Here is a 56,494-nt window from a genome sequence, read left to right as displayed (position 1 = left end):
CCGATCCTGCACCTGGCGTTTTCCCGGATGATCCACGCCTGGCCCGAGAAACGCGGCGACATGCTGGACATCGCCGAGATGCTTGTCGCGCGCGGTGCCGACGTGAACGACGGCGCGCCTGCCGACGATGGCACCGACCACAAGCTGTCCGCGCTTTATGGCGCGCTTGGCCACGCGAACAACATGGTGCTGGCCGAATGGCTGCTGGACCGGGGGGCCGACCCCGACGACAACGAATCGCTGTATCACGCGACCGAGCTTGGCCACCACGACGGGCTGCGGCTTTTGCTGGCGCACGGCGCGCGGGTGGCGGGGACCAACGCGATCCTGCGCGCGCTCGATTTCAACGACCATGTCGCGGTGCGCCTGTTGCTGGATGCGGCGGCGGAACAGGACAGCCTGGCCTCGGAGCTGGTCCCGTCGCTGCATCACGCTGTCCGGCGGATGTGCGACGGCGACATGATCGACCTTCTGCTGGGGGCCGGTGCCGATCCGCTGCAGGACTGGCGCGGCCACAGCGCCCATGTGCGGGCCGCCGTCTACGGCAACGCCGACGCGCTTGAGAGGTTCGCGGCGCTGGGCACCATGCCCGCGCTGTCACGGGACGAGGCGCTTCTTGCGCAGGCCGCGCGCGGCGAGGCGGCGGAGGGCCAGTGGCTAAATCCCGAAGCGCTGCCGCCCGAGTTCCGCAACCTGATCCGCGAGCTGGTCCACATGCCGGGCAAGGTCGATCATGTGCGGCACCTGGTGGCGCTGGGCATCGAATACGACCGGCCCGATCCGGTGGAAAAGGTCACGCCCGTTCAGGCGGCAGGGTGGCAGGGCCTGCCCGAGATGATGGCCTGTCTGCTGTCGCTTGGTCCCGACCTGTCCTTCGTCAACGGCTACGGCGGAACGCTGTTGTCCACGATCATCCACGGCTCCGAGAATTGCCCCGAACGGACAAGGCGCGACCATGTCACCTGTGCCCGCATCGCGCTGGAGCATGGCGTCGCCCTGCCCCGGCGTGCGGTCGATCTGGCGGGTGATCCGGACATGCAGGCGTTCCTGTCGGACTGGGCCGCGGCCCACCCTGGCGCCGTCGTCGACATCTGAGCTTTGAGAACGGGGCGGGCGGGGTTACGCTACGGCATGACCTTTGCCCGCCTTGTCCTTGTCCTGCTTCTGCTCTGGGGTGCCGCCTATGCTTGGTCGGTCATCGGGTTCCACCTGACCGAGCCGACGGGCGACGGATTCACGCGCGGATCGAACCGGGTGATGGTGTTCTTCGGCTGGCAATGCGTCGCCGCCGTGGTGGGCGCGGCGATCTGGCTGGCCGGCAACAGGCTGGAGGCGGGAACGACCGTGCGGCAGCTGTCGCGTGTGCCGCTGATCCTCGCAGCGCTTCTGGTCGCGGCGCTGGGCGCCCTGTTGCTTTTCGTGATTATCACGGGGTGAAACGACGAAGGCGGCCCCAAGGGGACCGCCTGTCTGGGTGAGAGGCTGAACACGACCCAAGCGGGTCTCGTTACGGCTGCTTCCTTCCGGACCTGACCGGGTTGGCGAGGCGCCTGCCCGCGCCAACCTCTCGACCGCAGAGATAGGACCCCTCCGGCCCGAGTGCAACCCGGCGCTTGAGTGAGGCTCGATTATCGGTAATTATCCATAAGGAGATAATTTATACAAGCTACCATAAATCAGGGTAATTCTATGTCCGATTTCTACGTTCCAAGGCGGGACCTGGCGCAGGCTATCATCGACAGGATACGCCCCGATCCGATCCTTGGCAATCACAGCGGCCTGTTCCTTGCCGCGCCACGCCGGACCGGCAAGAGCACGTTCCTGCGCCGCGATCTCATGCCGCTCCTGGAAGAGGCAGGCAATGTCACGATCTACGTCGATCTCTGGGCAGACCGCGACGCGGACCCGGGACGGCTTATCGCCGATGCCATCGCCGCCAAGCTCGACAGCCTTTCCAGCCGCATCGCAAAGGCGGCCCGCGCACTGACGCCGAAATCCGTCACGGTCGGCGGCGTCGAGGTGGTGCTGGACAGCGCATCGGGCGGCCGCACTGCCACGTTGGGACAAGCCCTGTCGATGATCGGAGAGCGTACAGGTCGCGACGTCGCGCTTGTCATCGACGAGGCGCAGCATGCCTTGTCGAGCACGGCAGGACTGGATGCCATCTTTGCCCTGAAAGCCGCTCGCGACGAGATGAACCAGCGCAGCACCGGCCAACGCCTGAGTCTCGTATTCACCGGATCGCATCGCGACAAGCTTGCAGGTTTTGTCCGAAGCCACAGGGACCCGTTTTATGGCGCCGAGGTGACCGACTTTCCAAAGCTCGGGCGACCCTACCTGCAGGCGCTGGTCGGCGCGCTGAACGAAAGGCTTGCCAGGGACAACCAGCTCGACCTCGATGACGTGGAACAGGCCTTCGCCCTGCTTGGCCATCAGCCGGAATTGCTGCAACGGGTGCTGAAGGATCACGCCATGGGAGAGCAAGGAAGCCACGGCCTGCACCGCACGGTACGCGACAGGGCAGATGATCTTCGGCAATTGCGATGGGATCAGCACCGGTCAGACTACGGCACCTTGAGCGATCTTCAGAAGGTGGTCCTGTCGCTCCTGTGCGACGAAGGCCCGGCGTTCGCCCCCTTCGCAGAGGCGACGCTTGCCCGGATGTCCACCAGGGCAGACCGCGCGGTCTCGGCCCCGGACGTGCAGAAGGCGCTGAACGCGCTGCGCGACAAGTCCATCGTCTGGAGTCCCGGGCGCGGGCTCTACGCGCTCGAGGATCAGGACATGCGCGAATGGCTCCTGACGGATTAGCCCGCAGGCCGTTCCGCCCAGCCCGCGAAGATCTTCTCCAGCGCCACCACGATGTAATAAAGCAGGATGCCGAGGAACGCCAAGGCGATGAGAACGGCGAACATCAGCGGGTAGTCCGCGTTGGTCTTGCCCGAATCGAACAGCGCGCCAAGGCCCCGTCCGTGCGGTGACACGATCTCCATCAGGTTGGTGCCGATGAAGGCCAGTGTCACGGCGACCTTCAACGCGCCGAAGAACTCGGGCAGCGTCTTGGGCAACGCGATCTTCCAGAAGATCGTCATCTTCGACGCACCGAGCGAGCGCAGGATGTCGCGGTATTCGGGTTCCAGTGTGGACAGCCCGATGGAGACGGACACGGCGATTGGAAAGAACGAGATCATGAAGGCGATCAGGATGGTGTTGAAGTCATGCGCACCGACGAACAGCAGCGCGACGATCGGCACCACCGTCGCCTTCGGGATCGCGTTGAAGCCCACCAGCAGCGGATAGAGCGCATCGCGCATCGTGCGCGAGAACCCCATCACCATGCCCAGAAGCAATCCGAACAGGACCGCCAGAAGCAATCCGACGACTGTGCGCCACAGGGTCTGCCAGCCCATGACGAGAAACAGGTTCCAATAGCGCTCGTACGCTGCGGGCAGGTCCGAGGGCGAGGCCATCAGGTAGTTTGGCCAGCCGTTCGCCCAGACCAGAAGCTCCCAGAACAGCAGGAATATGACGGTCGCGATCAGCGGGATGGCGAAGCTGCGGACGTTCATGCGGTGGCCTCCTCGGGGGCGCGGCCCTGTGCGATCTGGATCTGGTGGCGCAAGGTTGCCAGCATCTCGGCGGCCTGCGGCGTGTAAAGCGTCTCGATGTCGCGGGGGCCGGGGTCGGGAACGTCGAGAACGTGCTGCGTCCGGGCGGGGCGGCCCGACAGCACGACGACCTGATCGGCGAGGTAGATCGATTCGCGCAGGTCATGGGTGATGAGAACGCCGGTGAACGGTTCCTTCTCTTTCACCTTGTGCATCGTCTGCCACAGGTCTTCGCGGGTGAAGGCATCCAGCGCACCGAAAGGCTCGTCGAGGATCAGCACCTCGGGCTTGTGGACGATGGACCGGCACAGCGACGCGCGCTGGCGCATCCCGCCCGACAATTCCGACGGCCGCTTGTCCTCGAAACCGGACAGCCCGACCAGCGACAGCAGATACCGCGCGCGGTCTTCCTGATCCTTTTTCGACATGCCGGTGGCGACGATTTCCAGCGGCAGCATCACGTTGCGCAGGATCGAACGCCATTCCAGCAGAACCGGGTTCTGGAATGCCATGCCGACAGTCGAGCGCGGACCTTTCACGCGCTTGCCGTGCAACCAGACTTCGCCCTCATCAGGGATCATCAGCCCGGCGATCAGCCGTGTCAGGGTGGACTTGCCGCAGCCCGACGGCCCGACCACGGCGACAAAGCCACCTTCGGGCACCGACAGCGTCAGGCCATCCAGAACCGGAAGCGGCCCCTTGTCCGTCTTGTACGCGTGGCGCACGTCCTTGATGTCGATAAGTGGCTGATCCACGCGGCTGTCCCCCTGCCGGCACCGGTTTTCCGGCGCGCTTTATTGATGGGAATCGGGTGCGGCGCGCCGAAGACCCCGGCGCGCCGCGCTGGATTACTGAAGCATCCGCGCCTCTGCTGCGGGCAGGTAGGCGTCCGAGAACAGCGGCATCGCATCCGGGTCGGTCACGAACTCGTAGGTCTCGCCAATCTGGTCCATTGCCTTGGCCATGCGGTCCGCGTCGATGCCGCCAAGCCCGTTCGCCTTGACCCAGTCGGTCAGGACGTTCGCGTCGATGGACAGTTGCAGGCGGCGCTGCTCAAGCGCTGCATCGGCGGCGGGGTTACGCTCGATCAGCGACGCAATCGCGCCCTCGGGGTCCACAATGGCGTCCTTCCAGCCCGCAGCGATCGCGGTCAGGAAGCCGGTCACGACCTCGGGGTTCGCGGCTGCGAAGTCGGTGTTCACGATCACCGCGTTGCCGTAAAGCGCAAGGCCGTAGTCTGCCATCAGGATGGTCGAGATGTCGTCTTCCGGCACGCCAAGACGCACGAGGTTCAGGTAGGACGAGAACGAGAAGCCGGTGATCGCGGCGACGTTGCCTTCGGCGAGCATCGGTTCGCGCGTCGGAAAGCCGACCGGTTCCACGGTAATCGCGCCGACGTCAAGGTCGTTGGCGGTGGCAAAGGCCGGGAATTGCGCCCAGGCGCCATCGGGCGGCGGTGCGCCCAGCACCTTGCCTTCAAGGTCCTTCGGCACTTCGACACCCAGCGACTTGCGGCCGATCACGGCGAAGGGCGGCTTGTCGTAGATCATCATCACGGCGGTGACGGGCGCGCCGGGGTTCTGGTCGAGGAACTTCACGAGGCTGTTGATGTCGGCAAAGCCGAACGGAAAGGCGCCGGTAGCGACCTTCGGGATCGCATCGAGCGAGCCTGCGCCTTCGGCGATCTCCACCGTCAGGCCCTGATCGGCGAAATAGCCCTTGTCCACGGCCACGAAGTAGGGCGCGGCGGGGCCTTCGAATTTCCAGTCGAGTGCGAAGGGCGTTTCGGTCTGCGCGGCTGCGGCGGTGGCAAATGCCACGCCAAGGCCGAGACCGGCAATAATACGGTTGAACACGGAATCGTCTCCCCAAGGTTATGTCCGGCCGCAAATTGCGCGTCTGCGGCACCGGCAGGAAGCCGCATGCGTCCCTTGGTGCTGGCGTCGGCGGATGCGGCGCGATGTTGTGCCGGGGATTAGGCACGCCGCCTGTTTTTGAGGCAAGCGATAATTAAGACCGCGTGAAAAAGGGCACGGCGCGCTGCCGTGCCCGTCTTGTTCTCTGTGCCCGTCAGAGCGTGATACGATATAGCGAAAAGCCTTCCGGTGTTTCGCCCGCAGCCTCGATCTCGACGCCCTTGACGTCGCCGACATACTCGCGCGCCACCGGGCCGGTCTCGAACAGGACCGAGGTGCCGGGCATCGGCTTGAACGTCCAGTTGGCATCCGCCGACGGGTTGATCGTGCCCTGCTCGACGATGTAGCGCACGATCACGTCGCGGTTGGTGTCCGGACCCTCGAACACGATGGTGTCGCCCATGGCCCCCGGGAAACTGCCGCCGCCCGAGGCGCGGTAGTTGTTGGTCGCGACGATGAACTCCATGTCCGGCGTGACCGGCGCACCGTTGTAGGTGAGGCTCACGATGCGGTTCGCGTCCTCGTTCACCACCGCGCCGTCGCTGTCGAACTTCGACGGCTGCGACAGGTCGATCTGGTAGTCGACCCCGTCGATGACATCGAAGTTGTAGGACGGGAACGAGTCGTTCAGCAGCCTGGCATCCGTCGCGCCCGCCTCGACCTGATTGAACATGCCGGCAGAGCGTTCCAGCCAGTCCTTGAGCTGGGCACCGCTGACCTTCACCGCGCGCACCGTGTTGGGATAAAGGTAAAGGTCGGCGACGTTCTTGATCGCCACGTCACCTGCCGGAACATTGGTGTAATTCTCGGGGCCGCCGCGACCGCCCGCCTTGAACGGCGCCGCCGCCGAGAGGATGGGCAGACCTTCGTATTCGGTGCCCTGCATCATCTGGCCGATGTACCACATCTGGGCCAGCGACACGATCTGCACCGACGGATCATCGGCAACCAACGCGAAATAGCTGTGCAGCGGGGCCGAGGTCTTGCCGACCGCGCGGCGGATGTAGGCAAGCGTCGCGTCATGGTCGGCCTGAACGGCATCCAGAACCGCCTGCTCGCTCTCGACGGTGGGCGAGATGGACCGGTCCTCGTTCCGCTCGAAGATCGGGCGCGTTTCGACCCCGAAGTCCAGAACGCGCCATGCGTTGCCGTCGCGCTCCAGCATCAAGTCGATGACACCCAGATGCGAGCCCCAGAAGCCGCCCATCGTGGCGGGCTTGCCGTGGATCGTGCCCTTGTCCGCATCGACGGCGGCGAAATCCGCATATGTCGGCGAGGGGAAGACCAGATGCGAATGCCCGGTCAGCACCGCGTCGATGCCGTCGATGGCCGCGACGGGAACCGATGCGTTCTCCATCCCGTCCGAGCGGTCGGCCGAGCCGATGCCCGAATGCGACAGCGCGATGATTATGTCGGCGCCTTCTTCGCGCATCTGGGGCACGTAGGCTTCGGCGGTGGCGACGATGTCGCGCGCCTGCACGTTGCCCTCAAGATGCTTGCGATCCCAGTTCATGATCTGCGGCGGCACGAACCCGATCAGGCCGATACGGATCGGGTGGGTGTTGCCGTCGCCGTCCGTCACCTCGCGGTCGAGGATGACATAGGGCTTGACCAGCGTGACGTCCTTGGTCGGGTCGGCGCCCATCTCCTTGACCACGTTGGCCGAAACCACCGGAAACGCCGCGCCGTCGAGCGACTTCATCAGAAAATCGAGCCCGTAGTTGAATTCGTGATTGCCCAGCGTCGAGGCGTCGAAGCCCACCGTGTTCATCGCGGTGATGACGGGATGCATGTCGCCGTCCTTCATGCCCCGCTCGTAGGCGATGTAGTCGCCCATCGGGTTGCCCTGAAGGAAGTCGCCGTTGTCGAACAACACGGAATTGGTCGCCTCGGCGCGGATCGCCTCGATATGCGATGCAGTGCGGGCAAGACCGACGGTATCGACCGGGCGGTCGGAATAGTAGTCGTAGGGGAACACGTGCACATGCAGGTCCGTCGTCTCCATGATGCGGAGATGCGCCTGGTTGGTGGCAGCACGAACCGAATATGGATGCAGCGCGATTAGGGTGGCTCCTGCGGCGGTGCCGGACAGGAAGGTCCGGCGGGACAAGGTGGGCTTGTAGGTCATCTGTGCCTCGTGGATTGGATGTGGCGGGACGCTACACACTTGATACGACGCGCAGACGACAGCACTCAGTACAGCACAAGACACGCAAAACGTGTCTCAATTATCATTCATGCATTTTCAGCGTGTGCGCGAGCGAAAAGTGAACACGCCCCGTCAAGTGCGTTTGACATGCAACGCCGCAGCGACGATCACGAACCAAAGCGGAGGGGCGGATGCGTATTGCCGAGACAGTGACTTTCGGAGGCTCCGGGCTGGACCGCGCCGCCGAACTGCGCGGAGACCCGGAACAGATCGACGCTGCCCGGCGCGATCCCGGCACCCGCTGGCTGCCCGTATGGCGCGGCAAGCCGTTGATGCGGCAGGCAGACGAGGCGGCGGGCGGATGGATCGCTGCCGGTCATTCGCTGATCGCCGAGTCCGGTGGCCCCGAGGTGTTCCTTGGCCGCGACAGTGGCGCCCCGCGCTTTGCCGTGGATGTCTCGGCGTGGGAGCCAGAGGCGCTGCCGGACACGCTGGGTGCCTTCTTTGACCCCAGCGAACAGCGGCATCCCGATCTGCCGGACGACATGGCCTTTGCCGAGTTGCGCGGCGCGATGACTCGCCTCACCCCGCGTGAGGCCGAGTTGCTGGCGACGGCGCGCGCGACGCTGGGCTGGCACGCCACCCACCGCTTCTGCGCCCGCTGTGGCGGTGAAAGCGTCGCCGCCCAGGGCGGCTGGCAGCGCGATTGCCCGGCTTGCGGCGGGCATCATTTCCCGCGCACCGATCCGGTCGTCATCATGCTGATCACGCGCGGCAACAGCGTCCTGCTTGGCCGCTCGCCCGGTTGGCCCGACGGCATGTATTCGCTACTGGCCGGCTTCGTGGAACCGGGCGAGACGATCGAGGCCGCCGTGCGCCGCGAGGTGATGGAAGAGGCCGGGATCAAGGTTGGCGCCGTCTCTTACCTTGCCAGCCAGCCCTGGCCGTTCCCGTCCTCGCTGATGCTGGGCTGCGCGGGCGAGGCACTTTCGAGCGCCATCACCGTCGATCCTGTCGAACTTGAAGACGCGCTGTGGCTCAGCCGCGAAGAGGTCGCCGCCTGTCAGGCCGGGAACGACGACAGGATCAAACCGGCACGCAAGGGCGCGATCGCGCATTTCCTGCTGTCGAACTGGCTGGCCGACAAGCTTCGCTAAAGCGGCGCGATCAGGGATGGGGCAAGTGCGGCAAGTCGCGGCCCCTGCGCTACCTGCGCCAGAATCGCGGCATACAGCGTAAAGCTCGCCACCATGACAAAGCCGTGCCAGATCGCCCGATTGAAGCGCAGCCTGTCCCACAGGTAGAACGGCACCCCGAAGGTGTACAAAAGCCCGCCGGTAATCAGCAGCGCCCGTGCGGCGGGGGACAATTCGGCGATCAGGTCCTGACCGGCGACGACGCCGACCCAGCCCATCCCCAGATACAGCGCCAGCCCCACCCATTTCATCCGGTCCGGCGACAGGAACTTGAGCCCCGCACCGCCCACGGCAGTCGCCCAAAGCGCCGCCAGAAGCCCCGAACCCACACCCCCCGTCAGCGCGACAAGCGGCGTGTAAGTGGCCGCGATCTTGAAGTAGATCGCCGTGTGATCCAGCTTGCGCAGCGTCGGCTTCCAGCGCGCGGACCGCGACGCATTGTAAGCCGCCGAGGCGAGGATCATCAGGATAAGCGCCGCCGCATAGACCGACACGGCCACGATCGCCCGTGTCTCGCCATGCCAGAATACCGCGAACGCGATCAGCACGGGCGCGGCGACTATGGCCACGGCCAGCCCGATCAGGTGCACGACGGCGTCCGACACCGCTTCGGCACGGGACTGGTCCAATGGCAGGACAAGGGGGGGCGTGATCGGCTGTTTCATGGGGTTCTAGTTTAGCACCGAATTGCGGCGGCGACAGGACTGCCTGCATCACGATTTGCACTTGCCCTTGCGGGCGGCGGCGTTTGGCTTATCTGGCAACGCTCCGCAGGTGCAGGGGACAAATGGATGCCGAACCATACGCTTCTAGGAATATCGGGCGCGCTGCGCGCCGCGTCGACGAACACGATGCTGGTCCGCGAGGCGGCGCGGCTTTACGATCCGGCGCGCTTTGTCCTCGCCGATCTGAACCTGCCGCTTTTCAACCAGGACATCCAGGACGAACACGGCATTCCCGCCCCCGTGCAAACGCTGGCCGACCAGATCCGCGAGGCGGATGCCGTCGTGATCTCTGGCCCTGAATACAACAAGTCGATCACAGGTGTGCTCAAGAACGCGCTGGACTGGATCAGCCGCACCGAGGGCAACCCGTGGAAGGACAAGCCCGTCGCGATCGTCTCGGCCGCCGCCGGGCGCGCAGGGGGCGAGCGGACGCAATTCGCGCTGCGCCTGTGCATGGTGCCGTTCCGCCCGCGCATCCTTCAGGGTCCCGAGGTGATGATCGCCGCCTCCGGCAGCGCCTTCGACGAGAACGGGCGCCTGAAAGACGAGATGTCGGCGAAGTTCCTTGGGGTGTTGATGGATGCGCTGAAGGCAGAGGCCGAGCGCCCGGTCTAGAGCAGCTGCTTCACCACCAGGATCGTCGCTGCCGTCCCTGCGAAGGCAAGGGCGTAGGGACGTATGCTCTGGCGCGCCATGCGCCGTGACAGGGGCCGCGCCGCGCGCAAGCCGACAAGGGCAAAGGGCACCAGCGCGGCGGCAAAGGCCAGATGACGCACTCCGATCAGACCGGCCAGCCCCAGCGCGCCGATCGACACGACCATTCCGAAGGCAAAGAAGACGTTCTGCATGGCGGCGGACCGGCGCCGTTCCTCGTTCTGGTAAAGCAGCGCCATCGGCGGCGCGCCGACCCCGGTCAGGGTGCCCATCACCCCGGCCACGGCCCCGGCAGAGAACAGCGTCGCCCCCACGATTGGCACGCGCACCCCCAGCAAGGACAGCGCGATGCCCAGATAGACCCCGCCCGCGATGATGACGGCAAAAACCTCGGGCTGCGCCACGCTGGCCGCGATCCACGCGGCGATCCCGGCGCCGAGGATGCGCCCGGCAAACCCCGCCGGCAATTCGCGCCGCGCGATGGACGAGGTATCGACGACGGTCGAGCCCACGCCGACGACAAAGCCGATCAGGAGGATCGTCGCGGGCAGGAACGCGGGCGCCACAAGCGCCATCAGCGGGGCGGCCACCATGCCGAACCCCTGCCCCGCCAGCCGCTGCAGCATGGTGCCGCCGAACACCGCCAGCCCGCAGAACAGATAGGCGCCCCAGCCGAGCGCAAGCACGTCAGACACGCACGGACACCTCGATCAGGTTGCCGTCGGGGTCGCGCACATAGAGCGACAGGATCGGCCCGGCAGCGCCCGTGCGGCGCACCGGGCCGTCCTCGACGGGCACGTCATGGGCGGCGAAATGCGCCTGCCAGTCGTCCAGCGGTGTCTCCGTCAGAAAGCACAGATCGCCCGAGCCGGGCGTGGCCACCCGCGCCTTCGGCTCGAACTCGGCCCCGGCCTGATGCAGGTTGATCTTCTGCGAACCAAACACCAGCGCCACGCGGTCGCTGCCGTCCGAAGGGCGGAACCGCTCGGCGCGCATGCCAAGGACGGTCTCATAGAAGGCGACCGTACGGGCGATGTCGGCCACCGTCAGCACAAGGTGATCGAGCGAGGTGATCTGCGGCATCTTGTTCCCGGCGCTGGGATTTTCCATTCTGCCCCACGGCGGGGCAGAGGCGAGGATCACCATGCACGAGGCTGTCGGACGAACGCAATCGCGGACAGACGCGATTGACCCCGCGCGGGCGGCGGCGCTGCATGTCACGCTTGGGCAGGATGGACCTGCGCCGGGTGCTGGCGATGCCTTGCCGCCCTTCTACCACCAGATCTATTTCTGGGAGGCGCTGCCCGCCGACCGCCTTGGCCGCGACGGGCACCCGGCCACCGGGCAGGGCCTGATCCCCGACCTCGGCCTGCCCCAGCGCATGTGGGCCGGGGGGCGGCTGGCCTTCGATGGTCCTTTCCGCGCCGGGATCGAGGCGACCAAGACCACAACGGTAGAGGACGTGCAGATCAAGACCGGACGCTCGGGGCGGCTGGGGTTTGTCACCCTGCGGCACGAGATCGCTCAGGGCGGGGTGCCGTGCGTGACCGAGTGGCAGGATATCGTCTACCGCGAACCGCCCGAGACGCGGCAGGCGCGAACGGACCCGCCGCGCGCGCCGCAGGACGCAGAGGACAGCCAAGACGCCGCGTTCGATGTGACGCTCTTGTTCCGCTACTCGGCGCTGACGTTCAATGGGCACCGCATCCACTACGACGCCGACTATTGCCGCGACGTTGAAGGTTACGCGGGCCTCGTGGTGCATGGACCGCTTCTGGCGCAGCGGCTCATGCTGATGGCCGACCGGCGGCTCGGCGGCGTAAGACGATTCCGGTTTCGCGCCACATCGCCGCTGATCGCGGGCGAGACGGGGCGATTCTGCGCCGGGGCGGACGGGCGCTATTGGGTCTCTGGCGCGGATGGCCGGCAATGCATGGAGGCGTGGGCCGAATGACCCTCAGCGGCGCGGCCCGTATTTCTGCCACAACCAGATCAGCGCGATCGCGCCCAGGACCGCGCCGACGAACCCCGCCAGCGCGCCCATCACTGTAATCAGTGCGCGCAGAACGAAGCCGCCGACCAACGCGCCGAAAATGCCGATGGCGACTGTGGTGATGATGTCGGTGTGGACGTTCATCAGCCGCGTCGCCAGAAACCCGGCCCCCGCGCCGATGATGATGAGCAGAACGACGGACATGGCCTATCTCCGGTAATGGGTCGGCACGATGATGAGCGCGCCGATGGACGAAATGATCGCGTCGAGGCCGGGGCTGCCAAAGCTGATCCCGAACATGATCCGCACGAAATAGAACAGGAACGCCCCGCCGACGCAGATGATGATCGACGGGATATAACCGTTGTGCGTGAACGCCGACCGTTCCGAGGCATAGCCCACGATCCCGGCGATCACGACCGATCCGAATAGTGCCAGCAGCATCAGGCGTCTCCCACCTTGTCGCCCTGCGATACGGCCCAGCCGCGCAGGAATTCCTCTGCCCCCTGCGCGCCGCGCCCGGCGCGTTGCAGGCGGGTCAGCCGCACCGCACCGTCACCGCAGGCAATGGCAAGCCGGTCGTCCAGAACCGCGCCCGGCGCGCCGCTACCCTCGCAGACCACCGAATTGAGCAGCTTCACCCGCTCGCCGCCGATCATCGTCCAGGCGCCGGGAAACGGCGACAGCCCCCGGATCTGCCGGTCGGCGACGCGCGCGGGCTGTGTCCAGTCGACGCGCGCCTCGGCCTTGTCGATCTTCTGCGCGTAGGTCACGCCATCGTCGGGCTGGGGCACCGGGGTCAGCTCGTCCAGCCGCGCCAGCGCGTCGGTGATCGCGCCCACGCCCAGTTCGGACAGCCGGCCCTGCAGGCTTCCCGCCGTCTCGCCGGGCATGATGTCGATCTCTTCGCGCAAGAGCACCGGCCCGGTGTCGAGCCCCGCCTCCATCTGCATGATGCACACGCCGGTGGCCTCGTCCCCGGCCATGATCGCGCGCTGGATCGGCGCGGCCCCCCGCCAGCGCGGCAAGAGCGAGGCATGGATATTCAGGCAGCCCCGTTCGGGCGCGTCGAGGATCGCCTGCGGCAGGATCAGGCCATAGGCGACCACCACCGCGATATGCGCGCCAAGCGCGGCAAAGTCCTTTTGCGCCTCGGGCGACTTCAGCGACACGGGATGCCGCACCTCGATCCCCATCTCTTGCGCGCGGGCGTGGACGGGCGACGGGCGGTCCTTTTTTCCCCGCCCGGCGGGACGGGGCGGCTGGCTGTAGACACAAGCGATCACATGGCCCGCCCCATCCAGCGCCTCGAGCACCGGAACCGAGAAGTCGGGCGTTCCCATGAACACGATCCTCATGCGCGCACCGCCTTCTGCGCCTTTTTCAGCAGCATCTGCCGCCTCACTGGCGACAGGTGGTGGAAATAGAGCCGCCCGTTCAGGTGGTCGATCTGGTGCTGCACGCTGGTCGCCCAGATGTTCACGAAATCGCGGTCCTCGGTCTCGCCGTCCGCGTTCAGGAAGCGCACCGTCACCGCGCGCGGCCGCTTGATCACCGCAGAGACGCCAGGCAGGTTCGGGCTGGCCTCTTCATGGGCGCGCATCCGGTCAGAGGCGTGCAGGATCATCGGGTTGGCCATCCGCACCGCCTGCCCCCGCGTGTCCGACGCATCGACGACGGCCAGCCGCAGCATCACGCCGATCTGCGGCGCGGCAAGCCCGACGCCCGGCATTGCATCCATCGTGTCGATCATGTCGGCCCAGATCGCACGAATCTCGTCGGTGATCGCGTCCACCGGCGCGGCGGGGGTGCGCAGCCGCCTGTCCGGCCAGGGCAGGCAGGCCCGCGCCGTCACGCGCCCGGCCCGATCGCCGCCAGTGGTCCCTCGATCGCGGCGCGCGTCTGCGCATCAACGCGGTCGGGGATCATCACCCCCTCCAGATGGTCGAATTCATGCTGCGCGCAGATCGCTTCAAAGCCGGTCAGGCGGCGGGCGACGACGCTTCCGTCCAGCGTGCGCCAGCGCATCGTGACGGCGGCGGGCCGTTCGACCAGCACCGGCACACCCGGGATCGACAGGCAGCCTTCCTCGTTCGAGGCCATCTCGTCTTCGGGGTCGGACAGCACCGGGTCGATGACGACCAGAGGGTTCTTTTCGCCGGTGTCCTTCCACTGGCAATCCATCACGAACATGCGCAGGGACACGCCCACCTGCGGCGCTGCCAGACCGCGCCCGGGCGCATCATACATCGTATCGGCCATGTCCTGCGCCAGCGTCCGGATCTCGTCGGTGATCGTATCGACCGGCCTTGCGACCTCGCGCAGGCAGGGATCGCCCCACAGCCGGATTGGCAGCACGCTCATGCGCGCGTCCTCTCCAACTCGCGCTTCATCTTGACCATCTTGCGGGTGATCATCTGGCGGCGCAGCGGCTTGAGATAGTCGATGAACAGCTTGCCATCGAGATGGTCGATCTCGTGCTGCACGCAGGTCGCCCACAGCCCGCCGAACTCGTCCTCGCGCGCGGCGCCGGTCTCGTCCATCCACGCCACCCGCACGCGCGCGGCGCGCTCGACGTCGGCGAACTGGTCGGGGATCGACAGGCAACCTTCCTCGTAGACGTTGCGCTCGTCCGACGACCATGTGACCTGCGGATTGAACAGGACCATCGGCTTGGGGTCCAGTTCGGGGTTCTTTTCGCAGTCCATCACGATCAGCCGCACCAGACGGCCCACCTGCGGCGCAGCCAGCCCGATCCCGGGCGCGTCATACATCGTCGACAGCATGTCGCGTGCCAACAGCGCCAGGTCCGGCGTCACCTCGGACACAGGCTCGGCGGGCTTCTTGAGCCGCGGGTCGGGGTGAAGCAGGATGGGCAAAATCGACATGGCTCGGATGTAGGCGATGGCCACGCGCGGCGCAATTCCCTTGCGCCTGCTTCTTGGCCGGATAGCGTTGCCGGGCATCGCCTGAAAGGAGCCACCCATGACATTCGACGAGATCATCGACCGCCGCGGCACCCATTGCGCCAAGTGGGACATGATGGAGCCGATCTACGGGGTATCTCCCGACGACGGGCTTGCGATGTGGGTCGCCGACATGGATTTTCGCCCGCCGCAAGTTGTGACCGACGCGGTGCGGGCGGCAGCGGATCACGGGATCTTCGGCTATTTCGGCGACGACAGCGCCTATACCGCGTCGATCCGCTGGTGGCTCAAGGAACGCCACGGCTGGCAGGTGCAGAACGACTGGATCTTCTCGACCCATGGCCTCGTGAACGGCACCGCGATGTGCATCGACGCCTTCACCGACCCGGGCGACGGCGTCGTGCTGTTCACGCCAGTCTACCACGCCTTCCACAAGATCATCCGGGCCGCCGGGCGCAAGATTGTCGAATGCCCGCTGTCGCTGGAGGATGGCCGCTACACGATGGATTTCGACGCCTACGATTCCATGATGACCGGGTCCGAACGCATGGTGATCCTGTGCTCGCCTCACAATCCCGGCGGGCGCGTGTGGTCCAGGGCAGAGCTGGCGGCCGTCGCCGATTTCGCCAAGCGACATGACCTGATCCTGGTGTCCGACGAGATCCACCAGGACCTCGTGTTCCCCGGCCACACACACACGCCGATGGCGCTGATCGACGGCATCACCGACCGGCTGGTGATGATGTCGGCGACCACCAAGACCTTCAACATCGCCGCCGCGCATCTGGGCAATGTCATCATCGAGGACGAGGCGCTGCGAAAGCGTTTTGCGGACCGGATGAACGCGCTTGGCATCTCGGGGGGTGCGGTGTCGATCGCGATGGCGACCGCCGCCTATTCGCGCCAAGGCGCCGCCTGGGTCGACGCGCTGATGCACTATCTCGATGGCAACCGGCGGCTGTTCGACGAAGGCATGGCCTCGCTGCCCGGCGTGTCGTCGATGCCGCTTGAGGCGACGTATCTGTCCTGGGTCGATTTCTCGGGCACCGGGATGGATGCGGCCGAACTGACCCGGCGGGTGGAAAAGGGCGCGCGGATCGCCGTGAACCACGGGCAGACGTTCGGCACCGGGGGCGAAAGCTTTCTGCGGTTCAACATCGCCACGCCGCGTTCCCGCGTGATCGAGGCGGTCGAGCGGCTGCAAACGGCCTTTGCGGATCTTCAGTAGGCGGTCGCCTCAGCGCGGCAAAAGGGCGACCGGCGCATTTTCCCCCCGCTCGAAATCGAGCGGGGCGCTGTCGACGGCTTGCGTGTTGCGCTTGAATTCATAGTGCATCTCGTCGCCTTCTTCGAGAGAGGTGACGATCAGGCACTGATACAGGTGGCGCGGTCCGTCGTAGATATCGACAAGGCCGCGCAGCTTGGGCGCATCCTCTCGGTCGACGGCAAAGCCGGTATCCCACAGCTTGAGCACGCGGTATGATTCGTCCTCACCGATGCGGACCGACAGGCGGCTCGTCCGCCGCAGGTCACGCTTGCGCGCGGCATGAAGGCCCTCAAGAACCTCCTTGGGAAGAAAATCGGTCATGCCTGCGCCTCCGCTACTTGTTCGAAGGTTGGCCCGGCAAGGACGAAAATCAAGTTAATCATCAGGGGTTTTCATGCCGCAGCGCGGCAGAGTCACCGCCGGGCAACTTTCGGCCGCAGGACATGGGGATGCGCGGGGTCGTAAAGCGCGCTGTCAGGGAAGGTCTGTTCCTCTGCCAGCGCGGGCCCGACGAGGATCAGCGCCGTGCGCGTGATCTTTTCCGCGCGCACCTTGGCATGGATGTCCGACAGCGTGCCCCGGACGAACGCCTGGTCCGGCCAACCCACCCGGTAGGCCACGATCACCGGACAGTCGGCCCCGTAATGCGGCGTCAGCACACGCTCGATCTCGCGCAGGGCGCGGATGCCAAGGTGGATCGCCAGCGTCGCGCCGGTCCGGGCGAAATTCTCCAGCGTCTCCCCGGGGGGCATGCCCGTCGATTTCATCGACATCCGCGTCAGGACGATGGATTGCGCGACCTCGGGGATGGTCAGTTCCTGCCCCAGCGCGGCGGCGGCGGCGGCATAGGCGGGCACGCCGGGGATCACCTCATAGGGGATGCCGTCAGCCTTGAGCCTGCGGATCTGCTCGGCAATGGCGCCATAAAGCGACGGGTCGCCCGAATGCACCCGCGCGACATCCTGCCCGGCGGCATGGGCGGCGACAATCTCGGCATGGGTGTCGTCCAGCGTCATCGGCGCGGTGTCCATCACCTTCGCCCCTTCAGGCGCATGGGCGACGACCTCGGCGGGCACCAGCGACCCGGCATAGAGGCAGACCGGGCAGGTGCCGATCAGCCGCTGCGCCTTGAGCGTCAGAAGCTCTGGATCGCCCGGCCCTGCGCCGATGAAATAGACCGTCATGTGTATCTCTCCTTGCGGGACGGCGGGCGGGGCGATGTTGCCGAAGGCGACAAGCGGCGCCCGTCCGTCACGCCGTTCGTCACGCCCGCCCCTCCGACAGATCGCCGTCGATCTTGCGCGCATAGCCGCGCGGCGTGAACATGCGCGGCCCTGTCCCCGTCTGCGCCAGCCGCGACTGCGAGGAGCCGACAAGAACCACGGTCAGCATGTCCACCTCGTCGACCTGCAGATCTTCCAGCCGCCGGTAGCGCAGCTCTTCCTCCGGGCGTCCCAAGGAGGACGCCAGCAGAACCGGCGTCTCTGCCGGGCGGTGCCGCAGCAGGATGTCCCGCGCCTCGGCCAGCAGCGTCCGGCGCCGCAGCGACACCGGGTTGTAGAAGGCGATGACGAAATCCCCCTCGGCGGCAGCGCGCAGCCGCCGAAGGATATCCTCGCGCGGGGTCAGCAGGTCCGACAGCGAGATCGCGCAGAAATCATGCCCGAGCGGTGCCCCCGCCCGCGCCGCAGCCGCCTGCAGCGCCGAGATGCCCGGCGCGGTCACCACCTCGACCCGCCGCGCGGCATCGCTGACGCCTTCAGCCTGTGCCGGGCGGTCGAGCAATTCGAACACCAGCGCGCCCATCGCGTAGATGCCCGCATCGCCCGAACAGATCAGGGCGACGTTGCGCCCCTCGCCGGCGCGTTCCAGCGCATAGCGGCAGCGCGCCTCTTCCCCGCCGAGCGGGAAATCGCTGCGCGGCTTGCCCTGCGCCACGGCACCCAAGAGGTCGATGTAAAGCCCGTAACCGACCAGTTCGTCGGCGTCCGCGATCAGCCGCGACGCCTCTGGCGTGCGCCAGGCAGCTTGCCCCGGACCGATCCCCACCAGCGACAGCTTGCCGCGCGGGCGTCCTGCAAGCCGCGTCACCGGCGCGGGGCACAACGCCAGCGCCGCCGTCGCCATCGCGGTCTTGCGCTTGGGCACGGTCAACTTCGCATCCGCCCCGCCCAAGCCAAGCGCCGCGTTCTCGGCCACACCGTGGCTTCCGATCTCGGCAAAGACGACCTCCGACGGCTGCGCGCTGCGCGGCGTCTCTGCCTCCAGCTCTGCCGCCGTGAACAGGCGCAGCGGCAGGTTCCAGTCGCGTGCCAATGCCAGCACCGCAGGCTCGTCCGCCTTGAGATCGACAGTGCCGATGGCGGCCAGCGCACCGGGCGCGATCCCCGCCGACGCAAGCACGTCTTCGGCCAGGCGCTTCAACTCGTCCGGCGGGCAGTTCCGCGCGCAACCGACGCCCAACACCGCCTTGCGCGGATGAAACACCAGCGTTCCGTCGGGAATGTCGGCAACGGGCGACGCCGTGCAGCACAGGGTTGCCACGTCGCCGCGCGGCAGGTCCGCCAGCCAGTCCGCGGCGTCTGCGCATTCGCCCGTCACCCGCGCGCCGCCGCCCGACAACAGCGCCGCCATCACACCCTTGGCCGCCTCGGGGTTGGCCAGATGCCATCCCTCGGGCGGCTCGTCCAGCGCGACGCCCAGCGCGACGTCTCCCGCCGTCGTGACGGCTGCGGTGCCGCCCAGCGCCTCGGCGACCTGCCGCGCCAGCCGGTTCGCCCCCCGGTGCCCGCCCAGAAGCGGCACGACGACCGCGCCATCATCCGACACCGACAGCACCGGCGGCTCGGCCCGCTTGTCCGACAGAAGCGGCGCAACCGCCCGGATCAGGATGCCGCTGGCGCAGACCCCGATCACCGGGGTCCCGGCGGCGAACAGCGACCGCGCATGATCCAGCGCATCGGGAAACAACGCGTCCGCGACATCGACACGGCCCTCGCGGCCATGCACCGGCGCGCCGAGCGCCCGCGCGATGCGGTGGGCGGTCGCCTCTCCGGCGCGGTTGAGACACAGGATGACAGGGGTCAGAGCCAAGGGTCGGCTCCCTTCGTGATGAGGATCATTGAGAAATACGGCGCGTTGTCCGGCGCCTCGGCCAGCGGCATCGTCCTTTGCCCCGGCAGCGTCGCACGCTCGATATAGATGGCGTGCCGCGTCAGCCCCTCGGCGTCCAGCAGGGCGCGCAGCCGGGGCAGATGGCGCCCGACCTTGAGGATCGCCAGCGTCTGCGCCTCGGCCAGCCGCGCCCGCATCGCATCGTCGGGCAACGGGCCGGGCAGGATCGTCATCACCTCGTTGCGCGCGACCAGCGGACGGCCCGCAAGCGCGGCGCAAGCCGTCAGCGACGACACACCGGGCACGACGCGCACGTCATGGCTCCCCGACAGACGCGCATGCAGATACATGAACGAGCCGTAGAAGAACGGGTCGCCCTCGCACAGGCAGACGACATCCTCGCCCGCGTCGAGCGCGGCGGCAATCTCGGCCGCGCCGGTGTCATAGGCGGCTTGCGCGGGCCCGCGCGCGGTGGTCATCGGAATGTCCATGACGATCTCGCGCGCGGAGGCGTCGATCAGACCCGCAGCGATGGAGCGCGCAAGGCTGTCGCCGCCCGTTAGAGCCGGATAGGCGATCACCCGCGCCCCGGCGATCAGCCGCGCGGCCTTGACCGTCATCAGGTCCGGATCGCCCGGCCCGACGCCTACGCCCCACAGCGTGCCTGTCATCGTTTCACAAGGCTCCACTGGGTCACGGGCATGAACGCCCGCCAGCCTGTAAGCGAGCCGACCGGCTCGGCCCGCTGGGTCATCAGCTTGACAAGCTGCCCGCCGTGGCGCTGGTGCAGCGCGAACAGCACGGCTTCGGATTCAAGCGTCACGGCATTCGCCACCAGCCGCCCCAGCGGCTTGAGCGCGCCCCAAGCGGCGTCGAACACTTCCTCGGACAGCCCCCCGCCGACGAAGATCGCGTCGGGCGCAGGCAGACCGTTCAGCGCGGCGGGCGCCTCGCCCTCGATCAGTTCCAGCTTGGGCGCACCCAGCGCGAGCGCGTTGGCGGCAGCCATGGCACGGCGGTCGGCGCGCGGTTCAATCCCGATGGCGCGGGCGTAATGCGCCGCGCGCATCCATTCGACCGCCACCGATCCGCAGCCCGTCCCGATGTCCCACAAGAGCGCGCCGCGCATCGGCATCAGCTTGGCGACCGTGACCGCGCGGACCTCTTGCTTGGTCATCGTGCCGTCATGGGTGAACAGATCATCCGACAGCCCCGGCACGCGCGGCATCAGCGCCGCGTCGGGCGCCGCCACGCAATCCACCGCCAGCGTGTTGAACGCGGGCACGTCGTGCGACCAGCTTTCCGCGATCCCGTCGAACCGCGCCTCGGCCTCGCCGCCCATCGCGGCCAGCACCGTCATCGGCGACTTGCCAAAGCCGCGCTCGGTCAGGAAACGCGCGATCTGGCCCGGCGTCTCTTCACCGGTGGTCAGGATCAGAAGCCGCTGGTCAGGCTGGATGAAGGCGATCATCTGCTCGACGGGGCGGCCATGCACCGTCAGCGTCTCGACGTCCGCAAGGCTCCAGCCCATGCGGGCGGCGGCCAGCTGGAAGGCGGACAACTGCGGGTGAAACACGATCTCGGACGGCGGCAGCGCGCGCCCGATCCGCGCACCGACCGAGAACCACAGGGGATCTCCGGTGGCCAGCACCACGACACGGCGGCCCTTGAGGGATTTCAGCGTTTCGATAAGCGCGTCGAACGGATGCGGCCAGGCCAGCCGCTCCGCCGTGACATCCGCCGACAGCCCGTGGTGGCGATCGCCGCCTATCAGAACTTCGGCCGCCTCGACGATGGCGCGGGTGGCAGGGTTCAGCCCATCCATGCCGTCTTCGCCGATGCCGACGATATGCAGCCAGGCCTCAGACATCCGCGATCTCCAGATTGGTCAGGACACTCATGCACCCTCCTCTGGCAGTCCAGCCGCCAGTGCGTTCACCGCCGCCGAGGCCATCGCCGACCCGCCGCGCCGCCCGCGCAGGGCGACGAAGTCGCAGCCGCGCGGGTTCAGCGCAAGTTCCGCCTTGGATTCCGCCGCCCCGACAAAGCCGACCGGAAAGCCGAGGATCACGGCAGGCTTCGGCCAGCCCTGATCCAGCCGGTCCAGAAGGTGAAACAGGGCGGTCGGCGCATTGCCGATGGCGACCACGGCGCCGCCCAGACGGTCCCGCCACAGATCGACCGCGGCGGCAGAGCGTGTCGTTTCAAGATCCTTCGCCATACCCGCGACGCGCGGGTCGTTCAGCGTCACGATCACCTCGTTCTGCGCAGGCAGCCGGGCGCGGATGATCCCGGCGCCGACCATCTCGGCGTCGCACAGGATCGGCGCGCCTCCTGCCAGCGCCGCTTGTCCGGCGGCAAAGGCGTCTTTCGAGAACGCCAGCCTGTCCGCAACATCGACCATGCCGCACGCGTGGATCACCCGAATGGCCAAGAGGTCGAGCCCGGCCGGAAACCGGTCCAGCCGCGCCTCGTCGCGCACGGTGCGAAAGCTTTGCGCGTAGATCGCGGCGGGGTCACGCTCATAGGGGCGCATCACCGGGTCTAGGCCTTGGCCTTGCGCACGCTTTCCGGGCCAAGCGGATGCGCGGCATGGGGATAGCTGGCGTGGTGATGGTGGTGATGATCGTCGTGGTCGTGATCGTGGTGATGATGATGGTGGTGCGTCTCCTGCGCGGTCAGTCGGCACATCCCCGTGCAAAAGCTGTCGCAAAGCGCGCAATGGGCGACGTTCGATCCCGGCGCGGACGCCCCCTGCCCCTCGACATGGTGGTGATGGCTTTCCTGCACCGCGCCGACCTCGGCCTCGAACCCCAGAACCTGCGTGCGGTACTTGCAAAGCACGCAAGTCGGCGGCGGCATGTCGGCAAAGGCGGGGTGGCGGCGATCCTCGGCCCGGATATGGCGATGCTCGCCATTGGCCAGCGCCAGCACCTGCTCGCGGTAGGCGCAGACACCGCAATTGGGGATGGCGGCGTTGCCCGCGATTTCCAGCACACGCTCGGCGAAGGTTTCCAGCACCTTGGGATGATCGTTCAGATAACCGGCCTTGACGAACTGGATGCCGGGGTTCTCTGCCGCCACGCGGTCGGTGAAGCCGTAAATGCGGTCGATCAGGATGCCGGTGAACAGGAAATACGGGAACACGATCACCCGCTTGTAGCCCAGCCGCGCGACATGTTGCAGGCACGGCTCGACCAGCGGAAAGGTGACGCCGGAATACCCGACCGAGCACCAGCCGAACCCCATGCCTTCCCACAGCATCCGGGCGATCTTGGCTACGTTGGCGTTGGCATCGGGGTCGGACGCGCCGCGTCCGATCACCACAAGGCAGGTGTCGTGCAAGGGCAGCTCGCCCAGGTCGGCGTTGGCGCGATCCACGGCCTCTTGCACACGCGCCCCAGCGGCGGCGATCATCTTGGGGTCGACGCCAAGCTCGCGCCCATAGCGGACCTCGACGTCATGCGCCGCAGCATAGGTGTTCAGCACCGTGGGAATGTCGTTCTTGGCGTGCATCGCGGCGAACAGCATACCGGGCACGGCAAGGATGCGCTCGCACCCCTTGTCCCGCAGGCGGTCCAGCCCGTCGCGGATCACCGGATTGGCGAATTCAAGATAGCCGTAGTCGGTTTCCCAATCGTCAGGAAGGAACGCGGGCAGCTTTTCAGCGAGTACCTTGAACTCGTCGACAGCGGCCTGGCTGCGCGAGCCGTGGCCGCAGATCATCACGCCCGTCTTCATGCCCGTCTTCATGCCAGTCTTGATACCAGTCTTCATGCGTGGGCATCCTCGGGCGCGGTGTCGTCCTCGGCCTCGGCGTCCGCATCCTCGGCGTCACTCTTCGCGTCTGCACTTCTGCTGCCACGCCGGATCGCGGCGGCAAGGGCGATGGCCGCCGCTGCGGCGATGGCAGCGCCTGCCAGCCAGTGATTGTGCCCGGCGGCCTCGACCAGGTGCCCGGGATGGGCGGTCGCGGCGACGGGGGCAAGAATGGTCGCTGTCGTGGCAAGGATGGCTTTCACCGCAGGTCTCCCTAGTCTCGGTCACGCAAAGGCGGGCCGTGAGGTGCGGCGGGGGTCCGACGATGCCAAAGCGTGCCCCCGGTCTGGGTCGGCGCGGCTTTGGCCACCTCTCCGGCCCCGGTCCGGGGCGTCGTCTGCCCCCGGTATAGGGATGCCCCCCCTTGCCCGCAAACGGATTCGCGACGCTTTGCGGTGCATGTGCGGTGGCGCAGGGCGGATGCGCCGCCGCACTCCTTTTCACGGGGACGGCGCAGGCCTACCTCCTGCGACAACATGGCATCGGAGGGTTGAACATGGGCGAACTTGTCAACGGCGACTGGAAGCCGACCGGACTGGAGACATACCAGAAGGACGGGCGCTTTGTTCGCTCGACCACAAAGTTCCGCAACTGGATCACCGCAGACGGGTCCGCCGGACCGTCCGGCGAAGGCGGGTTCAAGGCGGAAAGCGGGCGCTATCATATCTATGTGTCCTACGCCTGCCCCTGGGCGCACCGCGCGCTGATCTTTCGCGCGCTGAAGGGCCTGACGGATCATATCGGCGTGTCGGTCGTGCATCCCTACATGCTGGACGACGGCTGGACCTTCGAGACGGATTTCGACGGCGCGACAGGGGACAAGCTGCATGGCCTGCCGTTCATGCGCGACATCTACACCAAGGCCGATCCCGACATCTCGGGCCGCGTCACGGTGCCGGTCCTGTGGGACACCGAGCGCGAAACGATCGTGTCGAACGAATCCGCCGAGATCATCCGGATGCTGAACTCCGCCTTCGACGGGATCACTGGCAATACTGACGACTACTGGCCGCAAGAGTTGCGCGACGCCATCGAACCGGTGAACGCCCGCATCTACGACACCGTGAACAATGGCGTCTACAAGTCCGGCTTCGCCCGCGCGCAAGCTGGATACGACGAGGCGGTCGGGCCGCTGTTCGACAGCCTTGACTGGATCGAGGGCATCCTGTCCGAAAACCGCTACCTGATGGGCGATCGCATCACCGAGGCCGACTGGCGACTGTTCACGACGCTGATCCGCTTCGACAAGGTCTATCACACCCATTTCAAGTGCAACAAACACCGGATCACAGACTATCCGAACCTCTGGGGCTATACGAAAGAGCTGTTCCAATGGCCCGGCGTGCGCGAGACGGTGCATTTCGACCATATCGTCCAGCACTATTATTACAGCCATGACAGCATCAATCCGCACCGGATCGTGCCGATCACGGCGGCGCTGGATCTGGACGCCTCGCACGGGCGGGGCTGATCAGGACACCGCCGCGCAGCAATGACTGACAACGGCGGCCAGATCCTCGGGCGGCGTGTCGGAATGCAGGAACGCGCTGGCGTTCGGGATCAGCGAAAAGATCGACCCGTCGGAAAAGAACCTGCGGCGCGTGACCACCACGATGCGCGCTGCAGGCCAGCGATAGCGCGCCATGTCGGCGACGGCGATGGCGCTGCCGGACCCAAGCTCGAGGTCGACCAGAAGCCCGTCGACCGGCCCGAGCGCCAATCTGTCGATGGCGGCCTCAGCCGTCAGCGCGATCTCGACCTCCGCGCCGCCCCGGATCAGGTGGCCCGCCCACAGCGCGGCAAGCGCCGCGTCAGTTTCGACGATCAGGACAGTCATCGCACACCACAAGCGCCAGTTCTTGGCGCACCCCGCCTCAGGTGATCGGTCACAGGTCCTAACAAAGCGTTAACGGAATCGCGGGGCAGCAAGATGACTTGTGGACAAGCCGCGAATCCGTTTGAAGGCAGGGCATGAGCACCTGGATCACGATCTGCGACACCTGCAAGCGCGAAGGCTGGGACGCCGCCGCGCAACCGCATACCGATGGCGAGGCGCTGGCCGCCCTGGTCGAGGCGCAGGCCAGCGGCACGCCCCTGCGCACGCGGCGGGTGTCCTGCACGATGGGCTGCACGCATGGTTGCAACGTCACCGTGCAGGCGCGGGACAAGCTTTGCTACACGCTCGGCCGGTTCGAGCCTGCCGAGGACGCGGCGGCGGCCATCGTCGGCTATGCGCTGCTGCATGCCGAAAGCGAGACCGGGCAGGTGCCCTATCGCCAGTGGCCCGAAGGCGTCAAAGGTCATTTCATCACCCGGCACCAGCCCCTTCCCGAAGAATGAGCGCGCCGCGCGATCATGGCGGCGGCCTTGACGCCGCCATCGCGCGATGGGGCGGGACGCGCGGGGACTGGATCGACCTGTCGACAGGGATCAACCCGGTGCCCTATCCGGTGGGCGACATCCCGGTGCGGTCCTGGACGGCGCTGCCTGACAGCGGCGCGCAAGCGGCACTGGTCGCCGCCGCCCGCAGCCTGTGGAACGTGCCGCCAGAGGCTTCGGTTCTGGCCGTGCCCGGCGCGTCGGCTGCCATTGCGCGACTACCGGCGCTGGTGCCTGTGGGAGGCGTCGACATTCCCGGCCCGACCTACAACGAGCACGGCGCTGCCTTCCGCGCAGCGGGTTGGGGTGCGGGCAACGACGCGCGCGTGGTCGTGCATCCCAACAATCCCGATGGGCGGCTCTGGACAGCCTCTGAAGCAACGGCAGGCGATCCGCGCCTTCTGATCATCGACGAGAGCTTTTGCGACGTGATGCCGGAACAGAGCCTGATCGCCCTCGCGGCGCGGCCCGGCACCGTAATCCTCAAGAGCTTCGGCAAGTTCTGGGGGCTGGCGGGCCTGCGACTTGGCTTTGCCATCGGTGATCCGGCGCTGATCGGCAGGCTGGCCGAGGCGCTGGGCCCCTGGCCCGTCTCCGGCCCGGCGCTGGAGATCGGGCAAAGGGCACTGGCTGACGACATCTGGGCGACCGAGGCGCGCGCGCGTCTGACCACCGACGCGCAACGGCTTGATGCGCTGATGCGCGGCGCGGGGGCGGATTGCCTTGGAGGAACGCCGTTGTTCCGGCTCTACAAGGTGCCAAACGCCGAGGCCTGGCAGGACAGGCTGGCGCGCGCGCGGGTCTGGTCGCGCGTCTTTCCCTATTCCGGCACATGGCTGCGGCTGGGTCTGCCCGCGCCGTCCGACTGGGCGCGCCTGGAGGCGGCGCTGGCATGAGCATGGCGCTGGTCCTTGCCCTTGTCCTTGATGCCATAGCGGGCGAACCCCGCTGGCTGTGGTCACGCGTGCCGCATCCTGCCGTCGTGATGGGCCGCGCCGTGGGCTGGTGCGACAGGGTACTGAACACCGGCAGCGCGCGCCGCGCCAAGGGCATCGGGGCCGTCGTGCTGCTGGTGCTGGCCGCCGCGCTGACCGGCGCGATCATCGCCAGCCTGCCGCTCGGCTGGCTGTGGCAGACGCTGGCCGCCGCGATCCTGCTGGCGCAGCGGAGCCTCGTCGATCACGTCCGCGCCGTTGTCGATGCCCTGAGGATGTCCACCACCGAGGGGCGGCAGGCCGTTGCCATGATCGTGGGCCGCGATACCGCGGACATGGACGATCCCGCCATCGCCCGCGCCGCCATCGAAAGCGCCGCCGAGAACCTGTCGGATGGTGTTGTCGCCCCTGCGTTCTGGTTCCTGATCGGCGGGCTGCCCGCGATGCTGGTCTACAAGGTGGTGAACACCGCCGACAGCATGATCGGCTACCGCACCCCACGGCACGAGGCGTTTGGCTGGGCGGCGGCGCGGCTGGACGATGTTCTGAACCTTGTGCCCGCGCGGATGACGGCGGCGCTGATCCTGCTGACCCACCCAGGACGCGGCGGCTGGGCAATCACCCGCCGCGATGCACCGCTGCACCGCTCTCCCAATGCGGGCTGGCCCGAGGCGGCGATGGCCGCCGCGCTGGGCGTTGCGCTGTCGGGGCCGCGCAGCTATCACGGGCAGACCCGCGATTATCCCTGGGTCAATGCGGGTGGCCGCCGCGATTCCGGCGCGGACGACATCGAAAAGGCGATCGGTGCGATGTGGCGGGCCTGGGCGCTGCTTCTGGCGGGGGCCGCAATCATCGCGGTTGTCTGACGGGGCGGGGCTGCTACAGTCGCGCCGACCCCGGTTTTTACCCCTTGAGGCCCCCATATGCGTTTGTCCATTGCCGCCCTCTGTCTTGCCCTGTCCGCCACGACCGCCACCGCGCAAAGCTGCGGCGGATCGTTCGGCGATTTCGTCCAGCGGCTCAAGGCCGAGGCCCTGTCGCGCGGCTATGAGCGTCCCGTCGTGGACCAGTTCTTCGCCTCTGCCAGCTATTCGCAGGCGGTCATCAACGCCGACCGCGCGCAGGGCATCTTTCGGATGGAGTTCGTCGACTTCACCCAGCGCCTGATTTCACAGAACCGGCTGGACGGAGGGCGCGCGAATGCCCAGCGCTATTCCGGCGTCTTCGACCAGATCAATGCCCGCTGGGGCATCCCAAGGGGCATGCTTCTGTCGTTCTGGGCGTTCGAGACAGATTACGGCGGCTTCCAGGGCGATTTCAACACGCGCGATGCGCTCATCACGTTGGCGCATGATTGCCGCCGCCCAGAGCTGTTCCTGCCGCAGGTCTATTCCGCGCTGGAACTGTTCAAGCGCGGCGATTTCTCGACCCAGACCACCGGGGCCTGGGCGGGCGAGATCGGCCAGGTCCAGATGCTGCCCGGTGACATCCTGAACCACGGCATCGACGGTGACGGCGACGGGCATGTGCGGCTGAAAGAGTCAGCGCCCGACGCGCTGATGTCGGGAGCGAACCTTCTGGCCAGCTTCGGCTGGGCGCCGAACCAGCCGTGGCTGCAGGAGGTAGCGGTGCCCGACAACCTCGACTGGTCACAGACCGGCCTGCGCACCAAGAAGACACCGCAAGACTGGGCGGCGATGGGCGTTCAGCCCCGGTCGGGCCAGTTCGAAGCGAACGGTCTGCCGTCGTCGATCCTCTTGCCGCAGGGGCGCAAGGGCCCGGCGTTCATCGCCTATCCTAACTACGAGACCCTGTTCGAGTGGAACCAAAGCTTTGTCTACGTCACGACGGCCGCATATTTCGCCACCCGCCTGATGGGGGCGCCGCCCTACAATCCGGGCAATCCCGATCCGGTGCTGTCGCTTGAAGACATGAAGGCGCTACAGCGCAAGCTGGCCGCGATGGGCTATGACGTGGGCGACATCGACGGCATTCTTGGCGCCGGAACCCGCGCTGCGGTGCAGGCCGTGCAGGTCCAGCTTGGCCTGCCCGCGGATGCCTGGCCGACACGAGAGCTGCTGAACCGTCTCTGATCCGCCGACTGCATTCCGCAAAGTCAACCGGCGATTCATCGCCGGTCGATCAAATTTGCGGGAACGCTGAGGCGCCGAATCCGTTGGGGATGCGAAGGGTCGGCAAGACCCGGAAAATTAGCACATACACATCCCCTGGAGGAGAGATCATGAAACGGATTCTCACCACGACCGCGCTTGCCCTGACGATGGGTTCCACAGCTTTCGCCGCATCGCACACGTCAGGCGAGGGCGACACGGACACGAACATGACGTCGCAGGCCAACAGCCCGTTCATAGCAGCGGACGGCAACATGCAGGCCGAACTGCGGGCGTCCGACATCACCGGCATGCGCGTCTACACCAGCAATCAGCCGGTCGAAAACCAGCAGATGAACAACGCCAGCGAAGACTGGAACGACGTCGGTGAAGTCAACGACGTGCTTCTGGCGCGCGATGGCAGCATCGAGGCCATTCTTCTGGACATCGGCGGCTTCCTTGGCATCGGCGAAAAGCAGATTGCGGTTCGCATGAGCGAGTTGAACTTCGTCACCGACGGCGACACCGACGGCGATTTCTTCGTCGTGTTCGCAGCCGACCAGGCCGCGCTTGAAAACGCGCCGGAATACGACGCGTCCAATCTCTACGGCTGGCTCGAAGAAGAGACGAACGCCAACGAGCAGGCCATGAACGAGAACATGCAAGGCAACGATGGCCAGACCGGTGACATGGCCGCGTCCGGTGGCATGGACGGTTCGGGCGACATGTCCGGCCAGACCGAGGGCGAGAATGCCGACATGGCGGCCTCGGGCGACATGGCCAACCAGACCGAGGGCGAGAACGCCGACATGGCAGCCTCGGGCGACATGGCCAACCAGGCCGAGGGCGAGAACGCCGACATGGCGGCCTCGGATGGCACCGCAGAGAACACCGAAGGCGGCATGAACCGCGGCTTTCAGGCCGCCGATCTCAATGCGCTGACGGCCGAAGACCTGACCGGCACTCCGGCGTTCGGCACCAACGGCGAGCGCGTCGGCGAAGTGGCCGAACTGCTGATCGACCAGGAAGAGATCACCGACGTCGTGATCAACTTCGGTGGCTTCCTCGGCATCGGCGAAAAGGCCGTGCGCCTGCCGATCGATGACGTGAACATCGAACGCAGCACCAACGATCAAAGCCTGCGCGTCACCGTGGACGTGAGCGAGCAAGAGATCGAGCAGATGCAGGAATACGAAGGCTAAGCCTTTTCACGCATCTTGCGACTACGGGGCCTGCCCATTGGGGCGGGCCCCTTTTTCATGCGACCATCGCCTCGGCCTTCTTGAGGTCCACCGACACAAGCTGGCTGACCCCCTGCTCGGCCATCGTCACCCCGAACAGCCGGTCCATCCGCGCCATCGTCACCGCGTGGTGGGTGATGATCAGGAACCGTGTTTCGGTGCGGCGCGTCATCTCGTCCAGCAGATCGCAGAACCGCGTCACGTTGGCGTCGTCCAGCGGCGCGTCCACCTCGTCGAGCACGCAGATCGGGGCGGGGTTCGCAAGGAACACCGCAAAGATCAGCGCCAGCGCCGTCAGCGTCTGTTCGCCCCCCGACAGCAGCGACATCGTCGACAGCTTTTTGCCCGGCGGCTGCGCCATGATTTCAAGCCCGGCCTCCAGCGGATCGTCCGATTCCACCAGCACCAGCTTGGCCTCGCCGCCCCCGAACAGGTGGGTGAACAAGGTTGCGAAGCTGGCGTTCACCTCCTCGAAGGCGGTCAGCAGACGCTCGCGCCCTTCGCGGTTCAGCCCGGCGATGCCTGACCGCAGCTTGGCGATGGCACTTTCAAGGTCGGCCTTCTCGGTGACGAGGGTGTCGTGTTCCTCTTGCACCTCTTTCGCGTCTTCCTCGGCGCGCAGGTTCACCGCGCCCAGCGCATCGCGCTGGCGGCGCAGGCGCAGCACGTCCGCCTCGATCCGGTCGGCGGGTGGCATCCCGGTAGGGTCTATGTCCAACTTGTCCAGCAGCGTTTCCGGCGTCAGTTCCAGCTCTTCCCCGATCCGGGTCGCGGCGGCCTCGACCGCTTCGCGCGCAGCTTCGGCGCGGGCCTCGGCGGCAGCGCGGGCTTCGCGGGCGCCGCTGGCGGTCCGCTCGGCGTCGCGCTCGGCGGTGACGGCATCGCGCAGCGCCCGCTCGGCCCCGGCAAGCGCGTCGTCCGACGCGGCGCGCCGCGCCTCGGCCCGCGTCAGCTCGGCGGTCAGCTTTTCCCGGTCGGCGGCGATGCGGCCCGGCACCTGCCGCGCCTCTGCCAACTCGGCCTCGCTGGCTTGCAGCCTCACGTCGAACTCGGCGATCCGGCCCCCTGCCATATCAAGCCGTGACTGCCACCCGGCAATGTCCTTGGCGACCTGCTCGGCACGGCGCAGGCGCGCCTCGCCCGCCCGCTTCAACTCGTCATGGGCCGAGCGTCTGGCGACCGTCTCTGCGCGCGCAGCATCAACCTCGCCGCGCATCGCCTGCACCGCGCGGCGGCTGTCCTCAAGATCGGCCAGATCCGCGCGCGCGGCTTCGGCGGCGGCCAGATCGGTGTGGGCGGCGGCAGCAGCCTCTTCATGACGCGTGACGGCAAGACCCAGCGATTCCAGCTTTCCGGCGGTGATGTTGCGGTCCGCTTCCAGCCTCGAAAGGCGGCGACTGGCCTCGACCACCTGCGCATCGGCGGCGCGGCGCGCCTCACGCGCGCGGCGGTCCGCCTCGGTCAGGTCCTGCAACCGCTTTGTGAGCGAGTCGTGCGCGGACCGGGCGCCATCGGCGCGGGCGGTCGTCGCCTCCAGCTCCTGCTTCAGCTCCTCCAGCCGGTTGATCTGCTGCAGGCGCAGGGCAGCGGCGGTGGGCGCATCCTCGGCGGCGGCGCGATAGCCGTCCCAGCGCCACAGATCGCCCTCGCGGCTGACGAGGCGCTGCCCCGGCAACAGCAACGGCTGAAGCCGCGCGCCATCGCCCGCGTCGACAAGGCCGACCTGCGTGATCCGGCGGAGCAGAGCATCCGGCACGTCCGCCACCGACGCCAGCGGCCGTGCGTCATCGGGCAGCGGCTGGGGATCATCGTAGGGACGCAATTGCGCCCAGCCGGACCGGCCCGCCCCTTCGATCACCGGCGCACGCAGATCGTCGGCCAGCGCAGCACCAATGGCCTTTTCATAGCCCGGCGCGACGGACAGAAGGTCAAGCACCTGTCCGCCCTGCCCGGTGTCGCGGTCCACCAGCTTGCGCAGCGCGCCGACCTCGGCCCGAAGCGCGCCCAACTCTCCTTCTGCCGCAGACCGCGCCGCGCGCGCTTCGGCTTCGCGGGTCTGCACCTCGGCGCGGGCGGCATCGCTGTCGATCAGGATCGCCTCGGCATCGGCGGCGCGGGTCTGCGCATCGGCCTGCTGCACACCGGCCGCTTCGAATTCGGCCTCGGCCCGGTCCAGCGCATCGCGGGCGGCCTGCATCGCGGACTGCGCGCGCGCCGCCTCGGCCTCGGACGAGGTGAGGGTCTTGCGGTGGTCGGTTACCAGCCGTTCCGCCGACTGGTGCCGCGCCGAAAGCCGCGCCGCATCCTCGGTCAGATCGGACAGCCGCGCCTCAAGATCGCGCAACGCGGCGGCCGCCTGCGATGCTGCATCTGCCGCATCGGCAAGCGCGGCGTCATGCCCGTCGCCCGCCTGCGCCAGGTCCGCCGCCTCTGCCCGAAGCCGTGCGATGCTGTCGCCCGCATCGCGGTTCAGCGCTTCCTCGCGGTCGCGGTCCCGAGTCAGTTGTTCGATCCGCGCCGTCAGCGCCTTGACGGCCTCGCCCGCGCGGCGGTCCTCGTCGGCAAGCTGGTCGCGCTGCACGACAAGCCGCTGCAGCACCGCGCCCGCGATCGCCGCCTCTTCGCGCAGCGGCGGCAAAGCGTCTTCTGCGGACTGGCGCGCGGCCCCGGCGGCAACGGCCTCGCGTTCTGCCTCGGCGGCGGCGCGCACCGCTTCGGTCAGGCGCTGCGCCGCCTCGGCGCGCGCGGTTTCCGCCTCGCGCCAGCGGCGATACAGAAGCAGGCCCTCGGCCTGGCGCAGGTCCGTCCCGATGGCACGATAGCGCGCGGCCTGCCTCGCCTGACGTTCAAGCTGTTGCAGTTGCTGCGCAAGCTGATCGACCACGTCATCGACCCGCAAGAGGTTCGCCTCGGCCCCCTTCAGCTTCAGCTCCGCTTCGTGCCGCCGCTGGTAAAGGCCAGAGATGCCCGCAGCTTCTTCCAGAATGCGCCGCCGCGACTTGGGCTTTGCGTTGATCAACTCGCTGATCTGCCCCTGCCGCACCAGCGCGGGTGAATGCGCGCCGGTCGAGGCATCGGCGAACAGCATCTGCACATCGCGCGCGCGCACATCCTTGGAGTTCAGCTTGTAGGCCGACCCGGCGTCGCGGGTGATCCGCCGCGTGATCTCGAGGTGATCGCTGTCGTTGAACCCTGCAGGCGCAAGCCGGTCCGAATTGTCGAGATGCAGCACGACCTCGGCGAAATTGCGGGCGGCGCGGCGCCCCGATCCGGCGAAGATCACGTCTTCCATACCGTCGCCGCGCATCGCCTTGGCGCGGTTCTCACCCATCACCCAGCGCAGGGCTTCCAGAAGGTTGGACTTGCCGCAGCCGTTCGGCCCCACAACCCCGGTCAGCCCGTCGGCGATGACAAGGTCGGTTGGGTCGACAAAGCTTTTGAAGCCGTTGAGGCGAAGTTTCTGAAAGCGCAAGGCGGCGAGACTCGGGTTATGGGCGATTCCGTAGGATTGCCGGATTGTCCGGGTGCAGCCGCCATGAGTCAATCGCGCGCCGCATGATCTGGTGGCAGGATGCGGCTTTTCCACAATATATCGCCGACGGCTACGCCAAGAGGAACGCCGCTTGCGCCGCGCCTGCCCGTGAATAGGTCGCAAATCGCCTTGACCCGAGGCACCGCCCCGGCGCAAATGGGCGGGCATGGTGCCCCGTCACCCCGGCCAAGCCGGAAGGGGCCAAATGGGAATACGGTGATGGTGACCCACGTCGGGACCAGAAGCCGAAGCCGCCCCCGCGACTGTAAGCGGTGAGCGCCTTGTCAAGTTGCCACTGGGACAGTCCCGGGAAGGCGGCAAGGCGCCACGACCCGCGAGCCAGGAGACCAGCCATGCGACGGATCGAAAGATTCGGCCTGACCAGCGGACGGGGTGTTCCGCGAAGGGTGCCAGCACGACGGCCCACCTTCGACGCGACCCCCCTTTCACCAACGAGAACCGAAAGGGGACAGACATGAAGAAACTTATCACTCTCGCGGCAATCCTCGCGGCCACGCCCGCGCTTGCCCACCACCCGCTTGGCGGGCTACCGATGGAAACCTTCGCGCAAGGCGTGATGTCGGGCGTCGGCCATCCGGTCCTCGGCTTCGATCACCTGTTCTTCGTCGCCCTCGCCGGTGTCGCGGCGATGCTTGCAGGTCTGCGGCTTGCGGGCCCCGGCGCCTATGTCGGCGCGATGCTTGTCGGCTGCGCGGCAACCTATGCCGGTCTGGCCCTGCCCGCCGTCGAGGTCGTGATCGCGCTGTCGCTTCTGGCGCTCGGCCTTGTCGTCGCCTCGGGCAAGCTGCCGGGAACCCCGGTGCTTCTGGCGATCTTTGCGGGCTTCGGCCTGTTCCACGGCGCGGCCTTCGCGGGCTCGATCGTCGGGCAGGAAGGCGGCGTCGGCTCTGGTGTGCTGACCGGCTACCTGATCGGCCTTGGCGCGGTCCAGTATGCCGTCGCGCTGGGTGCCGGATACGCTGCCGAAAAGCTTCTGGGCGCAACTGCCCCGCAAGCCACGGGCGCCCGCCTTGTCGGCGCGATGGTCGCCGGTATTGGCCTTTTCCTGACGCTGGAAGCCGCCGAAGGTCCGCTGCTGGCCGCCGCCTTCGGGGTCTGATCCTACCGCTTGACTTACCGTGCGGCGGCCCGCCCCGGGCCGCCGCACATTCGTTTGAAGGACGCACACCATGCCCGCCAAGATCCCCGCCACCGTCGTCACCGGCTTTCTCGGCGCCGGAAAGACCACGCTGATCCGCCACATGCTGCAGAACGCGAATGGCCTTCGCATCGCGCTTATCATCAACGAGTTCGGCGATCTCGGCGTCGATGGCGAGATCCTCAAGGGCTGCGGAATAGAGACCTGCACCGACGACGACGTGATGGAGCTGTCGAACGGCTGCATCTGCTGCACCGTCGCGGATGACTTCGTGCCGACGCTGCAAAAGCTGCTCGACCGGCCCAATCCGCCCGACCACATCGTGATCGAAACCTCTGGCCTTGCCCTGCCGCAGCCGCTTGTGCGCGCCTTTTCCTGGCCCGAGATTTCCACCCGCGTCACCGTCGACGGCGTGGTGACCGTGGTGGACGGCAAGGCGGTATCCGAAGGGCGCTTTGCCCACAACGTCGCCGCCGTCGATGCTCAGCGCAAGATGGACGAGAACCTCGACCACGAGACGCCGCTGTCCGAACTCTTCGAGGACCAGATCGCCTGCGCCGACATGATCGTCGTCAACAAATCCGACCTCCTGGACGCGGAAGAGGCCGAGGCGCTGACCGCCCGCCTGACCGGCGAGGCGCGAAAGGGCGTGCAGGTGATCCGCGCGTCCCACGGCGCGCTGCCGGTCGATGTCCTCTTGGGCCGCGGGGCCGCCGCCGAGGATGACATGGACAGCCGCCACGAGGTGCACCATCACCACCATCACGACGACGATGATGGTGACGATCACGACCATGAGCACGAGCATGGCCATGACGAATTCGAAAGCTTCGTCGTCACCCGCCCCGAGATCACCGACCCCGCCGCCTTCGCCGAGATGGTCGCGGACGTGATCCGCAGACATGACATCCTGCGCCTCAAGGGCTTCGCCGCCGTCGCGGGCAAACCGATGCGCCTGACGCTGCAAGCCGTCGGCCCCCGGATCGAGACCTATTTCGACCGCCCCCTCACCGCGAACGAGCCGCGCGAGACCCGGCTTGTCGTGATTGGCCAGGCGGGCCTTGACCGCGCGGCGATCGAGACCGCGCTGTCGGCATGACGCTCACCGTCGGCCCCGGCGATCCGCGCGACCCGCAAGCGACGGCGCTTCTGCGGGACAGCCATGCGCTGATGCAGCGGCTGTTCGCACCGGAGGAAAACCATTTCCTGTCGCTCGACGCGCTGGCCGGGCCCGACATCCGGTTCTTCACCGCGCGGCTGGGCGACACGATCGTCGGCACGGGCGCGCTGGCGCTTCGGGACGGCTATGGCGAGGTAAAGTCGATGTTCGTCGCGGACGTCGCGCGTGGCAAGGGCGCCGCCGCCGCCCTTCTCGGTGCCATCGAGGCCGAGGCGCGCGCGCTTGGCCTGCCGCTCCTTCGGCTGGAAACCGGCGACAAACTGGACTCCGCGCACCGGCTTTACGCCCGCCACGGCTTTGCCCCGCGCGGCCCCTTCGGCGACTACACCGCGAATGCCACCAGCCTGTTCATGGAAAAGCCCCTGACCTGATCCGCGCGCCCCGTTTCTTCTTTGTCCAAATACGCTCCCCCCGTGACCCAAGCCCGGACCCTTGACTGATGCACCTTCTTGCCGCCACGCCCGGTGCCATCGACGATGGCGAGCCCGTGGATCTGGGCCAGACCCCCGCCGACGTGGTGATCCTGTCCGCCGCCGACACCGAGCTTGCCGCGCTGTCCGAGGCGCGGGCGGCGATGGACACCCCCCCGACCTTGCGCCTTGCCAGCCTGTCGCACCTACGCCATCCGATGTCCGTCGATCTGCATCTTGACCAGTGCGCATCGAAGTCCCGCCTCGTGATCGCCCGCGTTCTGGGCGGCACCGGCTACTGGCGCTACGGGGTCGAGCAGTATCACGCGCATCTGCGCGCCGCCGGTGTTCCGGTCGCCTTCCTGCCCGGCGACGACAAGGAAGACCCCGACCTGCGCGCGCTCTCGACGGTGCCGGGCGGCGATTACGACGCGCTCTGGTCCTATTTCGTCGAAGGCGGGCCAGAGAACGCGACGAACCTTCTGGCCTACACCCGCCACATGCTGGGAATGGGGGAACGCCCGCCCGCGGCGCGCCCGCTGCTGCGCGCAGGGGTCTACTGGCCGGGCGCGGGCGTGTCCGACCTTGCAACCGCGCGTGCCGCCTGGACGGACGGGGCGCCCGTGGTGCCGATCGTCTTCTACCGCGCCCTGGTCGAAGGCGCGGGGCTGGCGCCGATCAACCGGCTGGTGAAGGCGCTGCTGCGGCAGGGGTTGAACCCGCTGCCGGTCTTCGTCGCCTCGCTGAAGGACCCGGTCAGCGCCGCGACGCTGGATCACCTGTTCCGCGCCGCACCGCCGCAAGTGATCCTGAACGCCACCGCCTTTGCCGTCGGCTCGCCGCATGACGGCGACACCGGCCCCGCGAACCCGCTTGCAGCATCTTCGGCCAATGCCGCCCCGGTGTTCCAGGTGATCCTGTCGGGCGGCTCGGAAGAGGCGTGGCAGACCAGCGCCGCCGGTCTGTCCGCCCGCGACATCGCGATGAACGTGGCCCTGCCCGAAGTCGACGGCCGCATCCTGTCGCGCGCCATCAGCTTCAAGGGCGAGGCGTATTTTGACGATGCCACCGAATGCCCGATCGCCGCCTACCGGGCGCGCGGCGACCGCATCGATTTCGTCGCGCGGCTGGCCGCCAACTGGGCGCGGCTGCGGGCTACCCCGGCTGCGGCGCGCAAGGTCGCGCTGGTGCTGGCGAATTACCCCAACAAGGACGGACGGCTGGCCAACGGCGTCGGTCTCGACACCCCCGCCGCAACCGCCCATGTGCTGTCCAGCCTCGCGGCGGCGGGCTACGGTATCGAGGGCGCACCCGAGGGCAGCGCCGATCTGATGGCACGGGTCACCGCAGGACCGACCAACTGGCTGACCGACCGCGCCGACCGGCAGGGCGGAGAGACGCTGCCGCTGGACGCCTATCTCGACGCCTACAAGGCGCTTCCCTACGCCCTGCGCCAGCGCATCGAAGACCGCTGGGGCGCGCCCGAGACCGATCCCTTCTTCGACGGGCAGGGCTTCAAGCTGTCGGTCCACCGCTTCGGCCATGCCGTCGTTGGCCTGCAACCCGCGCGTGGCTACAACATCGACCCGACCGAGACGTATCACTCTCCCGACCTTGTGCCGCCGCACAACTATCTCGCCTTCTACATCTGGCTGCGCGACCACTGGGGCGCACAGGCCATCGTGCACATGGGCAAGCACGGCAACCTCGAATGGCTGCCCGGAAAGGCCGTGGCGCTGTCCGAGGATTGCCTGCCCGAGGCGGTTCTGGGCCCGATGCCGCATCTCTACCCGTTCATCGTCAATGATCCGGGCGAAGGCACGCAGGCCAAGCGCCGCGCGCAAGCCGTCATCGTCGATCACCTGACCCCGCCGCTGACCCGCGCGGAAACCTACGGGCCGCTGCGCGATCTCGAGGCGCTGGTGGACGAGTATTTCGAAGCGGCGGGCGTCGATCCCCGCCGCATCGCGCACCTGCGACGCGAGATCCTGTCTTTGACCGCTACGACCGGCCTCGACCTCGACGTGGGCATGACCGGCGGCGACGAGGACACCGATCTGGCGCGGCTCGACGCTTACCTCTGCGAGTTGAAAGAGGCGCAGATCCGCGACGGACTGCACATCTTCGGGCGATCGCCGAGCGGCGTGCAGGAGCGTGACCTCGCCATCGCGCTGGCCCGTGCGCCGCGAGGAGACGGCAAGGGCGGCAATGCCTCGCTTCTGCGCGCGATGGCGACGGACCTCGCGCTGGCGATAGACCCCCTCGATTGCGACATGGCCGCGCCCTCGCCTACCAAGCCGGGCAGTCTTGCCAACCTCACAACGGACCCGTGGCGCAGCAACGGCGATACCGTCGAGCGCCTCGAACTCCTCGCGCAAGCGCTCCTGCGGGACGGCGGGAGGGGCGAGGCGAGCGCGAGCGAGCGAGCGCCTTCGGTCGGCCCCGCGACCGCCGCCGTGCTGCAAGACATCGAAACCCGCCTCCGCCCCGCCATCGCCGCCTGCGGCGCGGCCGAGATCAACGGCCTTCTGACCGGTCTGGACGGGCGCGCCATTGCCCCCGGCCCCTCGGGCGCACCCACGCGCGGGCGGCCTGATGTGCTGCCCACGGGGCGCAACTTCTACTCGGTCGACAGCCGCGCGGTGCCCACACCGACCGCCTGGGCGCTGGGCTGGAAATCCGCGAGCCTTCTCATCGACAAGCACCTGCAGACCCACGGCGACTGGCCGCGCACGATGCTCTTGACCGCATGGGGCACCGCCAACATGCGCACCGGCGGCGACGACATCGCGCAGGCGCTGGCGCTGATGGGCGTCAAGCCGCAGTGGGATGCCGCGAACCGGCGTGTCACCGGATTCGAGGTGCTGCCTGCCTCGGTCCTTGGCCGTCCGCGTGTCGATGTGACCCTGCGCGTGTCAGGGTTCTTCCGCGACGCGTTTCCGCAGCAGATCGCACTTGTCGATGCCGCCGCGCGCGCCGTCATGGCGCTGGACGAGCCGCCCGACCAGAACCCCGCCGCCGCGCGGGCACGCACCGAGGGCGAAGAGGGCCAGTTCCGTGTCTTCGGCTCGAAACCCGGGGCTTACGGCGCGGGGCTTCAGGCCCTGATCGACGAACGCATCTGGAACGACACCGCCGATCTGGCGAACGCCTATCTCGAATGGGGCGGCTACGCTTACGGCAAGGACGCCGAGGGCGTGCGCGCCCGCGCCGCGTTCGAGACCCGGCTGGGCCAGACCGAGGCCATCGTCCAGAACCAGGACAACCGCGAACATGACCTTCTGGATTCCGACGACTACTACCAGTTCGAGGGTGGTGCGGCAGCGGCGGTGAAGCACCTGCAAGGCACCGACCGCCCGATCTACCACAACGACCATTCCCGGCCCGAGCGCCCGGTCATCCGCACGCTGGAAGACGAGATCGGCCGCGTGGTGCGGTCGCGCGTGGTGAACCCCAAGTGGATCGAAGGCGTCAAGCGCCATGGCTACAAGGGTGCCTTCGAGATCGCGGCGACGGTGGATTACCTGTTCGCCTTTGCCGCCACCACTGGCGCGGTGCGCAACCACCACTTCGACCTGGTGCACGCCGCCTATCTGGAGGACGACGCAACGCGGGACTTTATCGAGGATGTGAACCCGGCCGCGCTGCGCGAGATCGCCGAGCGGCTGAACGAAGCGATCGAGCGGGGTCTGTGGACGCCGCGATCGAACAGCGCGCGCAGCCTGCTGGCGCGGCTCGCCCCCTAACCGCGCACCGAAACGTCGACGCGCTGCACGCTGTCCTGCCGCCCGGCACCGCGCAACGCGCCGCGCACCGGGGCGATGTCGTCGTAGTCGCGGCCATAGCCGATCACGATGTGATCCGTCCCCACATGGCAATCATTGGTCGGGTCGATCTCGATCCAGCCTGCATCGCCGCCGACCCAGGCACGCACCCAGGCGTGCATCGCGTCCGCGCCCTCCAGCCGGGGCTGTCCTGGCGGCGGCACGGTCCGTAGGAACCCCGAGACATAGCCCGCGGGAATGCCGATGCTGCGCAGGCACCCGATCAGGATATGCGCGAAGTCCTGACAGACGCCTTCACGCCGCGCGAACGACTCGGCGGCGGGCGTGTCAACATGGGTCGCACCGGCAGCAAAGCGCATCTCTCCATGCAGCCGCGCGGCGATGGCAAGCACCGCCTCCAGTGCGGTCATGCCGGGGCGAAGTGCGGCGCGCGCGAATGCTGTCATCCCAGCATCCCGGGGCACCCGCCGCGAGGGCGCAAGACAGTGCTGCGGCGCGTCTGGTGACAGGCTGCGCAGCGCCGCGATGCTGTCGGCCAACCTGTCCAGCCGAGCAGAGACATCCGGCGGCGGCACCGCAGTCCGAAGCGCGGAGAACCGCAAATCGAGGGACAGTTCCGCCACCGGCATGTCCCACGCCAGCGCCGTCACATGGTTGCCGAAAAAGTCCCGAAACATGCGCCGTTCCGTCGGCGCGGGGTCAAGCACCAGCCGCAGGTCGCGGACCGCCTGCACGCCCGGGACGTCCAGCGGTTCGACCCGCACCAGCGCCTGACCCTGCGCCGTCGGCAGGCTGTAGCGATAGTCGATCCGCAGCGAGACGTCATAGTCCATTTCCGTCACCGCAAATAGGCCCCGGTGATCGCATCCGAGATCGCCGCCAGGTCAGAGCGCAGGCGCGTCAGCGCGTCGGATCCCAGCGTCTCGGGCTGCGCGACTTCCAGCGCGCTGCGCAGCGGCAGGATCGCGCGCAGGACGGGGCCGGGCCTGCCTGCCTCGGCGGCGTTCGGCAGGGCGGCGGCCAGATCGTGCAGCGCCTCGACCTGGAACAGCAGCGACCGGGGATTTCCGGCATCCAGCGCCAAAAGCTCCATCACGCTCGCCTCGGACGCGTGCAGCGCATAGCGGCGCCGGTGCGCCATCGCGCCGTCCCCGACCTCGAGCGCGATATCCAGCATCCCCGCCTGACCGCCCGGAACAGCGAAGCGCGACAAGGCATGCGCCAGCATGTCGGCGCGTTCCAGCGCCCGCCCCAGCGACAGGAACCGCCACCCCGAAAAGCGGTACATGGTATCGGTCACGATCCCCGACACGCCGGATGTCTTGCGCAAAAGGACGCTCATCGCACGGGCGGCATCGTCGCCGGGCCCGATGCGCGGCGCCAGATCATGCGCCGTGCGGACCAGATCGTCGATGGCAACCCAGCCATCCACCGAGAACCTGTCGCGCACCCTCTCGGCGCAATCGCGCGCACGGTCGAGAACCGCAATGACATGCGCCGGCAGCGGCTTGTCGGCGGGAACGCCAAGGGCGTCGAGCGCAAGGGTCATCGCGTCCAGCAGCGGATCGCCCGAGGCAGCGGTGGTGGCGATGCGCAGATGAAGCGCGCGCAGCAGGCGCACCGTATCCTCGAACCGGCTGACATAGCGGCCCAGCCAGAACAGGTTGTCGGCTGCGCGGGTCGGCAGGGCGGCGTATTCCGCGCGCCTGCGCGGCGCCGCGCCGACACTTTGCGGCTCGCCCCCGGGCGCAGAGGGCGGCGTGACCGGCCTCTGCGATACGACCAGCACGTCCGCGACCGCGCCGCCGCTTTGCATCGACAGCGCGGTTGCGTCGCCGGGCGGGCCGACACGGGCATAGCCGCCCTGCATGAACCGCCAACCGTCCGCCGTGCGCGCGGCAAAGACCCGCACCGTCATCGGGCAGGGCACCAGCCGCCCAGCCGCGCCGTCCCCGATCCAGCGCGGCGTCGTGGACAGCGTCACCGCCTCTTGTCCGACATGGCCCCGCCCCGGTGCGTCATCTCCCGGCGCGCCCGCGTCATTGGCCTGACCGAACGGCAGGTCCGTCGCCAGCGCCGGGCCGACGACCATGCGGCGCCTGTTGGCCTGCACGAAGGCGCGTTCTTCGGCACCGCCGCACCACCATGTCGCAAGGTTCGGCAAGGCAAGCGGTGCGCCTGTCAGAACCCGCGCGATCCGGGGCAGGAACGCCATCATCGCCCTCGCCTCCAGCACGCCTGAGCCCAGCGCATTGACCAGCGCGAGGTTGCCTGCGCGCACGGCCTGCATCAGCCCCGGCACACCGATGCGCGAGGTCGGATCGCATTCCAGCGGGTCGGCAAACTCGGAATCGATCCGCCGCCAGAGAAGACCCAAGGGCACTGGCCCCTCGATGGTGCGCAGCTTGGCCTCTGCGTCCTCGACGATCACGTCCTCGCCTTCCAGCAGAGGCATCCCAAGGTAGCGGGCGATGTAGAAATGCTCGAAGAAAGCGTCGTTGGCGCGGCCCGGCGTCAGAAGGCCGATGTCGCGCGCCACGCCGCCGGGCGCTTGTGCGAGGCGCCCCAGGCTTTCGCGGAACGTCTCGAAGAAACCGGACAGCCGGTGCGTGTAGGATCGCGGATAGGGTTCGGGAAAGATCCGCCGCGTCGCCATCCGGTTTTCCAGCGCAAAGCCCGCGCCGGACGGCGCCTGCGTGCGGTCGCCCAGCACCAGCCAGTTGCCATCGGGCGACCGCCCGACCTCGAAGGCCAGGAAATGCAGGTAGTGCCCGCCGACCGGCCGGACCCCGACCATCGGACGCAGCCAGTGCGGATTGCCCGCGACAAGCTCTGCCGGAAGATGCCCGTCCGCGACCAGCGTGCCGGGCCCGTAGAGATCGGCCATCACCGCCTCGAGCAGATCGGCGCGCTGCGCCAGCCCGTCGCAGATCGTGGACCATTCGCCTTCGTCGAGGATCACCGGAACATGGCTGAGCGGCCATTGCCGTGCATCAAGCGGATCGCCCGAATAACGCCTGAAATAGACCCCGGCATCGCGCAGGTACTGATCGCCGCGCTCGAAGCGCTGGCGCACCTCGTCCGGCGAGAACCCGGTGAACATCGACAGGAACGGCTGCCACGCGGGGCGCATCCGCCCGGCGGCGTCGAACACCTCGTCCGCGGCGCCGGAGCCGGGGGAATACCCCGACAGGTAGGGATGCGCGGCAAAGGCCGTCCCGTCGTCGTTCACCGCGTCCTCCCTGATGCGACTTGGGCTATCCAAGCCCGGCGGGACGGCGAAGGTCCAGTGTCAACGGAAACTCCGCGTGCGGATATTCCGGATCAGGGCGGTAGGGCGCGGGCGAATGGCCGTGCGGCTCGAACCGGGCAAGCCTGCGCGCCTCGGCCTCGTAGCCGTTGACCGGAAAGGTGTCATAGCTGCGCCCGCCGGGATGCGCGACGTGATAGGTGCAGCCCGCCAGCGCGCGGCCCGTCCAGTCGTCGTAGATGTCGAACACCAGCGGCGCGTTGACCGGCAGCGTCGGATGCAGCGCCTCGTGTGGCTGCCATGCCTTGAACCGGACGCCTGCCACGGACAGGCCCGACGCCTCTGTCCGCTGCAACGGCACCGGGCGGCGATTGCACATCACCCGGTAGCGATCCTGATGCAGCGTGGTCATCTTGACCTGCAAGCGCTCGACCGAGCTGTCGGTGTAACGCACGGTGCCGCCAATCGCGCCGGTCTCGCCCAGCACATGCCACGGCTCCAGCGCCTGCCGGATCTCCAGATGAACGCCCTCGCTCTCGATCTGCCCGCAGAACGGAAAGCGGAATTCAGACTGCGCCTCGAACCACTTGGGATCGAGGTCATAGCCGTGCCGCCGCAGGTCGGACAGCAGGCTGACGAAATCCTCCCACAGGAAATGCGGCAGCATGAACCGGTCGTGCAGCACCGTGCCCCAGCGCACCGGGCGCCCCTCGACCGGCGCTTCCCAGCACCGTGCGATGATGGCCCGCATCAAAAGCTGTTGGGCCAGCGACATGCGCGGGTCCGGCGGCATCTCGAAGCCGCGGAATTCCACCAGTCCAAGCCGCCCAGTCGGCCCGTCGGGCGAGAACAGCTTGTCGATGCAGATCTCGGCGCGGTGGGTGTTTCCGGTCACGTCTGTCATCATGTTGCGCAACAGGCGGTCGACCAGCCACGGCGGCGGCGCAGCGCCCTGCCCCGGCGGCTGGATCTGCGCCAACGCGATTTCCAGCTCATACAGCGTGTCGTGCCGCGCCTCGTCGATGCGCGGGGCCTGTGAGGTCGGGCCGATGAACAGGCCCGAGAACAGGTAGCTGAGCGACGGATGACGCTGCCAGATCAGGATCAGCGACTTGAGCAGATCGGGCCGCCGCAGGAATGGCGAGTCGGACGGAGTCGCGCCGCCGACGACGACATGGTTGCCGCCCCCGGTGCCGGTGTGGCGCCCGTCGATCATGAACTTGTCCGCGCCCAGCCGCGCCTTGCGTGCCTCGTCATAGATCGCCTCGGTCGTGGCGACGCAGTCCTCCCAGCTGTGCGCGGGGTGGATGTTCACCTCGATCACGCCGGGATCGGGCGCGACGCGCACGACGTTCAGGCGCGGATCGTCGGGCGGCGCGTAACCTTCGATGTGGATCGGCAGGCCCAGCGCCTCGGCCGTTTCCTCGGCGGCGGCCAGAAGCTCCAGGTAATCCTCCAGCGCGTCGCAGGGCGGCATGAACAGGCACAAACGCCCGTCGCGCGGCTCGATCGCGATGGCGGTGCGCACCGCGCCCAGCGCCGGGTCGGCGCTGACGCTTTCGTCCTGTGGCACCACGCCCTGCCGTTCCACGTCGTCCTGCTGGCCAAGGGTCGCACGCTGGGTATGGCCGGGCGAGACATCGGGCATCAGCCTGTCGCGCTGCTCGGCTTCCTCGTCCGCCAGCGTGGCAAGCTCGTCCTGGATGTCCTTGCGCAAGGCGGCAAGGCGTTCGTGGTAGTCGGGCAGCGGCGCCAGCGGCCCGGTCAGGTCGGCGGGGTAGGAGTAGGGATATTTCGTCGGCGGGATATGCGGCAGCGCGCCAAGCGGCAGGCGAAACCCGACAGGGCTGTCGCCGGGCACCAGGAACAGCTTGCCGCGCCGGGGCTTCCACATCTCGGACCGCCATCGCGGCGCGTCAGGGCGGGCCTGCCAGCGCTGGATCGGCAGGATATAGCCTGCCGCCTCGTCCAGCCCGCGCCCGAACACCCGCGCATAGCGTGCGCGGTCCTCGGGGTTCTTCAGATTGGATTCTTCTGGCGTCACGTTCGCCGGCAGGTTCGCCTCTTTCAGGATCCATTCCGCCGGGTCCTCGTAGGCGGGCTGGGCGTTCTGCGCCGGGATGCCAAGCGTCTCGGCGAAATGTTCCATGAAGCGGCCTGCCGCTGCGGCATCGGCCCCCGTTTCTTGCGTCTCTTGTGCGACGAGATCGGGGTTCTTCCACACCGGTTGCCCGTCGCGGCGCCAATACAGCGAGAAAGTCCAGCGCGGCAGGCTTTCGCCGGGATACCACTTGCCCTGACCGTAGTGCAGGAACCCGCCGGGCGCGAAGCGGGTGCGCAGGCTGCGGATCAGCGTGTCGGCAAAGCCGCGTTTCTGCGGGCCGACGGCCTCGGTGTTCCATTCCTCGGACTCGAAATCGTCAATCGACACGAAGGTCGGCTCGCCGCCCATGGTCAGGCGCACATCACCCTCTGCCAGCCGCGCGTCGACATGCTGACCAAGGGCGTTGAGCCGGGTCCAGTCCTCATCCGAGAACGGCTTGGTGATGCGCGGATGCTCGGCGACGCGGTCGACGCGCATGTCGAAGGCGAATGTGACCTCGGGCGTGCCGGCCGAAGCGAACCCGCCCGAGATCGGCGCGGCGCTGCGGAAATGCGGCGTCGCGGCCAGCGGAATATGGCTTTCACCGGTCAGAAGGCCCGATGTCGGATCGAACCCGACCCAGCCCGCGCCGGGCAGATACACCTCGCACCAGGCATGCAGGTCGGTGAAGTCGCGGTCGGTGCCCGAGGGACCATCCAGCGCCTCGACATCGGGTTTCAGCTGGATCAGGTAGCCCGACACGAACCGCGCGGCGAACCCCAGATGCCGCAGCACCTGCACCAGAAGCCAGCTTGAATCGCGGCACGACCCCGACGCGGCGCCCAGCGTATCCTCGGGCGTCTGCACGCCAGGCTCCATGCGGATGGTATAGTCGACCACCTGCGAGATGCGGCGGTTGAGGCCGACGAGGAAATCGACGGTGTGATCCTCGCTCCGGTCGAGCGTGTCGAGAAACGATTGCAGGCGCGGACCCGCAGGCTCGGGCACCCGGTAGATCGAAAGCTCATGTTCCAGATCGGCGGGATAGCCAAAGGGCCAGTGCTGCGCGCTGTCGTCCACGAAAAAATCGAACGGGTTGTAGACGGTCATGTCGGCGACAAGATCGACCTCGATCTTCAACTCGCGCACCGGTTCGGGAAACACGAAGCGCGCCAGCCAGTTGCCGAACGGGTCTTGCTGGTGGTTCACGAAATGCCCGCCCGGCGACACTTTCAGCGAATGCGAGATCACGCGGGTGCGCGAATGCGGCGCAGGGCGCAGGCGAATGATCTGCGGCCCAAGGCTGACGGGGCGGTCATAGGAATAATGCGTCAGGTGATAGATGCTTGCGTGGATCGCCATGGCTCATTCCGTTCAAGGACCGCGACCACTTTGACGATCGCCATGACGACAGCAATGCACGGGTCCGGGCGCCTTGCGCAAGGCGCGTGCAGCAGGACGGCGGGCATTGGTGGCGCAAAGGAAATGGGCGCGCCGCCGGAAATTCGGGCAGATCACTAGTGCCCGGTCGGCCCGCTGCGCAGGGCGGCATGGGCGAACGCCAGCTTGTCGCGCACGCCCTGGGTCAGAACGAAAGGATACAGGTCCGGCAGATCGAGCGCGCGGTTGACGTGGTTCACCGCCAAAGCCACCTCGACCGCCCGGTCCAGAAGCGCGCCTGTCTCTTGTGCCTCATAGGCGCCGGGGCCTTGTTCAGGTCGGCTTGGCAGCGACAACCCAACCGCCAGCGCGCTGTCCAGCAGATCGACCAGATGCAGCAGGTGCGCGACGGTCTCGGCCCAGTCCTCGTGCGGGTGGGCGGTGGCATAGGTGCTGATGTGATGCGCGCCGGGATCGAGGGGCGCGCCGTGGTGGAGGCGAAGCGCGGCGGCATAGTCGGCCCTCTCGTCCCCGAACAGGGCGCGAAAGCCGTTCAGGAACGACCAATCCTCGGCCAGCCGCAGGAACAGGAAATGCGCGATCTCGTGGCGCAAATGTCCCAGCATCGTGCGATACAGCTCGCCCAGCTGCTCCTGCCGGGCCATGCGCACCGTATCGCTGGCCTCGGACACGTTGATGGTGATGACGCCGTCCGCGTGGCCCATCGTCACCGGCGCCGGGCCTTGCGCCGTCTGCTCGGACAGAAAGCGGAAGCGTGGCAGGCGGCCCTGATCCGAGGCCGAGAACCAGCCCCAGCGGGCGAGGTTCGCCAGCATCCATCGCTTTGCACGCTCTGACGTCGCCCAGTTGTCAAGGTTCGGCGGCGCGTCGAGGTCCGGCACCGTCTCGCTCATCGCGCAGGACCGGCAGAGCGGGCCGCCCGCCGCCACCCAGTTGCAGTCAATCCGGGTCCGGTTGGCGCAGGCAAGCGCGCCCGCCACCATCACCTGCCGGTCGGGATCGAAAGCAATCGCAGTGCCGCAGGGGCAAAAGGTGTTCGGGAAATAGACCTGCCCGGCGCAGGACGGACAGCGAAAGATCTGCATGCTCGTCCTTTCCTCCGGCGCCTCGGCCGGACGCATGACGCCAAGGCTCAATTGCCTTGGGCGGTGTCTTTCGCGGTGTCCTTGGTCGGCGCGGGGTCCATCTCTGGCGGCTCGTCGAACAGCGACCAGCCGAAATCGCGCTGCGTCGGCGGCAGCTCGTTCCGGTCCACCCGCATCCGGATATGCGTCTGCGCCATGAAATGCGCGGTGATCGGCGCCGTCAGGAACAGGAACAGGGTAATCATCACCTCGTGAAAGGAGAACGACTCCTCGACCAGCGCGAGATACAGCATCGACGCGACCAGAACGCCGCCAACGCCGACCGTGGTGGCCTTGGTCGGCGCGTGCAGCCGCTGCATCGTGTCACGCAGCTTTATCAGGCCAAAGCTGCCGACCAGCCCGAACAGGCCGCTGACGACCAGAAAGAAGGATATGACGATTTCTACGATCATGGCCGCCCCCTATTCGATAATGTCGCCGCGCAGGATGAACCGGCAATAGGCCACCGTCGACACGAAGCCGACCATCGCCACCAGCATCGAGGCTTCGAAGTAGACCGCCGTGCCCTGCCAGATGCCATATAGCACGATCAGGGCGATGACGTTGATTACCATCGTGTCGAGCGCAAGGATGCGGTCCGCCCGGCCCGGCCCGCGCGCGAGCCGCCACAGGTTCATCAGCAGGCCCAGCCCGTAACAGCCGAACGCGAAGAAGATGGCGTAGGTGATCATGGGAAAATCTCCTTCAACCGCCGCTCGTAGCGGGTCTTGATGTCGTTGCGCACCGCGACCGGGTCATCGGTGTGCAGGCAATGCACGAGGATCGAGGTGCCGCAGGACGACAGCATCGCGGACACCGTGCCCGGTGTCATCGTGATCGTCCCGGCCAGCACGGTGATCGCCTCGGGCGAGCGCAACTCGAGCGGGACGGTGACCCATTCCGATTTCAGGTCCTTCTGCCGCTTGAACACGATGATCAGCGCGACCTGGATGTTGGCCACTATGATGTCCCACACCACGACGACGATGTATTCGACGATCATGAGAGGCGCACGCATGCGCGGGCGTCCGGGCCAGTAGGCTGCGGTGATGAGAGGCACGACGATGCCAAGCACCCCGCCGAGGACCACTTGCCCGACCGTTACGGTGTTCACCAGCGCCAGCCAGATCAGCGCCAAAAGGATCGACAGAAGCGGGTGGGGGAATAGCCGTCTCAACATCACTCTGCCTCCCCGTCGCGCGCAAGCACGGATGACACGTAGCCCGCCGTATCATGCAGTTGCGCGGATGTGTCCTGCAGGTACGACGTGACCGGCCCGGCGAACACGGTCAGCGCCGCCAGAAGCGCCAGCGCCATCATCGTCGGCGCGATGGCCAACGCGGATGCGGGGCTTGGCGGGTCCACGGGCGCGGCGCCCTGTTCCGCTTCGTGTGCTGCCTCGGGCGGCGGGGCGGCGGTGGATTTCCAGAACAGAACGCTGCCCGCCCGCGCAAAGCCAAGGATCGTTATGAGCGATCCGATCAGGATCGCGGTCCAGCCGATGACGATGACATCCGGCCCGCGCAGCGCGTCCAGCACCAGCAACTTGCCCAAGAAGCCAGACAGAGGCGGCATCCCGGCCATCGCGATGGCTGCGGCAAAGAACAACGCGGCGAACAACCCGTTCTGTACGGTGGGACGCTGCACACCCAGCCCGTCGCCCCCCCGCCGCGAGACCACGAGATCGGCAAGAAGGAACAGCGCCGCCGCCGAAAAGGTCGAATGGATCAGGTAATACAGCGCGGTTTCAGTGCCATAGGGCGTAAACACCGACACCGCCAGCAGCAGCGTCCCCATCGACCCGATCACCGAATAGGACAGCAGCGGCATCAACCGCCGCGCGCCCAGAACGCCGAACGCCCCGACGGCGATGGTCAGCACCGCCGCAGGAAACAGCCAGTCGCCGATCATCGACCCCGTCGCCGCATTGTCCGGACCGAACACCATCGTGTGCATCCGGATGATCGAATAGGCGCCGACCTTGGTCATGATCGCGAACAGCGCCGCGACGGGTGCGGGCGCGTTGGAATAGGTCGCAGGCAGCCAGAAATGCAGCGGCACCAGCGCCGCCTTGACGCCAAAGACCACCAGCAGCAGCATCGCCGCCACCCGGATCAGCGCCTGATCGCCGGGGGCGCTGTCCTGCACCTTCACCACCAGATCGGCGATGTTCAGCGTTCCCGTCACGGCATAGAGCGTGCCCAGCGCGAACAGGAACAGCGTGGAGCCTGCAAGGTTCATCACCACGTATTGCACGCCCGCCTTGAGCCGCACCTTGCCGCCCGCGTGGATCATCAGGCCATAGGACGCGATCAGCAGCACCTCGAAGAAGACGAACAGGTTGAAGGCGTCGCCGGTCAGGAAAGCGCCGCAGATCCCCATGAGCTGGAACTGGAACAGCGCGTGGAAATGCCGCCCGCGCGCGTCCCAGCCAGTGGCGATGGCGTGCCACAGCACGATCAGCGCCAGCAGCGCCGTCAGCAGCACCATGAGCGCCGACAGGCGGTCGAGCACCAGGACGATCCCGAAGGGCGCAGGCCAGTTGCCAAGATAGTAGACGTGCGTTTCGCCGCCCGCCGCCATGACCGTCAGGCCGATGGCGATGGCGGCCAGCGCGACCGTCCCCGCCGCGGACGCAGCGCGGGCAACCACGATGTCGTGGCGCATGACGAAGGCGATCAGCGGCGCAAGCAGCGCCGGAAGGATCACGGGCGCGACAATCCAGTGATTCATGCGCCGCTCTCCTTGGGCTCGATCTCGATGGTCAGGTGAGCCGCGTCTTCTGCGCCGTCCGTCACCTCGGCCTCGCCGTCCGGCAGCGTATCGGGGCCGTCCATGTCGATCCGGTCGTCCCCGGCCTCGAGGTAGGCGCCGAGCGAGAACATCACCAGCACCGCCGTCATGCCGAAGCTGATGACGATGGCCGTCAGGACCAGCGCCTGCGGCAGCGGATCGGTGTAGCCGGAATAATCCCCCGCCTCGTATCCGGTGAGGATCGGCGCGGCGTTGATCGCCAGACGCCCGGTCGAGAACAGGAACACGTTGACCGCGTAGGACAGCATGGCCATCCCCAGGATCACGGCAAAGGCCCGAAGCCGCAGGATCAGGTAGACCCCCCCGGCGGTCAGCGCGCCGACAGCGGTTGCGACAAGTATTTCCATGTCAGCGGCGCTCCCTTGTGGTGGCGGCCGCGACGGCGTTGCTTGGATCGTATTCCATCGGTTCCTTGTTCACCGTCTCGCCTGCATGGCGAGCCAGCCGCGACAGGCCGAAGAGCATCAGCATCACCGCCCCCAGCACGCAGAGAAAGACGCCAAGGTCGAACAGCATCGCAGTCGCCAGTTCGAATTCCTCGATCGGCGGAAACTCGAAATAGCCGAAGGACGAGGTCAGGAACGGCCGACCTGCGAACCACGACCCCACCCCGGTCAGCCCGGCGATCACGACGCCAAAGCCGATGAGGGCGTGATACTCGAGCCTCTGGCGGCGCGTGGTCCAGGCAAAGCCGCTGGCCATGTATTGCATCAGCAGCGCGATCGAGAAGACGAGCCCGGCGACAAATCCGCCCCCCGGCTGGTTGTGCCCGCGCAGGAAGATGAAGATGCCGACCATCATCGCGATCGGCAACATCACGCGCGTGGCGACCACCATCATCAGCGGGTGCCGGTCCTTGGACCGGTCGAGCGTATAGTCGGCATTGCGCAGGCGCCGCCCGGCAGGCCCGGCCAGCAGCGATTCCATCAGCGCAAAGATGGCCAGACCCGCAATCCCCAGGACGATGATCTCGCCGTAGGTGTCGTAGCCCCGGAAATCCACGAGGATGACGTTGACGACGTTGGTTCCGCCGCCGCCGCTTTTCGAGTTGGCGAGGTGGAAATCCGAAATGCTGTTGAAGTCGCGAGTCATGAAGGCATAGGCCAGCCCGGCCACGGCCACGCCCGCCGCGATGGCGATGGCCGCGTCGCCGAAACGGCGCCCGCCGCTGCTTTCGACCGGGGTTTCCTTGGGCAGGAAGTGCAGCGCCAGCAGCAGCAGAAGGATCGTCACCGTCTCGACCGAGATCTGCGTCAGCGCGAGATCCGGCGCCGACAGGAACACGAAGCCGAGCGAAATCATCAGCCCGATCACACCGATCAGCACCAGCGCGCGAAACCGCGAGCGGTGATGAACGACGACCAGAACCGTCGCCACCACCAAGAGCAGCCAGCCCAGCGGCGCCACCGGCGGAATCGGCGTCAGCGCCCGCGTCTGCTGGCCCATCTCGCCGCCAAGGAAGGCGGCGACGCCCACGACCAGCGTGGCCACGACGAAGACCGCCAGATAGCGGCTGATCGCGCCGTGATGTAGCCAGCCGGTGATGCCGCGCATCCAGCCCACCACACCGGCGATCAAACCGTCGAATATCGTCTTGGCCTCAGGGCGCGGCGCGGCGATCCACAGCCGGTCAAGATACCGGTGCAGCCCCAGCAGGATCACCCCGCCGACGATGGCCGCGATGGACATCAGAAGCGCGGTGTTCACCCCGTGCCATATCTTGAAGTAGAAACTCAGCTCCTCGCCCGTCACCGCCTCGGCGGCCATGCGCACCACCGGCTGCGCCAAGAACGGCGCGACGCCGATCAGCACGACGAAGACGCACAGGAACGCGGGCGCGGCCCACAGCCCGAACGGCGGGTCATGCGGCTTGGCCGGATAGTCGTCGCGCACGGGGCCGCCGAAGACGTGGAAGATGAAGCGCAGCGAATAGGCGACCGAGAACAGCGAGCCGAGCGTCGCCAGCGCGCCGACGATCCAGGGGTTCTGGTACCAGGTCACATGCGCCGCCTCGTGCAGCATCAGCTCTTTGGACAGGAACCCGTTGAACAGCGGAATGCCCGCCATCGACAGCGCCGCGACGGTGCCGATCGTCGCGGTGATCGGCATCAGCCGCGCCAGCCCGCCCAGCCGCTTGATGTCCCTCGTATGCGCCTCGTGGTCGACGATCCCGGCGGTCATAAACAGCGCGGCCTTGAACGTCAGGTGGTTGATGATGTGGAACACCGCCGCAATCGCGGCCTCCGGCGTGCCAAAGCCCAAGAGCATGGTCAGCAGGCCCAGATGTGACACCGTCGAGAAGGCCAGGAGCGCCTTCAGATCATCCTTGAACAGCGCGATCACGGCGCCGAGCACCATGGTTACCAGTCCGACGGTCGCCACGATGTAGAACCACATGTCCGTCCCCGCCAGCGCGGGCCACATCCGCGCCATCAGGAACACGCCGGCCTTCACCATCGTCGCAGAATGCAGATAGGCCGACACCGGCGTCGGCGCCGCCATCGCGTGCGGAAGCCAGAAATGGAACGGGAACTGTGCCGACTTGGTGAAGGCGCCCAGCAGGATCAGGATCAGCGCCGGGGCATACCAGTCCGACGCGCGGATCTGGTCGCCCGCCGCCAGGATGTCGGTCAGGTTGTAGCTTCCGACGACATTGCCGAGGATCAGCATCCCGCCGATCATCGCAAGACCGCCAGCGCCCGTCACCGTCAACGCCATGCGCGCGCCCTGGCGGCCCTCGGGCAAGTGCTTCCAGTAGCCGATCAACAGGAAGGACGAAAGCGATGTCAGTTCCCAGAAGATCAGCAGAAGAAGGATATTGTCGCTCAGGACGATGCCCAGCATCGCGCCCTGAAACAGCAGAAGGTAGGTGTAGAACTGCCCCATCGGGTCTTCGCCCGACAGGTAATACCGCGCATAGAGCGTGATCAGAAGGCCGACGCCCAGGATCATCCCCGCGAACAAAAGCCCCAGCCCGTCAAGGAAGAACGACGCCGAAAGGCCAAGCTGCGGCAGCCAGACGATCTCGGCCCGGTAGACCGTGCCGTCCATCACGCCGGGCGCAAGCGTGCCCAGCATGACAAGGGCCAGAACCGTCGGGATCGCAGTGAAGCTTGCGCAGGCCGTGCGCCCCGCCCGGATCATCACGCCCGGAACAAGGGCCCCCAGGAAGGGCAGGATGGCGATGATCGGTAGCAGGCTGCTGTCAGAAAACATGCGCGTCTCCGCAAGGTCGGGGATCACGGGTTTGTTGGAAATTCCGCGGCGGAATGCAACGCGAAACCGGCCTTTGCGGACCTTCTGGCGCAAGCGTGAAAGGATCAGCGAAGCCTGGGCCGTTCGGAATGCGATCGTTTGTCATGACGGTGCCGGTCCCCCCTTGGGCCGGACTTGTCGATGCAAGCCCTGTGCCAGCCTTCCATAAGGGTGCCAAAGCCCGGCGGGACAATGGGCTGAGTGCCTCGCCTGCGTGCGACCACTTGGCGCGGCACACCGCATTGTCGACATCAGAAAGATGCGTTCGCGGACCATGAGCACACTTTCTGCGCGAGTGGCGTTGACGCGCGGCTTCGCGTGTTCGCTTGTTTCTGACGCATGGACCTATTGGACAGCGTCATGAAACACAGCGATTCTGCGGATCTTCAGGGGGATGCCTTCACCCTGGCTCACCCGGGTGGAGAGATGACGGTCGATCTTGTCGAGATCAATCAGAATAGACGCGGGGAAAGAGAGAGCAGCGCCTTTTCATTGATCTGTGAGGCTGCGGCGGTGCCGCTTCTTCCGCAAAGCATCTACGCGCTCAGTCACCCGGCCCTCGGAACCTTCGAGAAATTCATCGTTCCGGTGGCACAATTCGGTGACAGCGTGCAGTACGAGGCGCTCTTTACCTGAACCTTCATTGTGTCCCGCCATTCGAGCAGATCGTAGACGCCCTTGTCGGCGATGATCTTGAAACCGAGCCTTTGGTAAAGCGTTCTGGCCGGGTTTGTGGTGGTGTCCCTGAGGGTCGCACCACCATTTTCAAGAGCCAAAAAGAACTCCCCCCCCGGCAACCTGCAAGATTTTGCGGCGGCGACTTCAGAAAACAACCTGCGGAAAGAAGTTCTTGCAACATCACCGACCGCGTCAGGGGAACGCGATAAATCTACTGCCGATCGTGACTCCTTACGAATTCACGGGCGGTCATGAGTTTTATTGACCTCACGAGAGCTTATCAGTTACGCAACTTGGGTACCCGGTAGGCGACCATTTCTTCTCGACACTGATCTGGAGCACTTCATGCCCTGCAAGCTACAACCCTGGTTTGTACGCACCTCGGCCATGCTGATCCTGTCAGCTGGCGGCGCCATGGCGCAGGATGCCGAGGCTCCCGCACAAGAGACCAGTCAGGCCAACAGCAGTGGTTGGGGCGTGCAGTGCAACAACGTCGCCGAAGACGAGCTGCGTTGCGCGGCGACGATGACCATCACCTCCGCCGAGAACAACCAGGCGATCCTGAGCATTTCGTTGCAGGAGGCTCCGGCAGACGCCAGCCCGACCTTGATCGTTCAATTGCCCTTTGGCCTCGACCTGCCTCGCGGGATCGACCTTGTCGTGGATGATGGCGCCTCGTGGACGTTCGAGATCAGTACATGCCTTCAAACCGGCTGCTTCGTCGTGAACGAAGCAGAACAGGAAATGATCGACGCCATGATCGGCGGCGGCACGCTTGGCGTCGCCATGCGAGCCAGCAACGGCGCGGAAACCCGGATGAACGTGACGCTCTCCGGCTTCTCCCGCGCCTTCGAGCGCCTCGAATAGGCCAGCAAGCCGGTTCACGTAGCGCCAGTCAGCATCCGGCCTGAAACTTCGGAGGCGATGATCTGTGGTCGGGCGCAGCTGAGGCCAGACTCGGTAGGCGTCGCAGTGCGTCCACGGCGGGTCCAAGCGCAAACGCCGCCCCGAAGGGCGCCCTAAGCGTTTGATAAAGCTGAGGAATTTGGTTGCGGGGGCCCGCATTGGCCTGGACCGAACCGAAACCAAACTTCGGCCTTGAGCCAACAATTACGCCCATGGCATGGTAATCCCCCCCGATCTTAGGGGTATGCGGACGTAGAATTTTCTCGGCATGATGTCTGAGGAGATTCCGATGAAGAAGACACGTTTTACCGAGGCCCAGATCATGGGTATCCTGCGGCAGATGGAGAACGGCGCGCCGGTTTCCGAGCTTTGCCGCGAACACGGCATGAGCAGCGCCACGGTCTACAAGTGGCGCGCCAAGTATGGCGGCATGGACGCCAGCTTGATCAGCGAGATGAAGTCGATGGCCGAGGAGAACCGCCGACTGAAGCGCATGTATGCCGATGTCAGCATGCAGAACGATCTGCTGAAGGAAGCTCTCGGAAAAAAATGATACGGCCAGCTCAGCGCCGCGAGCTGGCCGTGAAAGCGGTGGCGATGAAGGGTACCAGCATCGCGCTGGCCTGCCGCGCATTCGGCATCAGCGAGACATGCTACAGATACAGCCCGATGCTGGACGAGGAGAACGAGCAGATCGCCGACCTGCTCATCGGGCTGACCAATGCCAGGAAGACGTGGGGCTTTGGCCTGTGTTTCCTGGACTTGCCCGGATTTCGTGGAGAGCGTTTAGCTCACTTCGCGCGCCCTTCGCTCGAAGGCGATGGGGCTCTGGAAGCCGAGCGATGAATGCCGCCTGACGGGATTATAGAACCCGTCGATGTAT

Annotated in this window: 52 protein-coding genes, 1 other RNA gene, 1 pseudogene and 1 riboswitch (1 of these 55 cut by a window edge); of the genes and pseudogenes, 20 read left to right on the top strand and 34 right to left on the bottom strand. The window is 67.0% G+C overall.

The genetic code is table 11. The annotated features are described in order from the left end of the window. On the top strand, positions 1-1,095 hold the 3' portion of the coding sequence (locus tag KTJ87_RS00270) for an ankyrin repeat domain-containing protein (protein ID WP_267137063.1). The gene continues 417 nt to the left of window position 1, outside the view; only the last 1,095 of its 1,512 coding nucleotides appear in the window; the start codon falls outside the window, past its left edge; it ends in the stop codon at positions 1,093-1,095. A 36-nt stretch (positions 1,096-1,131) separates the two neighbouring features. After that, a complete protein-coding gene (locus KTJ87_RS00265) occupies positions 1,132-1,437 on the top strand; it encodes a hypothetical protein (RefSeq protein ID WP_267137062.1) in 306 nt (101 codons plus the stop codon). A 35-nt stretch (positions 1,438-1,472) separates the two neighbouring features. On the opposite strand, the gene ffs is transcribed toward KTJ87_RS00265, so the two are convergent. Further along, positions 1,473-1,570, bottom strand: an RNA gene (ffs, locus tag KTJ87_RS00260) — signal recognition particle sRNA small type. A gap of 119 nt (positions 1,571-1,689) precedes the next feature. Between ffs and KTJ87_RS00255 the strand changes: the two genes are divergently transcribed. Continuing rightward, positions 1,690-2,811, top strand: a complete 1,122-nt coding sequence (locus KTJ87_RS00255) for an AAA family ATPase (protein ID WP_267137061.1) — start codon at positions 1,690-1,692, stop codon at positions 2,809-2,811. Here KTJ87_RS00255 and KTJ87_RS00250 read toward each other — a convergent pair. From KTJ87_RS00250 to KTJ87_RS00235, 4 genes are all read right to left on the bottom strand, one after another. Further along, positions 2,808-3,569 (bottom strand): ABC transporter permease, encoded by a 762-nt coding sequence (locus tag KTJ87_RS00250; RefSeq protein WP_267137060.1) that lies wholly within the window; start codon positions 3,567-3,569, stop codon positions 2,808-2,810. The genes KTJ87_RS00255 and KTJ87_RS00250 overlap by 4 nt on opposite strands. Beyond that, entirely contained in the window at positions 3,566-4,363 is a 798-nt protein-coding gene (locus tag KTJ87_RS00245; RefSeq protein WP_267137059.1) for an ABC transporter ATP-binding protein, read from the bottom strand. The genes KTJ87_RS00250 and KTJ87_RS00245 overlap by 4 nt, the downstream gene beginning before the upstream one ends. A gap of 93 nt (positions 4,364-4,456) precedes the next feature. Continuing rightward, positions 4,457-5,464, bottom strand: a complete 1,008-nt coding sequence (locus tag KTJ87_RS00240; RefSeq protein ID WP_267137058.1) for an ABC transporter substrate-binding protein — start codon at positions 5,462-5,464, stop codon at positions 4,457-4,459. 214 nt (positions 5,465-5,678) lie between these two features. Beyond that, complete coding sequence (locus tag KTJ87_RS00235; protein WP_267137057.1) at positions 5,679-7,652, bottom strand: bifunctional 2',3'-cyclic-nucleotide 2'-phosphodiesterase/3'-nucleotidase; 1,974 nt, start codon at positions 7,650-7,652, stop codon at positions 5,679-5,681. 212 nt (positions 7,653-7,864) lie between these two features. On the opposite strand from KTJ87_RS00235, the gene nudC reads away from it, so the two are divergent. Next, complete coding sequence (gene nudC / locus KTJ87_RS00230; protein ID WP_267137056.1) at positions 7,865-8,830, top strand: NAD(+) diphosphatase; 966 nt, start codon at positions 7,865-7,867, stop codon at positions 8,828-8,830. Here the strand turns inward: nudC and trhA are convergent. After that, positions 8,827-9,534: a PAQR family membrane homeostasis protein TrhA gene (gene trhA / locus KTJ87_RS00225; protein ID WP_267137055.1), complete on the bottom strand. Its 708-nt coding sequence runs from the start codon at positions 9,532-9,534 to the stop codon at positions 8,827-8,829. The two genes, nudC and trhA, sit on opposite strands and share 4 nt — an antisense overlap. 126 nt (positions 9,535-9,660) lie before the next feature. Here trhA and KTJ87_RS00220 point away from each other — a divergent pair, with 126 nt between their 5' ends. Then, positions 9,661-10,209: an NADPH-dependent FMN reductase gene (locus KTJ87_RS00220; RefSeq protein ID WP_267137054.1), complete on the top strand. Its 549-nt coding sequence runs from the start codon at positions 9,661-9,663 to the stop codon at positions 10,207-10,209. Here KTJ87_RS00220 and KTJ87_RS00215 read toward each other — a convergent pair. Both KTJ87_RS00215 and KTJ87_RS00210 read right to left on the bottom strand, forming a co-directional pair. Further along, complete coding sequence (locus KTJ87_RS00215; RefSeq protein WP_267137053.1) at positions 10,206-10,943, bottom strand: TSUP family transporter; 738 nt, start codon at positions 10,941-10,943, stop codon at positions 10,206-10,208. The two genes, KTJ87_RS00220 and KTJ87_RS00215, sit on opposite strands and share 4 nt — an antisense overlap. Beyond that, entirely contained in the window at positions 10,936-11,331 is a 396-nt protein-coding gene (locus KTJ87_RS00210) for a VOC family protein (RefSeq protein ID WP_267137052.1), read from the bottom strand. Before KTJ87_RS00210 ends, KTJ87_RS00215 begins: the two co-directional genes overlap by 8 nt. A gap of 61 nt (positions 11,332-11,392) precedes the next feature. Here KTJ87_RS00210 and KTJ87_RS00205 point away from each other — a divergent pair, with 61 nt between their 5' ends. Further along, positions 11,393-12,202 (top strand): FAS1-like dehydratase domain-containing protein, encoded by an 810-nt coding sequence (locus KTJ87_RS00205; protein WP_267137901.1) that lies wholly within the window; start codon positions 11,393-11,395, stop codon positions 12,200-12,202. 3 nt (positions 12,203-12,205) lie between these two features. Here KTJ87_RS00205 and KTJ87_RS00200 read toward each other — a convergent pair whose 3' ends face one another. From KTJ87_RS00200 to def (KTJ87_RS00175), 6 genes are read right to left on the bottom strand one after another with little or no spacing between them, the layout of a single operon-like run. Continuing rightward, positions 12,206-12,445 (bottom strand): GlsB/YeaQ/YmgE family stress response membrane protein, encoded by a 240-nt coding sequence (locus KTJ87_RS00200; protein WP_267137051.1) that lies wholly within the window; start codon positions 12,443-12,445, stop codon positions 12,206-12,208. 3 nt (positions 12,446-12,448) lie between these two features. Further along, a complete protein-coding gene (locus KTJ87_RS00195) occupies positions 12,449-12,685 on the bottom strand; it encodes a hypothetical protein (protein ID WP_267137050.1) in 237 nt (78 codons plus the stop codon). Continuing rightward, entirely contained in the window at positions 12,685-13,599 is a 915-nt protein-coding gene (gene fmt / locus KTJ87_RS00190) for a methionyl-tRNA formyltransferase (RefSeq protein WP_267137049.1), read from the bottom strand. The genes KTJ87_RS00195 and fmt overlap by 1 nt, the downstream gene beginning before the upstream one ends. Further along, positions 13,596-14,096: a peptide deformylase gene (gene def / locus KTJ87_RS00185; protein ID WP_267137048.1), complete on the bottom strand. Its 501-nt coding sequence runs from the start codon at positions 14,094-14,096 to the stop codon at positions 13,596-13,598. The genes fmt and def (KTJ87_RS00185) overlap by 4 nt, the downstream gene beginning before the upstream one ends. Continuing rightward, positions 14,093-14,605: a peptide deformylase gene (def, locus tag KTJ87_RS00180; RefSeq protein WP_267137047.1), complete on the bottom strand. Its 513-nt coding sequence runs from the start codon at positions 14,603-14,605 to the stop codon at positions 14,093-14,095. Before def (KTJ87_RS00180) ends, def (KTJ87_RS00185) begins: the two co-directional genes overlap by 4 nt. Continuing rightward, positions 14,602-15,129, bottom strand: coding sequence for a peptide deformylase (gene def / locus KTJ87_RS00175; RefSeq protein WP_267137900.1), 528 nt, complete (start codon positions 15,127-15,129; stop codon positions 14,602-14,604). The genes def (KTJ87_RS00180) and def (KTJ87_RS00175) overlap by 4 nt, the downstream gene beginning before the upstream one ends. 97 nt (positions 15,130-15,226) lie before the next feature. Here def (KTJ87_RS00175) and KTJ87_RS00170 point away from each other — a divergent pair, with 97 nt between their 5' ends. Beyond that, a complete protein-coding gene (locus KTJ87_RS00170; RefSeq protein ID WP_267137046.1) occupies positions 15,227-16,396 on the top strand; it encodes a MalY/PatB family protein in 1,170 nt (389 codons plus the stop codon). 9 nt (positions 16,397-16,405) lie between these two features. On the opposite strand, the gene KTJ87_RS00165 is transcribed toward KTJ87_RS00170, so the two are convergent. The 8 genes from KTJ87_RS00165 to KTJ87_RS00130 all read right to left on the bottom strand — a co-directional run bounded on the left by KTJ87_RS00165 (position 16,406) and on the right by KTJ87_RS00130 (position 23,571). Further along, complete coding sequence (locus tag KTJ87_RS00165; protein WP_267137045.1) at positions 16,406-16,756, bottom strand: hypothetical protein; 351 nt, start codon at positions 16,754-16,756, stop codon at positions 16,406-16,408. Positions 16,757-16,848: 92 nt separating this feature from the next. After that, complete coding sequence (gene cobM, locus KTJ87_RS00160; protein ID WP_267137044.1) at positions 16,849-17,619, bottom strand: precorrin-4 C(11)-methyltransferase; 771 nt, start codon at positions 17,617-17,619, stop codon at positions 16,849-16,851. A gap of 79 nt (positions 17,620-17,698) precedes the next feature. Further along, a complete protein-coding gene (gene cobJ / locus KTJ87_RS00155; protein WP_267137043.1) occupies positions 17,699-19,528 on the bottom strand; it encodes a precorrin-3B C(17)-methyltransferase in 1,830 nt (609 codons plus the stop codon). Continuing rightward, positions 19,519-20,220 carry a precorrin-2 C(20)-methyltransferase gene (gene cobI, locus KTJ87_RS00150; protein WP_267137042.1) on the bottom strand — a complete coding sequence of 234 codons (702 nt, stop codon included), beginning with the start codon at positions 20,218-20,220 and terminating at the stop codon, positions 19,519-19,521. Before cobI ends, cobJ begins: the two co-directional genes overlap by 10 nt. Then, positions 20,217-21,419 carry a precorrin-6y C5,15-methyltransferase (decarboxylating) subunit CbiE gene (cbiE, locus tag KTJ87_RS00145; RefSeq protein WP_267137041.1) on the bottom strand — a complete coding sequence of 401 codons (1,203 nt, stop codon included), beginning with the start codon at positions 21,417-21,419 and terminating at the stop codon, positions 20,217-20,219. Before cbiE ends, cobI begins: the two co-directional genes overlap by 4 nt. A gap of 27 nt (positions 21,420-21,446) precedes the next feature. Continuing rightward, positions 21,447-22,085, bottom strand: a complete 639-nt coding sequence (locus KTJ87_RS00140; protein WP_267137899.1) for a precorrin-8X methylmutase — start codon at positions 22,083-22,085, stop codon at positions 21,447-21,449. An 8-nt stretch (positions 22,086-22,093) separates the two neighbouring features. Next, a complete protein-coding gene (locus KTJ87_RS00135) occupies positions 22,094-23,290 on the bottom strand; it encodes a sirohydrochlorin chelatase (protein WP_267137898.1) in 1,197 nt (398 codons plus the stop codon). Between the two features lie 32 nt (positions 23,291-23,322). Further along, positions 23,323-23,571 carry a DUF6732 family protein gene (locus KTJ87_RS00130; RefSeq protein ID WP_267137040.1) on the bottom strand — a complete coding sequence of 83 codons (249 nt, stop codon included), beginning with the start codon at positions 23,569-23,571 and terminating at the stop codon, positions 23,323-23,325. Between the two features lie 293 nt (positions 23,572-23,864). Here KTJ87_RS00130 and KTJ87_RS00125 point away from each other — a divergent pair, with 293 nt between their 5' ends. Further along, entirely contained in the window at positions 23,865-24,839 is a 975-nt protein-coding gene (locus tag KTJ87_RS00125; RefSeq protein WP_267137039.1) for a glutathione S-transferase family protein, read from the top strand. Here KTJ87_RS00125 and KTJ87_RS00120 read toward each other — a convergent pair whose 3' ends face one another. Continuing rightward, positions 24,840-25,205 carry a response regulator gene (locus KTJ87_RS00120; protein ID WP_267137038.1) on the bottom strand — a complete coding sequence of 122 codons (366 nt, stop codon included), beginning with the start codon at positions 25,203-25,205 and terminating at the stop codon, positions 24,840-24,842. Between the two features lie 134 nt (positions 25,206-25,339). On the opposite strand from KTJ87_RS00120, the gene KTJ87_RS00115 reads away from it, so the two are divergent. From KTJ87_RS00115 to KTJ87_RS00095, 5 genes are all read left to right on the top strand, one after another. Continuing rightward, entirely contained in the window at positions 25,340-25,708 is a 369-nt protein-coding gene (locus KTJ87_RS00115) for a DUF1636 domain-containing protein (RefSeq protein ID WP_267137037.1), read from the top strand. After that, a complete protein-coding gene (locus KTJ87_RS00110; protein ID WP_267137036.1) occupies positions 25,705-26,643 on the top strand; it encodes a threonine-phosphate decarboxylase in 939 nt (312 codons plus the stop codon). The genes KTJ87_RS00115 and KTJ87_RS00110 overlap by 4 nt, the downstream gene beginning before the upstream one ends. Continuing rightward, positions 26,640-27,548: an adenosylcobinamide-phosphate synthase CbiB gene (gene cbiB, locus KTJ87_RS00105; protein ID WP_267137035.1), complete on the top strand. Its 909-nt coding sequence runs from the start codon at positions 26,640-26,642 to the stop codon at positions 27,546-27,548. Before KTJ87_RS00110 ends, cbiB begins: the two co-directional genes overlap by 4 nt. A gap of 57 nt (positions 27,549-27,605) precedes the next feature. Then, on the top strand, positions 27,606-28,775 hold the full coding sequence (locus KTJ87_RS00100; RefSeq protein ID WP_267137034.1) for a lytic murein transglycosylase: 1,170 nt from the start codon (positions 27,606-27,608) through the stop codon (positions 28,773-28,775). 149 nt (positions 28,776-28,924) lie between these two features. Continuing rightward, the gene (locus tag KTJ87_RS00095) at positions 28,925-29,995 is read left to right on the top strand and encodes a PRC-barrel domain-containing protein (RefSeq protein ID WP_267137033.1); all 1,071 of its coding nucleotides are present in this window, start codon (positions 28,925-28,927) and stop codon (positions 29,993-29,995) included. Positions 29,996-30,050: 55 nt separating this feature from the next. Here the strand turns inward: KTJ87_RS00095 and smc are convergent, their stop codons facing one another. Then, positions 30,051-33,506, bottom strand: a complete 3,456-nt coding sequence (gene smc / locus KTJ87_RS00090) for a chromosome segregation protein SMC (protein ID WP_267137032.1) — start codon at positions 33,504-33,506, stop codon at positions 30,051-30,053. Positions 33,507-33,717: 211 nt separating this feature from the next. Then, a riboswitch (cobalamin riboswitch) is annotated at positions 33,718-33,936 on the top strand. Positions 33,937-34,041: 105 nt separating this feature from the next. Here smc and KTJ87_RS00085 point away from each other — a divergent pair. The 4 genes from KTJ87_RS00085 to cobN all read left to right on the top strand — a co-directional run bounded on the left by KTJ87_RS00085 (position 34,042) and on the right by cobN (position 40,061). Continuing rightward, on the top strand, positions 34,042-34,686 hold the full coding sequence (locus tag KTJ87_RS00085) for a HupE/UreJ family protein (protein WP_267137031.1): 645 nt from the start codon (positions 34,042-34,044) through the stop codon (positions 34,684-34,686). Positions 34,687-34,756: 70 nt separating this feature from the next. Further along, positions 34,757-35,824 carry a cobalamin biosynthesis protein CobW gene (gene cobW, locus KTJ87_RS00080; RefSeq protein WP_267137030.1) on the top strand — a complete coding sequence of 356 codons (1,068 nt, stop codon included), beginning with the start codon at positions 34,757-34,759 and terminating at the stop codon, positions 35,822-35,824. Continuing rightward, on the top strand, positions 35,821-36,276 hold the full coding sequence (locus KTJ87_RS00075; RefSeq protein WP_267137029.1) for a GNAT family N-acetyltransferase: 456 nt from the start codon (positions 35,821-35,823) through the stop codon (positions 36,274-36,276). Before cobW ends, KTJ87_RS00075 begins: the two co-directional genes overlap by 4 nt. A 68-nt stretch (positions 36,277-36,344) precedes the next feature. Then, a complete protein-coding gene (cobN, locus tag KTJ87_RS00070) occupies positions 36,345-40,061 on the top strand; it encodes a cobaltochelatase subunit CobN (RefSeq protein ID WP_267137028.1) in 3,717 nt (1,238 codons plus the stop codon). Here cobN and KTJ87_RS00065 read toward each other — a convergent pair. From KTJ87_RS00065 to KTJ87_RS00020, 10 genes are all read right to left on the bottom strand, one after another. Further along, on the bottom strand, positions 40,058-40,933 hold the full coding sequence (locus KTJ87_RS00065) for a transglutaminase family protein (RefSeq protein WP_267137027.1): 876 nt from the start codon (positions 40,931-40,933) through the stop codon (positions 40,058-40,060). The genes cobN and KTJ87_RS00065 overlap by 4 nt on opposite strands. A 5-nt stretch (positions 40,934-40,938) precedes the next feature. Then, on the bottom strand, positions 40,939-43,332 hold the full coding sequence (locus tag KTJ87_RS00060) for a circularly permuted type 2 ATP-grasp protein (protein WP_267137026.1): 2,394 nt from the start codon (positions 43,330-43,332) through the stop codon (positions 40,939-40,941). A 25-nt stretch (positions 43,333-43,357) separates the two neighbouring features. Continuing rightward, positions 43,358-46,795 carry a transglutaminase family protein gene (locus KTJ87_RS00055; RefSeq protein WP_267137025.1) on the bottom strand — a complete coding sequence of 1,146 codons (3,438 nt, stop codon included), beginning with the start codon at positions 46,793-46,795 and terminating at the stop codon, positions 43,358-43,360. 155 nt (positions 46,796-46,950) lie between these two features. Continuing rightward, a complete protein-coding gene (locus tag KTJ87_RS00050; RefSeq protein WP_267137024.1) occupies positions 46,951-47,919 on the bottom strand; it encodes a zinc-binding metallopeptidase family protein in 969 nt (322 codons plus the stop codon). A 47-nt stretch (positions 47,920-47,966) separates the two neighbouring features. Beyond that, positions 47,967-48,371, bottom strand: coding sequence for a Na+/H+ antiporter subunit G (locus KTJ87_RS00045; protein ID WP_267137023.1), 405 nt, complete (start codon positions 48,369-48,371; stop codon positions 47,967-47,969). A gap of 9 nt (positions 48,372-48,380) precedes the next feature. After that, positions 48,381-48,650 carry a K+/H+ antiporter subunit F gene (locus KTJ87_RS00040; RefSeq protein ID WP_267137022.1) on the bottom strand — a complete coding sequence of 90 codons (270 nt, stop codon included), beginning with the start codon at positions 48,648-48,650 and terminating at the stop codon, positions 48,381-48,383. Next, on the bottom strand, positions 48,647-49,138 hold the full coding sequence (locus KTJ87_RS00035) for a Na+/H+ antiporter subunit E (RefSeq protein WP_267137021.1): 492 nt from the start codon (positions 49,136-49,138) through the stop codon (positions 48,647-48,649). Before KTJ87_RS00035 ends, KTJ87_RS00040 begins: the two co-directional genes overlap by 4 nt. Next, positions 49,138-50,691 carry a monovalent cation/H+ antiporter subunit D gene (locus KTJ87_RS00030; RefSeq protein ID WP_267137020.1) on the bottom strand — a complete coding sequence of 518 codons (1,554 nt, stop codon included), beginning with the start codon at positions 50,689-50,691 and terminating at the stop codon, positions 49,138-49,140. The genes KTJ87_RS00035 and KTJ87_RS00030 overlap by 1 nt, the downstream gene beginning before the upstream one ends. Continuing rightward, on the bottom strand, positions 50,688-51,119 hold the full coding sequence (locus KTJ87_RS00025; RefSeq protein ID WP_267137019.1) for a Na+/H+ antiporter subunit C: 432 nt from the start codon (positions 51,117-51,119) through the stop codon (positions 50,688-50,690). Before KTJ87_RS00025 ends, KTJ87_RS00030 begins: the two co-directional genes overlap by 4 nt. Position 51,120: 1 nt before the next feature. Then, positions 51,121-53,988, bottom strand: a complete 2,868-nt coding sequence (locus KTJ87_RS00020) for a monovalent cation/H+ antiporter subunit A (RefSeq protein WP_267137018.1) — start codon at positions 53,986-53,988, stop codon at positions 51,121-51,123. Between the two features lie 399 nt (positions 53,989-54,387). Between KTJ87_RS00020 and KTJ87_RS00015 the strand changes: the two genes are divergently transcribed. The 3 genes and pseudogenes from KTJ87_RS00015 to KTJ87_RS00005 all read left to right on the top strand — a co-directional run. Next, the gene (locus KTJ87_RS00015) at positions 54,388-54,663 is read left to right on the top strand and encodes a DUF6916 family protein (protein WP_267137017.1); all 276 of its coding nucleotides are present in this window, start codon (positions 54,388-54,390) and stop codon (positions 54,661-54,663) included. Positions 54,664-55,050: 387 nt separating this feature from the next. Next, positions 55,051-55,572, top strand: a complete 522-nt coding sequence (locus KTJ87_RS00010; RefSeq protein ID WP_267137016.1) for an invasion associated locus B family protein — start codon at positions 55,051-55,053, stop codon at positions 55,570-55,572. Between the two features lie 328 nt (positions 55,573-55,900). Beyond that, positions 55,901-56,406, top strand: a pseudogene (locus KTJ87_RS00005) (transposase); the annotation flags it as partial. Positions 56,407-56,494 lie beyond the last annotated feature (88 nt).

The organism is Anianabacter salinae, from assembly GCF_019061145.1.
Classification (GTDB): domain Bacteria; phylum Pseudomonadota; class Alphaproteobacteria; order Rhodobacterales; family Rhodobacteraceae; genus Anianibacter; species Anianibacter salinarum.
The sequence above is the reverse complement of the archived record's forward strand: the minus strand, read 5'-3'. Positions and strand labels throughout refer to the sequence as shown.

Bases quoted from the DNA above. Each gene is read 5' to 3' on its own strand.
- cbiB (WP_267137035.1), top strand. From the start codon at position 26,640: ATGAGCATGGCGCTGGTCCTTGCCCTTGTCCTTGATGCCATAGCGGGC.
- fmt (WP_267137049.1), bottom strand. From the start codon at position 13,599: ATGAGGATCGTGTTCATGGGAACGCCCGACTTCTCGGTTCCGGTGCTC.
- KTJ87_RS00030 (WP_267137020.1), bottom strand. From the start codon at position 50,691: ATGAATCACTGGATTGTCGCGCCCGTGATCCTTCCGGCGCTGCTTGCG.
- KTJ87_RS00055 (WP_267137025.1), bottom strand. From the start codon at position 46,795: ATGGCGATCCACGCAAGCATCTATCACCTGACGCATTATTCCTATGAC.
- KTJ87_RS00255 (WP_267137061.1), top strand. From the start codon at position 1,690: ATGTCCGATTTCTACGTTCCAAGGCGGGACCTGGCGCAGGCTATCATC.
- KTJ87_RS00235 (WP_267137057.1), bottom strand. From the start codon at position 7,652: ATGACCTACAAGCCCACCTTGTCCCGCCGGACCTTCCTGTCCGGCACC.
- KTJ87_RS00120 (WP_267137038.1), bottom strand. From the start codon at position 25,205: ATGACTGTCCTGATCGTCGAAACTGACGCGGCGCTTGCCGCGCTGTGG.
- KTJ87_RS00195 (WP_267137050.1), bottom strand. From the start codon at position 12,685: ATGCTGCTGGCACTATTCGGATCGGTCGTGATCGCCGGGATCGTGGGC.
- KTJ87_RS00210 (WP_267137052.1), bottom strand. From the start codon at position 11,331: ATGCCGCAGATCACCTCGCTCGATCACCTTGTGCTGACGGTGGCCGAC.
- cobN (WP_267137028.1), top strand. From the start codon at position 36,345: ATGCACCTTCTTGCCGCCACGCCCGGTGCCATCGACGATGGCGAGCCC.
- KTJ87_RS00040 (WP_267137022.1), bottom strand. From the start codon at position 48,650: ATGATCACCTACGCCATCTTCTTCGCGTTCGGCTGTTACGGGCTGGGC.
- KTJ87_RS00135 (WP_267137898.1), bottom strand. From the start codon at position 23,290: ATGAAGACGGGCGTGATGATCTGCGGCCACGGCTCGCGCAGCCAGGCC.
- KTJ87_RS00010 (WP_267137016.1), top strand. From the start codon at position 55,051: ATGCCCTGCAAGCTACAACCCTGGTTTGTACGCACCTCGGCCATGCTG.
- KTJ87_RS00170 (WP_267137046.1), top strand. From the start codon at position 15,227: ATGACATTCGACGAGATCATCGACCGCCGCGGCACCCATTGCGCCAAG.
- KTJ87_RS00095 (WP_267137033.1), top strand. From the start codon at position 28,925: ATGAAACGGATTCTCACCACGACCGCGCTTGCCCTGACGATGGGTTCC.
- trhA (WP_267137055.1), bottom strand. From the start codon at position 9,534: ATGAAACAGCCGATCACGCCCCCCCTTGTCCTGCCATTGGACCAGTCC.
- KTJ87_RS00140 (WP_267137899.1), bottom strand. From the start codon at position 22,085: ATGCGCCCCTATGAGCGTGACCCCGCCGCGATCTACGCGCAAAGCTTT.
- cbiE (WP_267137041.1), bottom strand. From the start codon at position 21,419: ATGTCTGAGGCCTGGCTGCATATCGTCGGCATCGGCGAAGACGGCATG.
- cobW (WP_267137030.1), top strand. From the start codon at position 34,757: ATGCCCGCCAAGATCCCCGCCACCGTCGTCACCGGCTTTCTCGGCGCC.
- KTJ87_RS00200 (WP_267137051.1), bottom strand. From the start codon at position 12,445: ATGTCCGTCGTTCTGCTCATCATCATCGGCGCGGGGGCCGGGTTTCTG.
- KTJ87_RS00045 (WP_267137023.1), bottom strand. From the start codon at position 48,371: ATGATCGTAGAAATCGTCATATCCTTCTTTCTGGTCGTCAGCGGCCTG.
- KTJ87_RS00110 (WP_267137036.1), top strand. From the start codon at position 25,705: ATGAGCGCGCCGCGCGATCATGGCGGCGGCCTTGACGCCGCCATCGCG.
- KTJ87_RS00250 (WP_267137060.1), bottom strand. From the start codon at position 3,569: ATGAACGTCCGCAGCTTCGCCATCCCGCTGATCGCGACCGTCATATTC.
- def (WP_267137900.1), bottom strand. From the start codon at position 15,129: ATGTCGATTTTGCCCATCCTGCTTCACCCCGACCCGCGGCTCAAGAAG.
- KTJ87_RS00015 (WP_267137017.1), top strand. From the start codon at position 54,388: ATGAAACACAGCGATTCTGCGGATCTTCAGGGGGATGCCTTCACCCTG.
- cobI (WP_267137042.1), bottom strand. From the start codon at position 20,220: ATGACAGGCACGCTGTGGGGCGTAGGCGTCGGGCCGGGCGATCCGGAC.
- def (WP_267137047.1), bottom strand. From the start codon at position 14,605: ATGAGCGTGCTGCCAATCCGGCTGTGGGGCGATCCCTGCCTGCGCGAG.
- cobM (WP_267137044.1), bottom strand. From the start codon at position 17,619: ATGACGGTCTATTTCATCGGCGCAGGGCCGGGCGATCCAGAGCTTCTG.
- KTJ87_RS00025 (WP_267137019.1), bottom strand. From the start codon at position 51,119: ATGGAAATACTTGTCGCAACCGCTGTCGGCGCGCTGACCGCCGGGGGG.
- KTJ87_RS00115 (WP_267137037.1), top strand. From the start codon at position 25,340: ATGAGCACCTGGATCACGATCTGCGACACCTGCAAGCGCGAAGGCTGG.
- KTJ87_RS00125 (WP_267137039.1), top strand. From the start codon at position 23,865: ATGGGCGAACTTGTCAACGGCGACTGGAAGCCGACCGGACTGGAGACA.
- KTJ87_RS00165 (WP_267137045.1), bottom strand. From the start codon at position 16,756: ATGACCGATTTTCTTCCCAAGGAGGTTCTTGAGGGCCTTCATGCCGCG.
- KTJ87_RS00050 (WP_267137024.1), bottom strand. From the start codon at position 47,919: ATGCAGATCTTTCGCTGTCCGTCCTGCGCCGGGCAGGTCTATTTCCCG.
- KTJ87_RS00035 (WP_267137021.1), bottom strand. From the start codon at position 49,138: ATGTTGAGACGGCTATTCCCCCACCCGCTTCTGTCGATCCTTTTGGCG.
- nudC (WP_267137056.1), top strand. From the start codon at position 7,865: ATGCGTATTGCCGAGACAGTGACTTTCGGAGGCTCCGGGCTGGACCGC.
- KTJ87_RS00020 (WP_267137018.1), bottom strand. From the start codon at position 53,988: ATGTTTTCTGACAGCAGCCTGCTACCGATCATCGCCATCCTGCCCTTC.
- KTJ87_RS00085 (WP_267137031.1), top strand. From the start codon at position 34,042: ATGAAGAAACTTATCACTCTCGCGGCAATCCTCGCGGCCACGCCCGCG.
- KTJ87_RS00265 (WP_267137062.1), top strand. From the start codon at position 1,132: ATGACCTTTGCCCGCCTTGTCCTTGTCCTGCTTCTGCTCTGGGGTGCC.
- KTJ87_RS00220 (WP_267137054.1), top strand. From the start codon at position 9,661: ATGCCGAACCATACGCTTCTAGGAATATCGGGCGCGCTGCGCGCCGCG.
- KTJ87_RS00205 (WP_267137901.1), top strand. From the start codon at position 11,393: ATGCACGAGGCTGTCGGACGAACGCAATCGCGGACAGACGCGATTGAC.
- KTJ87_RS00075 (WP_267137029.1), top strand. From the start codon at position 35,821: ATGACGCTCACCGTCGGCCCCGGCGATCCGCGCGACCCGCAAGCGACG.
- KTJ87_RS00100 (WP_267137034.1), top strand. From the start codon at position 27,606: ATGCGTTTGTCCATTGCCGCCCTCTGTCTTGCCCTGTCCGCCACGACC.
- KTJ87_RS00065 (WP_267137027.1), bottom strand. From the start codon at position 40,933: ATGGACTATGACGTCTCGCTGCGGATCGACTATCGCTACAGCCTGCCG.